Origin of the sequence: Pseudomonas sp. Root569, assembly GCF_001427465.1 — a bacterium.
GTDB classification, from domain to species: Bacteria; Pseudomonadota; Gammaproteobacteria; order Pseudomonadales; family Pseudomonadaceae; genus Aquipseudomonas; species Aquipseudomonas synxantha.
In genome coordinates this window covers 582,048-639,718 of sequence record NZ_LMGQ01000024.1, presented here as the reverse complement: position 1 = coordinate 639,718, position 57,671 = coordinate 582,048, and the positions used below count along the sequence as shown (strand labels likewise).

Below are 57,671 nucleotides of genomic sequence, written 5' to 3'. Positions count from 1 at the left end.
CCTGCACGCACAGCTGTCCAAGGACGCCGCCGTGCCGCAAACCCAGCGTCAGGTCGCCATTGGCCTGCCCTCGGAGCTGGCCGAACGCCGTCCCGACATCCGCCAGGCAGAAGCGCGCTTGCACGCCGCCACTGCCAGCATCGGCGTGGCCAAGGGCGACTTTTACCCGCGCATCACCCTGTCCGGCAGCCTCGGCTCCCAAGCCATGCAACTGTCGGACTTCGGCTCCTGGGGCTCCCGCGCATTTGCCCTCGGCCCGCAATTAAGCCTGCCACTGTTCAACGGTGGGCGCCTGCAAGGCATGGTGGATTTGCGCGAAGCCCAGCAACAGGAAGCGGCCCTTGCCTACCAGCAAACCGTGCTGCGCGCCTGGCATGAAATCGACGACCAACTGACCCGCTACAACGCCAGCCAACTACGCCGCGACAGCCTCGCCGAAGCCGTGCGCCAGAACCAGATCGCCCTTGCTACTGCGCAACATCAGTACGTCGAAGGTGTGGTGGATTTCGTCAACGTCCTCACGGTGCAAAGTGCGCTGCTGGCGACCCAGGAGCAGTGGGTTGAAAGCTCTACCAGCGTGTCCTTGGCCATGGTCGGCTTGTACAAGGCGTTGGGAGGAGGTTGGGAGTCGGTGTATCCGTTGCAGACAGCCGGGAGCTGAGCAACAAAGAGTTTTGTCAGTTGCGAAATAAGATGTAATGATAATTGCTCTCAATAACGTGACTGAGCTTTTCATGAGCATCGCGACGGACGGCCAGCAACAGCTTCACATCCTGTACCGCGACCACCACGGCTGGCTGCAAGGCTGGTTGCCCAAACGCCTGGGCGACCGCGAGCATGCTGCCGACGTGGCACACGACACTTTCCTGCGCCTGTTAGTGTCCGGGCGTTTCCCAGGCGACAAGGAAAGTCGCAGCTACCTGGCACAAATCGCGCGCAACCTGGTGATCGATCAATGGCGGCGCTTGCGTATCGAGCGCGCCTACCTGGAAAGCATCGCGCACCTGCCCGAGCCCGAGTCGCCGTCCCTGGAAACCCGTGCACTGATCCTCGAAACCCTGATGCAGATCGATGCCATGCTCGACCGCATGCCCGATAAGGTGCGCCGTGCATTTTTGCTCTCGCAGTTTGAAGGCTTGAGCTACGCGCAGATCGCCGAGCGCCTGGGCGTCACCGTCAGCTCGGTGCAGAAGTACATGACCCGCGCCATCGTCGCCTGTTACCAGGCGGTCTACGAAGAATGAATCACGATGCGCCCATCGCGCCGGCGATTGTCGAGCAAGCCAGCGAGTGGCTGATGCTGCAATGGGGCGGCGAACTGCAAGGGGAACAACGCCAGGCATTTGCCCAATGGCAGGCGGCCGATCCGGAACACCGCCGCGCCTGGCAGCGCTTGCAGCAGTTGCAACACACCCTTGGCGGCGTGCCCGCCGACAGCGCTCGCGCCGTATTGCGCGACACCCCGGATACCCAGCGCCGCGCCGCGCTGAAGTTGCTCGGTTTGCTGTTGGTGGCCGGGGGCAGCAGTTATCTGGTCCAGCGCAGCGAACCCTGGCAGGCCGCCTTCGCCGAGCACCGCACGGCCACGGGCGAAATTCGCCACGTCACGTTGAGCGACGGCACGTTACTGGACCTCAACAGCGACAGCGCCGTGGACCTGCGTTTCAGCGCCACCGAACGGCGTATCCGCTTGATCCGTGGCGAAGTCCTGCTGACCAGCGGCCACGATCCCTCCCGCCCGTTGATCGTTGAAACGCCTGCCGGTGATGTGCAGGCCTTGGGCACACGCTTTGCCGTGCGCGAACTGCCCGACGCCAGCCGCGTCGACCTCTACGAAGGCCGCCTGCGGGTTACGCCGCTGCATGGCATGGCGGTGCATATGAATGCCGGTGAAAGCCTGTGGTTCAACGCACACCAAAGCGCTGCGCTGCCGGCGGTGAACGCCAATGCCAGCAGTTGGACCAAGCACCGCCTGGTCGCCGAGCGCCAGCCGCTGGGTGAGTTCGTGGCCCAGTTGAGTCGCTATCGCCAGGGTCTGTTGCGCTGTGATCAAGCCGTGTCGGGCCTGTTATTGACGGGTGTGTTCCCCCTCAACGATACCGACGCGATCCTGGCGGCCCTGGAGCGTTCATTGCCGGTGCAGGTCCAGGCTGTGACGCGTTACTGGGTGACGATAAAGGCGCGGGCCTGAAAAAAATATCGCCGGCGCTTGTCGGTTTCTGCACGCCGTGCGGGATACCTCTTGAAAGCCAATCAAGAAGCGTTCTCACGGGGAGTCCTGCAATGTCGCACCACCCAATCCAACCCTTGGCCCGCGCTCTGCGTCGTGGCTTGTTTGCTGGCCTGCTGGCAACCGCGCCGGTGCTGCCGAACATGGCTCAAGCCGAAGAAAGCACCGAGGCGCTGCGCACCTTTGACATTCCTGCGGGCAGCCTCGACCAGGCGTTGAACCGTTTCGCCAGTGCCTCGGGCATTCTGTTGTCGGTTGACGCGACACTCACCGAAGGCAAGCGCAGCGCGGGCCTGAAAGGACGTTACGGCATAGGCGCGGGGTTGGAGCGCTTGCTGGCGGGCAGCGGTCTGGTGGCAGTGCAGTCCCAGGGCAGTTGGGCATTGCAGGCCATTTCCGGTGGCGGGGCCTTGCAATTGGACGCGACCCAGATCAGTGGCCGGCAGGAGCAGGAAAGCGCCTGGGGCCCGGTGGACGGCATTGTCGCCAAGCGCAGCGCCTCCGGCAGCAAGACCGACTCGGCGCTGGTGGAAATCCCCCAGACGATCAACGTGATCACCGCCGCCGAGATCAAGGCACGTGGCGCCCAGAGTGTCACCCAGGCGTTGCTTTACACACCCGGCATGAGTGCCGGCGGCTTTGCAGACCGGGTCAAGTTGTTCGACGAACCGACCTCCCGGGGTTTCTCGCCCACACCGCTATATCTGGACGGCTTGCACTTGCCTTACGGCGGAGGCAGCACCGGGGGCGCGTTGCAGATCGAGCCGTATTCCCTGGAGCGCATCGAAGTGCTCAAGGGGCCGGCGTCCGTGCTTTACGGCCAGAACCAGCCGGGCGGTATCGTCAATATGGTCAGCAAGCGCCCCAGCGAAACCCCGATACATCAAGTGGTGTTGGAAGCTGGCACCTACGAACACAAAAGCGCGGCCATCGACCTGAGCGGCCCGCTGGACGAGGAGGGGCAGTTGCTCTACCGCCTGACCGGGCTGGCCAACGACGCGCAAGACGAAATCAACTACGTCGAAAACAAGCGCCAGTTCATCGCCCCCAGCCTCACCTGGCGGCCCAACGACGACACCAGCCTGACCCTGTTCGCCCAGTACCAGAAAGACAAAGGCGTGCCCGAAGCCCAAGGCTTGCCGGCGTCTGGCACGCTGTGGGACAACCCCAACGGCAAGATCAAGCGCGATGTGTTTATCGGCGAGCCGGGCGTCAACCAATACAACCGCGAGCAATACGTGTTGGGCTACGAGCTTTCCCATCGCCTCAACGACGTCTGGACCCTCAAGCAAAACGCGCGCTACGCCGAGGTCGACGACCGCTACACCGCGCCGTTGCACGGCTACCGCTTTGTCGCCAACCCAAATACTGGGGTGCAGGACCAACGCTATCTGCAGCGCTTCGGGGTGGACTGGTCGCAGACCAATAAAGTGTTCGGCGTGGACAGCATCGCCCAGGCTGAATTCGACACGGGCGCGTTGTCCCATACCTTCATCGCTGGCCTGGACTACTACCATTCCAACTCGCAGTTTCATGGCTTGTATGACCGTAACCCACCGGTTATCGACCTGTTCAAGCCGGTGTACGGCCAGCGCCTGAATTTCGGCCAACCGTACCGCTGGGACCGCACGATCACCCAGACCGGCCTGTACCTGCAGGACCAGATCAAGCTGGATAAATGGGTGCTGGTACTCGGTGGCCGCTATGACTGGGCCAATGTGGTGAACAAAGAACCGATCCAGGACACGCGCTTCGCCAGTAAAGACCAGGCCTTCACTGGCCGTGCTGGCCTGGTGTATCTGTTCGATAACGGCGTATCGCCCTTCGTCAGCTATTCAGAGTCCTTCTTGCCGCTGGCCGGCACCGATGCGAACCGGAAACCGTTTGAGCCGTCCACCGGCAAACAATACGAAGTCGGCGTGAAGTACCAGCCACCTGGCCAAAAGAGTTTTATCCAAGCCTCTGTTTACCAACTGGACCAGGACAATGTGCTGACCACCAACCCGGTAGACACCACCTTCAGTACCCAAAGCGGTGCGATGCGCTCGCGGGGTGTTGAACTGGAAGCCAAGGCCGTCTTGAGTGACGCCTGGGAAGTGGTTGCCTCGGCGTCGCGCAATGACATCAAGTACACCAAGGACAACGACGGCCGCCAAGGTCGCCACCCGGCCGGCATTTCCCCGCTCACCGCCTCGATGTGGGTCAACTACACCGTGTTGGGTGACACACCGCTGGCCGGCCTGGGTGCGGGCCTCGGCGTGCGCTATGCCCGTCAAAGCCTGGGCGACTACTACGAAGGCGCCTTCAACGTGCCGTCCTACAGCGTCTACGATGCGAGCCTGCGCTACGACCTGGGCGCCTCGCCGCTCAAGCTCAAAGGCGTGAAACTGGCGATGAACGTGCAGAACCTCACCAACAAGACCTACGTCTCGCAGTGCACCAGTAATCTGGATTGCTACTACGGGGAAGGGCGCACGGTGGTATCGAGCCTGACGTACGATTGGTAACTAAGCGTTTACGTGATATTTGCCGCGGTGCGCACCCGTCAAGGGTGCGCTCTGTTGCCGCCCGAGATCTTTGACCCTACACCAGGTCCGCTGCAAATCGTGTACACACATTGGAAAGCATGCGCACATCGGCACCGCTACAGCCTGCCGCTTCGAAAAAGCCGGAGGCTTCTCGCACGACGGCATACATATCCGTGACGATGGATCTTGCTTCATCCGCCCCCAACCCAAAGCGTTCAGGCGTACTCAGCAAATTGCTGACAGACGATACCCTGCCCTCATTCCCGATGATCAACGCCTGCAAGCCTAGTTGCGTGGGGTGGGGCAACACGTCAAATACTGGCGCAAGGGAATAGCCCGAGGCGCTGGTCAGCAGAACCCCGGTTTGTTTCAGGTGGTCGTCGCTATTGCCGATCAGCACATTGAAGGCCATACGCTTGTAAAGCTCACGCATGTCAAAGGTGGCATCGTCGCAGACCTTCTTCAACACGTCGGCGATCCTGGAATAGGAAACGGCACTCTCAACCGCGTCAACGCGCATTCGCGGCTTCTCAGTGCTGATCAACGAATTGCAGCTGACATAGTGCTCGCGCCCAGCCCCCTCATGCCGGTCAAAACGCTCGACCATCAAAACCGGTTTACCGGCGACCTCTACCAACTTGTGCCCGGCTGCGGGTAGACCTGCCGCATCCGCCATTTGAAGGCTGGCGAATTCAGCACGTGGTTGATCGAAAACATCGTCGCTACGGCCGAATTTAGCAATCCATTCCTTACCTTCGTGAGTCACGGTGACCTTCGGCCTGGCGCCGCCCATGGAACTGCCGAATTCGAATAGTCGTGCGATTTCCGCAGGCAGGTCGACATTACCTTTTTCGACCTGATCAAGGCCCACCATGATTTTCTCAAGGTCTTCAAATCGCGGCGGTTGGTGCAGAGTCGGCAACAGGTTTCTTGACGCACTGAACAGCAGGCAGCCCACTCCCGCACCCCGCGAAGCAAGGAGCCATTCAACTTCGTTTTGTGGATGCTGTTTGTGGGTCGCCAGTAGAGCACGCCGACCCCAATTGTCGGGCGTTGCGTCGTCGAGCACACCAAACATGCGTGTCGAGGAATACTGGTTAGGGGTCAGTGGCAGGCTAAGCGGGTCAATCGCAAATGCTTTGGGGCGCGCAAGCCAGCTGTTGGCGTAGCGAAAAACGAATCCGCTTGCGTGCATGGCCACCTCACCAACAGGGACCGGATCACCGACTGAGTGAGCTGAAAAAACGAATGCGTTACCAATCGGCTTCCGAGACATCAGGTTCCCCTTCTGTGCGAATTCGGTCGGGCTCACGGGCGAGGCTCATGGTAATCCCAACCTGGTCAAGTTCTGGTGACGCAATGCTCGCCATACCTTCTTCCAGGTCCATCGCGCTAAGCACATTCATCAGCACGCCGAGGGATACGCCGGCCTCGCCCTGTCTCAGCCGCTGATACGTCTGTCGTGTAATGCCCGCCCGGCTGCATATGGTCGAGATTTTCAAACGGCGACGAATGCGGGCTATTTCGATACCGTTCCCGATACCTCTCATCAGTTCAGCGCTTCTCTCTGAGATATACCCTTTGTGGGGGTATGGCTTGGCTGTTTCTTGCATGATATATCACCCTTTAAAGCAGTAGAGGTAACTTATATCATCCAAGTCTCTAAGGCCACCTGCAAAAAATCGGCTCGATGCTAAGGCTTTTTGTAGGAGCTAGCTTGCTCGCGAACAACTCACAGGCGCCGCGTTCAATCAGGAAACACGCGTTATCGTTGACGTTTTTCGCGAGCAAGCTAGCTCCTACAGAGGGCATTAGGCTCTATGCCCGGTTTTTTGCAGGGTTGGAAGCCTCAAGGGTTCTGCAAAAACACCACATACCCGCGAAACCACTCATTACCCCGCAGATACCCCGGCTCTTGCCACTCCCCACCCTGAATCAAACCGATCTTGAACGGAACTCCCATTCGGTTCATCCGCGGCAAATACGCGGCGTAATCCGGGATGCTGTGACGGCCCTGATACGTCTGCACCACCACTTCATCCACTACGCCTTTGAGCTGGGCGATGGCGGCCGGGTCGGCGTTGCTGCTCCAGTCCATCAGGCCGGTGATGCTCAACCGCAGGTCGGCAGGCAGGCGCTGGCGCAGGTCGCGCAGAAAATCGGCATATTCGTGCAGGTATTGGGTGCGGGCGTCGAAGTCGATCTGGATGCCAACCACAGGGTTGCCAGCGTCACGCCAGCGTTGCACCTGACCGAGCAGTTGGGTGTAGACCTGTTCCGGCCAGTGCAAGGTGTGGGCGCGGTAGACCACCCAGATTTCGCCTTGGGTAATGCGCGGTACGCTGATGCCCTGGGCGATCAGTTGCACGCCGCGTTGCGGCGCGCGGCGAGTAGAGTTGATCTGGCCCTGGAGGATGTACAGTGTCCGGGCCTGCTTGATCACCGGCTGGGGCGTGACACCACTCCACAGCCAGAAAGCGTCATAGTCGCGGGCGTCGACCGCACCGAAAGCCGGGCCTGCCAGCAACAGCAAACCCAGCCACAGCGACTTCACCAGTAGTACTGCAGCGATTTGCCCCACTGGGTGTCGGCGAAACCGGTCTTGAGCTGGCGGAACCAGGCTTTGCGTACCGCGGGCGCGACGTCTTCGCCACCGCAGCTGTTGTAGCCGGCCGGCGCGTAGCAATTGATGGCGCGGAACAGTGCATAGGCCTTGTCGGTTTTCGGCGCCTTGGCATTGGCGATCACCTGTTTGTAGCCGTCCAGGCGCGAGAAGGTTTCACCCTTGAACTGCGATTCGGTGCTGCCCAGGCTGCCGGCGGCGCGGGGGTGTTCCAGGGGCATGCCGTCCAGGCCGTTGCGCAGGATGAACTCACCGAAGCAGTTCAAGGCGTGGGGGTTTTTGGCCTCATCCTGCAAGGTCGCGGCGGTTTGCGCGATGCTTGGGCAGGCGTAGCCGGATTCGGCTTTGTCACCGTTCCACTGGAACAGCTTCAAGGACTGGCCGCTGGTGTAGGTGTAGCCCAGGCTGGTGCCCAGCTTGTCGTCAGCGAGCGAGGCTTGCTTGAGGTCATCGGCAAAGGTGGCGTACTGGCCGTGCAGCAGGTCTTTATAGAGCAGCACGAATTGCGCACTCTGGCGCTCGGTCGAGTCGCTGGCCTTGGCGATCTGCTGGCGCAGCAGGTCGGGCCCGGCGACGTTGCGCAGCAGGATGTAGCGCACTTGCTTGGCGCTGATCGGCGAATCGGTTGCGAACACCTTGGCCAGTTGGCCGCTGCGCTCATAGTTCATCGCCAGGGCCAGCTCCAGCTGGTCGCGTTGCAACGGCTGCTTTGCCAGGGGCAGCAATTGCAGCCACAGCGCTTCGGCGCCTTGCCAGTCTTGCTTGGCTTCCAGGGCCAGGGCGCGCAGGGTCTGCTGGCTGAAGGCGAAATAGTCGAGGCTCGACGGCACGCTGTCGGGCAGATGCTTCAAGGCGTTGTCAGGCTGATGCTCGACGTACAGGGCATACGCCGCTTGCAAGTAGTCGAACAAGGCCGGCTCGTTGGCGAAGGTGCTCTTTTGCTTATCGAGGTCTTCTCGGCTCAGGAGCGGCGGCGTATGAGCACGCATCGCCATCAGGTCGCTGACCACCTGCAGCATCGGGCTGTTTGCCGACTTGTTGCCGACCATGAGCAACTTGAGGTCGGCTTCTTCGACCAACTCGTCGACGCTCACGTTACGCTGGGCGTCAGTGGCCTCGGTGAATTGCCAGGTGAAGTCTTCGGCGAGCTTGGCGTCGTCGTTCGCCAGCCAATGCACGCGGCGCAGCAGGCCACGGGCGGACGCAACGTAATCGCCTTGTGGATAATGTTTCAGGTAACCGAGAAAGCCTTCTTCGGCGTCGCTCAAGGCAGACTTATCCACATGCTCGCGTTGCGGCATACCGTACTCATCGAAGGCTTCGGCCTGGGCCCGGTTCAACGAGGTGCGTGCGGTCATGTACAGCGCGGTCTCTTTCAGCCAAGGCAGATCGCTGGTCGCGGCGGCGGCGAAACCGCGTTCGGCGTAAACGAAGCGACCGCCGTAGAAATCGGCGGCGGCCTGCAGGTAGGTGCGAAACAGCTGGGCATTGGCCGAGGGCGTCAACTGCGCGTCCACCACCTGGCCTGTGAAGTCACAGGTGGTCAGCAACTGCAACCGCGCTTTCACCAGCACGTCGCGCTCGGCTGGCGGCATATCGGCTTTGATCACCTGACTGATAAACGCTGTGGCGCTGTCATCGCTGTTGCTGCGGCAGCGGCTGCCTTCGCCATTCAGGAACGCTTCACCGGCAGTCTTGTATTCCTCGCGCTTGATGCCCAGCGGTTGGAGCAGGGTGTCGAGTTCGGCCGTGCGTGAATCGTCCGCTTTGTTATCGGGCTCATCATTCGCGGCCGGCACCGGCACCAGGCGATACACCGGAAACGGCACCGGTCCGAAACCCTGGGCCAAATCGTCTTCGCCCAAGGCATTGGGCGTCAGCGGCGCGGCTTTTTTGTCGGCCAGCAACAGGCGCAGGTTGACCCGGCTGTCGTTGCCCGGGCTGAGAAAGGGCTGGTTGCTGCAAGGTTCGAGGCTGTCACGCGAGACACGCCAGTCGGGGTAGCATGAATCGTCGGAGCTGGCCTGAGCCTGTAGGGAAATACCGGCCAGCAGAGCCAGTGCCAGAGGTGACAAAAAACCGATGCGCATGACGTGTCCTTGATCCTGAGTCCTTGGAGGGCCCCAATAATAGCCTGTTCTGAGCTGTGCTTCGGTGAGGTCCTACGCAAAATACCGATTTGTCCGATTCCAGCGGCGAAGCCTGGGCTTTTGTCCTAGAGTGGCGGTGTTTGCGCTCAGGCAAGCGAGCTAATGCCAGGGGTATTGAAGTGCGTCGGTCTGTGGTTGAGCAAAACGAAAAAGCCGGAGCGCTGCCAGCCTTGCAGCGCCTGACCTGGCAAAGTGCTGGTCGACTCAGCCGTCTCTGGTGGGTACCGATCCTGGCGCTGGCCATGGCCCTGCGGTTTTATCACCTCACCTCGGCGGCGATCTGGGGCGATGAAGGGTCGAGCCTGTTGCTCAGTGAATACGCCGTGGCCGACCTGTGGTTTCACGCGGCCCATGATGTGCATCCGCCGCTGTATTTCTTCCTGCTGCGCGGCTGGATCGAAGTGTTCGGCGACAGCATCGGGTCCATTCGCAGCATGAGCGCGCTGCCGGGCGTAGCCGTGGTTGGCTTGGGCATCTGGCTGACGCGGCAACTGTCCACCCGGCGCACGGCGGTGCTGGCGGGCATCCTGCTGGCGCTGTTGCCGACGGCGGTGCGCTACAGCCAGGAAGTGCGCATGTATTCGCTGCTGGGCGTGTGGCTACTGGGCGCCACGCTGGCGCTGGTGTACTGGGCGAGACAGCCTGAACGCGCGCGTTATTTGGCTGTGTATGTGCTGTTGATGAGTGCCGGTTTCTACACGCATTACTTCACCGCGCTGTGCGTGCTGGTGCATTGGGCTTATCTGGGGATGCAGGCGCCAGGCCAACGTTTGATAACGCGGCCTGCATGGTGGGCGGCCAACGTGGTGATCGTGTTGTTGTACCTGCCTTGGCTACCGAACCTGTTGGACCTGGTGCAGCATGTCGACCAGCTCAAGGTGGGCGGCGACATCGGCTGGGAAGAGCCGGTCAACCTGCTGTCTGTGCCCTCGATGATCTGGCAGTTCGTGTTGCAGGATGAAGGCGATGATTTGTGGACGCCGCTGTTCTGGATATTTCCGCTGCTGCTGATTGCGGTGGTGTGGATGACGGCTTGGCGCCACCCGGGAGCTCGTTTGCTGGCGTTGTTTTTCTTGTTGCCGTTGCTGTTGGTGTATGGCGTGTCGTTTATCTCGCCGGTCTTTATCGAGCGCTACCTCACGGTGTATGCCCTGGGTTTGCCGATGGTCCTGGCGCTTGCCATCGACCGCTTGCCGTCACGCTTGTCATGGCTGGGCGCAGCGCTGTGGGTGCTGTTTGTGGGCATGGAACTGCTGGGCCTGAAGAACAACTTCGAGGTGGATGAGCACGACCAATTCAACGTGCCGGTGGAGTTCGTCAATCGCAATTACCAGGAAGACGACCGCATCGTCCTCAGCGACATGATGTGGTATCTGAGCTACGTGTACTACGACGAAACTGACGCCCAGTTGCAGCTCTACACCCCGCCCAAGCCCGACGGCACGTCGACCCGGCCAAATGCCTACGGCTTCGGCACCCTGGTAGATCAGGATGGCGGGCGCATCTATCTGGATTCTTTATCGGCATTACCGGCCAATACCCGGCGCGTATGGCTGATCAGCAGCAATGAAGCACCGGACGACTTCGCCCCGCTCCCCGAAGGTTGGCGCGAGCTCAGTCGCCAGGACGGCGGTGGCGCACGGGCGCGTCTGTTCGTGTTGTGCAACGTGCCGGCGCCGCAACCTGAGGGTTGCCGCTAGACTCGATTAACCCTTCTCTATCAGGAGCTCATCATGGAATCGCCAGTGCATAGCTTGCCGTCGTTGTTCAAACAGCTTGGGTTGCCGAATGACCCGGTCAGCATTGAGCAATTTGTCGCCTCTCATTCGCCGCTCAAGCCAGATTTGAAACTCGCCGATGCTTTTTTTTGGAGCGACGCCCAAAAGGCATTTTTGCGCGAGGAGATTCTGGAAGATGCGGATTGGGCGGAGGTGGTGGATGAGTTGAATCTGATGTTGCGGGGTGGACGACGGGTGTAAAAAAATATCCCAATAAAGGCCAGCATGTAAAAAAAAATGGTGAGCGGTAAAAAAAACTGGGCTTTAATCGCTTAAGTGAATTTTTTCTGGAAAAGCTCGCCATGCCAACAGTCGGATACGCTCATCTGTGTGAGGCGCTGGATCTAAAGGTTATCGCACCGTTGCGCGCTGCGATGATCAAGCCGGTGACCAGGATTACCCTGATCGGTGACTGCCTGGCGGTGCCCCATTCTGTGGCGCCTGCCCAACATGCGCTGTTTGAACATGTGCTGTTTGCGCTTAAGCATGAAGGCGTGAACCTGGCGATACTTGCCCAGGTGTTTGAACAGCTTGGCCCAGAACCATTTTTGGCGGCACTGGCTGGCGCGCCCAACGGTGCGTTTATCCGAAAAGCCTGTTTTCTTTGGGAAGGCTTTACCGGGAAAATGCTGGATCACACCCTTCCTGTTCGTGGTCGCGTTGTTCCCTTGTTCGATCCCCAGCGCTATGTAACCGGTCCGAGCATTCGCAACAGTCGTTGGCGAGTGGATTTCAATGGTTTGGGCTCTTTGCATTATTGCGCCACCGTAGAGCGAACGCCTGAGCTGGAAGCGTTGTTGGCGCTTGATGTATTGGCTCGTGCCAAATCCTTCATGGCCACCCTCCCTCCCGAAATGATGGACCGCGCCATCCAGTGGGCATACCTGCACGAAACCCGCGATTCATTTGCCATCGAAAAAGAACAACCCAGCGAAGAAAAATCCCGCCGCTTCGTCCAACTCCTGCGCCAGGCCCACGAAGGCCGGTTGCTCACCGAGGAGTACTTGGTCGAGCTGCAAAACAGCACCGTCTCCAATCCCTTTGACAAAGCCGTCGCGTTTCGCCACGAACAGAACCATCTGCACAACGGGCTGCGCGGCGCTGCCGGTGTGAGCTACGTGCCGCCAGTTCCCGCGCTTTGCCAGGAACTGATGGAAGAGCTTATGGCCTTCGCCAACCAGCCCGTGCGGGACGTCGATCCTTTGGTGGCGGCGGCAGTCACCGCTTTCGGCTTTGTCTTCCTGCACCCGTTCATGGACGGTAATGGGCGCCTGTCTCGCTTCCTGATTCACCAGACGCTTTGCCACTACGGCGCACTGGAAAATGGCTTGTTGCTGCCAGTCTCCGTCGCCATGAAGCATGAAGAGCAAGCCTACCTGGAGGCACTCAAGACCTTCTCCCAACCCATGCGGGAATTCTGGAACGTCACCTGGCTGGACGCCGACCACATGGCGTTCGACTTCATCGGCCACACCTCGATCTACCGCTACTGGGACGCCACCCGCTGCGTCGAATTCACCCTGCAAATGGCCCGCCGAGCCCTGGAAGTGGAACTGCGCGAAGAAACCGAATTCCTCGACCGCTACGACCGTGTGATCAAGGCCGTGAACCAACGCTACGACGTGCGCGGCAGTGAGTTGTCGAAGCTGGTGATGATGTGCCTGGATAACGGTGGGAAGCTTTCGAAGCATCGGCGTAAGCAGTTTCAGTACCGCGTGTCGGAGGAGGTGTTTGGGTTTATTGAGGAGGAGGCGGGGCGTGCTCTGCGCGAAATCGGGAAATTTCCTTTCGACTAAACAGAAACGGGCGATAGTTGCCAGCGTGAGGAGATCGTTATTAACAGGTGCTGGCTACCTGTTCTGGACACAACATGAAACTGACGCGCATGCATGTTTTTTGGTTTTGGGGAGCCATGGATGCCCTTTATCTAATTCGGTATACAGTAGCAAGCGCAATAGAGGGAAGGATTCCCTATTTAAGTGATATTGAAAATGCTTTATGGGTGCTGCGTGATCACAGTCGTGGGCAGTTATACATGCTCGGCATTGCCATGCTGCTGCAAGTTTCGATCCTGATCTCCTGCGTACTGCTCTTCCTCGGACATGAACAGGTGAGGTGGGTTACTTACCTTCAAACACCCTTGCGATTGGCTTTTATCGTGCCTTCTGTTTCGCTGTTGCTGGTAGGCGCTCAGCTTGTTCCTAACTACAACCTGGTGTTGATGGCTGTGCTAGTGGTTATCTCTGAAGTCGTTAAGGTCTGGAGCGTATGGCGTTGGTGCAAAAAATCCTGACCGGCCAATAGGCTTGGCAACCAAAACTCCATCATCTAATCACGTGCGCATGGGTCTCGCTGCGCAATGGCCAGGACATGATGGGCGAAACCCAGCGTCGCCTGGAGGGTCAGGCTGAAAAATAGCCCCCACATCCGACGCTGATCCAAATGTGGGAGGGGGCTTGCCCCCGATGAGGGCGTGTCAGTAAACGCATCTGTGACTGACCCATCCACATCGGGAGCAAGCCCCCTCCCACATTCGTCCTGCGGTGATGCCGCTGAATCGCTCCATCCATCGAGAAATTGTTTCAAAACTTGACGACGCCTCATCCCTCCACCATATTAATAGTTAGCAAACTAACTGTATGCGAACTATCCAGTGCCTCAATCCCTCGAACAACTCCAGATGAACCTCAGCAGCAGCATGGTGGTGGGCGCCCGTAACTGGCGCAAAATCTGCCAGACCACGCTGGTGAGCTATGGCATCTCCGAAGCCTGCGCCGTGCCGTTGTTGATGATCGGCCGCCTGGGAGACGGTGTGCACCAGGTCAAAGTAGCCCAGGCCTCCGGCATGGAGAGCCCGTCGCTGGTGCGCCTGCTCGACCGGCTGTGCAGCGACGGCTATGTGTGCCGCGCCGAAGACATCCACGACCGCCGCGCCAAGGCCCTGAGTCTCACCGAGCGTGGCCGTGAGCTGGTGCAGGCGGTGGAGGCGCAACTGGTGCGCCTGCGTAACGAAGTCCTGGCGGATATCGCCACCCCGGATCTGGAAGCCGCATTGCGCGTGCTGCGGGCCTTCGAGGCGGCCGAGGCTGTGTCATCTTGAGCGGATTTTTTACCGGTTTCCCGCCTGCCCGCGACTGGTTCTATGGGGTCCGTACATTCGCTGCGTCGATGATCGCGCTGTACATCGCCATGCTGATGCAAATGCCGCGTCCGTACTGGGCGATGGCCACGGTGTATATCGTCTCCAGCCCGTTTGTTGGCCCCACCAGTTCCAAGGCGCTGTACCGCGCCATCGGCACTTTCATGGGCGCGGCGGCGGCGGTGCTGTTCGTGCCGATGTTCGTGCAGTCGCCTTACCTGCTGGTGGTGGTGATCGCGTTATGGACGGGTACCTTGCTGTTCCTCTCCATGCACCTGCGCACGGCCAATAATTACGCCCTGATGCTGGCCGGCTATACCTTGCCGCTGATCGCCCTGCCAGTGGTGGATAACCCCTTGGCAGTCTGGGATGTGGCGGAGGCGCGTACCGAAGAAATCTTCCTTGGCATCGCGGTCGCGGCGGTGGTGGGCGCAATGTTCTGGCCACGGCGCCTGATGCCGGTGTTCGATGGCTCGGTGGCCAAGTGGTTCAGCGACGCCCAGGTCTACAGCCAGCGCTTTCTCAGCCGCAAGGTCGACCCGGAAGAAGTCAGCAACCTGCGCGGCGGCATGGTCGCCACCTTCAACACCCTTGAGTTGATGATCGGCCAGTTGCCCCACGAAGGCGCGCGGCCGCAAACGGTGCGCAACACCAAAGAACTGCGCGGGCGCATGATTCACCTGCTGCCGGTGATCGACGCGCTGGATGACGCGGTGTATGCCATCGAACACCGTGCGCCTGAGTTTCTTGATCAGCTCACGCCGCTGCTGGAAGAGGCCAATGCCTGGCTCCAAAGCACCACCGAACAAGCGCCCTTGGATCGCTGGCGCGTGCTGCGCGACAAGATCGACGCCGCGCAACCCCAAGGCGAAGCGCTGGATGACCGTCACACGTTGCTGTTCTCCAACGCCCTGTACCGCCTGGGCGAATGGATCGATCTGTGGCAAGACTGTCGCAGCCTGCAAGCCGCCATCCAGTGCGAAAGCCAGGACACCTGGCGCGCCGTCTACCGCCACTGGCGCCTGGGCCGGCTCACGCCGTTTCTTGACCGTGGCCTGATGTTCTACTCGGCGTTTTCCACCGTTACCGCGATCATCGTCGCCTCGGTGCTGTGGATTCTGCTGGGCTGGACCGATGGCGGCAGCGCCGTGATCCTGGCCGCCGTGGCCTGCAGCTTCTTCGCCTCGATGGACGACCCGGCGCCGCAGATCTACCGGTTCTTTTTCTGGACCGCCATGTCGGTGCTGTTCGCCAGCCTGTATCTGTTCCTGGTGCTGCCCAACCTGCACGATTTCCCCATGCTGGTGCTGGCTTTTGCCGTACCGTTTATCTGCATCGGCACGCTTACCGTGCAGCCAAGGTTCTACCTGGGCATGCTGCTGACGCTGGTGAACACCTCGTCGTTTATCAGCATCCAGGGCGCCTATGACGCCGACTTCCTCAACTTCGCTAACGTCAACCTGGCCGGGCCGGTGGGCCTGCTGTTCGCGTTTGTATGGACCTTGATCGCCCGGCCCTTCGGCGCAGAACTGGCGGCCAAGCGCCTGACCCGTTTCAGCTGGCGTGACATCGTTGGCCTGACCGAGCCCGCAACCCTGAACGAACACCGGCACATGGCCGCGCAAATGCTCGACCGCCTGATGCAGCACCTGCCGCGCCTGGCTCTCACCGGCCAGGATACCGGCAGCGCCCTGCGCGACCTGCGCGTAGCGCTGAACCTGCTCGACCTGCTGGCCTACTCGCCGCGCATCCTCGGCGTGCCACGGGTGCTGCTCAACCAGGTGGTGGAAGGCGTGGGTGGTTACTTCAAGGCTTGCCTCAAGGCGGGTGAACGCTTACCCGCGCCCAGCGGTCTGCTCATGACCCTGGACCGCACGCGCCGCGCCCTCAACGGCCAGGGCCTGCAAGACGAAGACGATACCCGCCTGCACCTGCTGCATGCCTTGGCCGGCCTGCGCCTGGCGCTGTTGCCCGGCGTGGAATTCATTGGCGGCACGGAAATGGAAGCGCCGCTACCCGATGGAGCGCCTTTATGATCGGTGATCTGGATATCAGCGGGGTGTTCCTGCCCACGCTGCTGGTGCTGATGGGCATTACCTATGTGTTGTTTCTGGTGGTGCACGGGCTGTTGACGCGCATGCACTTCTATCGCCTGGTCTGGCACCGGGCATTGTTCAATGTGGGGCTGTACGCGCTGTTGCTGGGCGCGGTGGACTCACTCAGTCGATATTTGATGACATGAAAAAACCTTTTTTGACTATCGGCCGTGTCGTCCTGACGTTGTTGATCGTGAGTTTCGCGGTCGTCGTTGTGTGGCGCATGGTCATGTACTACATGTTTGCGCCCTGGACCCGTGACGGCCACATCCGCGCCGACATCGTGCAGATCGCCCCGGACGTGTCCGGGCTGATCCAACGCGTCGACGTGCGCGACAACCAATTGGTGACCAAGGGCCAGGTGCTCTTTGCCGTCGACCAGGACCGCTTCAAGCTGGCCCTGCGCCAAGCCCAGGCCGCCGTGGCTGACCGCCAGGAAACCCTGGCCCAGGCCCAGCGCGAGTACAAGCGTAACCGTGGCCTCGGCAACCTGGTGCCCAGCGAGCAATTGGAAGAAAGCCAGTCCCGCGTGGCCCGCGCCCAATCGGCCCTGGCCGAAGCCCAGGTGACGGTGGACTCTGCCCAACTCAACCTCGACCGCTCGGTGATCCGCAGCCCCGTGGACGGCTACGTCAACGACCGCGCACCGCGCACCCAGGAGTTCGTCACCGCCGGGCGCCCGGTGCTGTCGGTGGTGGACAGCAATTCCTTCCACATCGACGGCTACTTCGAAGAGACCAAACTCGACGGCATCCATGTCGGTATGGGCGTGGACATCCGCGTGATCGGCGACAACGCTCGCCTGCATGGGCATGTACAAAGCATCGTCGCCGGTATCGAAGACCGCGACCGCAGCAGCGGCTCCAACCTGTTGCCCAACGTCAACCCGGCGTTCAGCTGGGTGCGCCTGGCCCAGCGGATCCCGGTGCGCATCGCCTTTGATGATGTGCCGGCGGACTTTCGCATGATCGCCGGGCGTACGGCGACGGTGTCGATCATCGACGACAAAGTTAAAGACGGGGACAAACCATGAAGCGGCTTCTGGCAACCGCTTCCCTGGGGTTGTTGCTGTCGGCCTGCCAAGTGGTAGGCCCGGATTACAAACTGCCGGAACAGGCCGCAGTCAACCGTGGCGACCTGCAAGGGCCGATCATGGGTGAGGGCAGCAACGTGGTCTCGGCGCCGGTGCCGGCTGACTGGTGGAAGCTGTACAACGACCCGCGCCTGGACCAGCTGGTGCAGCAGGCGATGGCCTCCAACACCGACCTGCGCGTGGCCGCCGCCAACCTGCAGCGTTCGCGTTACCAGGTGCAGCAAGCCGAATCCGCTGGCGGCTGGAGTGCCGGCGCCAAGGCTGAGGCCCAGCGCTTGCAAGAATCCGGCGAAGCGTTTTTGCTGCCGGACAAAGTCCCGGTCGGCAATATCGGCAGCGTCGGTATCACCACTTCCTATCAATTCGACCTGTTCGGCACCTTGCAGCGCGGCATCGAAAGCGCCAAGGCCAGCGCCGATGCAACCCAGGCGGCAGCCGATATCGCTCGCATCACCCTGGTGGCCGATGTGGTGCGTTCCTACACCCAGGTGTGCGCGGCCAACGAAGAGCTGGCGATTGCCAACCAGTCTCTCGACCTGCAAGCCCAGAGCACCAAGCTGACCCAGCGCCTGCGCGATGCCGGGCGCGGCGATGAAACCCAGGTGACCCGTTCGCAAACCCAATACAAATCCCTGCGTGCCGAGATGCCGCGCTACGAGGCCTCGCGCCAGGCCGGGCTGTTCCGATTGTCGATGCTGCTGGCCAAACCGGTGGACCAGCTGCCGGCCGGCACCAATAGCTGCGCCGAGCTACCGCACATCGCCCAACTGTTGCCGGTAGGCGATGGCGCCACGTTGCTCAAGCGCCGCCCCGACGTGCGGCAGGCCGAACGCCAACTGGCCGCCGCCACCGCGCGCATCGGCGTGGCGACCGGCGCGCTGTACCCGGATATCAGCATCGGCGCCACGGTAGGCACCGTGGGCCTGCTGGAAAACCTCGGCACACCGGCCACCAACCGCTGGGGCTTTGGCCCGATGATCAGTTGGACGGTGCCGACCAACGGCGCCCGCGCGCGTATCCATGAAGCCGAAGCCGCGACCCAGGGCGCCCTGGCCCACTTCGACGGCGTGGTACTCAACGCCATCCGCGAAACCCAGACCGGCCTGGCTCAATACACCGCCGTGTTGCAGCGCCGCGACGCCCTGGCCGAAGCCGAACAATCCGCGCGGCAGGCAGCGGACCAGACCCACCGCTTCTTCCAGGCCGGCCGCGAATCGTTCCTGGCCGACCTGCAAGCCACGCGCACCTACACCGAAATGCGCGCGCAACTGGCGGCGGCCAACACCCAGGTTGCCATGAGCCAGATCGATCTGTTCCTGGCCTTGGGCGGCGGTTGGGAAAGCGGACGAACGCAAGGTACAAAACCCGGCAAACCGTGAGGTGATTGCTATGCTTTGTCAGGGGAGGTGCCGTGACGCTTCACCCGACAAAGTTTGCGTTTGCTCATGGGGATTCCAATAATGAAAAACCCTTATGCTCCCGCTTTCTGGTGCGTGCTCTTCGCACTGGTCCTGTTATCGGCCGCGTATTTCTATGGCGTCATGCTCGCCCATCAACTCGACAAGGCCATGGTGTTCCTCGACAGCGCCTGCCTGGTGATCGGCACCTTGTCCATCGGCGTCGTTGCCTGGGCCTCCTACCAAAATCAACGGGTGAAGAAAAAGCTCCTCGAGCAAGGCAAGACCCGCGTCGCGATCTGGGACACCAAGGTCGCCCTGCGCCGGGTCGAAACCGTGTTCGACCGCTATTTCTGGGGCAGCTACTGGCAGCCCGGGCGCACCTTCCAGGAAGTCATGGGCGATCTCACCGGCACCCCGCTGGAAAAAAGCCTCGAAGTCCTGAAAAAACAATGCGTGCTGCTGGATCGACAGGTAGCCGACGGTAGGCACTGGCTGAATAACGCGCGGGAATTGTCCGATGTGGCCACGCAAATGGCCCGTGAGCGCTATCAGCTGGATTTCTGCGACCCCAAGGCCGACACTCCCGGCAATGCCGTGATACACCGCGAGTTTGAGGTGTTGGTGTACACCTGGACCGCTCGCTTGAAGAGTTTTGATCACCAGTTGGATGAAATTGAGCTGGAGTACTCCTGAACCATGCCTGAACTGATGCCTCTGAAAGGTTGGGCCGTTTGCGCCCGCCAGTGCTAATCTTCCCCAGCCTTCGGCCCTACGGGCCACTACTGTAGGAGCGAGCTTGCTCGCGAAAGACGTCAACGATAACGCGTGCATCCTGGATAAACGCGTTGCCTATGCGTTCTTCGCGAGCAAGCTCGCTCCTACAGGAACCCCGTCGGGGTTCAAGGAAGACAGCCCACTTCTCACAGGATTTGATCAGGTCACTTCATGAATAAGCCAGCCGTTGTTTTCTTGGGTTTTGTTGTCGCCATCGGCGCCGTCAGTGCGGGCGGTGCCTGGTACACCGGCAAGCAACTGGAGCCGGTCCTGCAGACCGCGATCCAGAACGCCAACAAAGAACTGCAGACCTCCATGGCCGGCGTCGACGGCACCCTGGCCCTGGAGCTGGTGTCCCTGGACCGTGGCGTGTTCAGCAGCACTGCGCACTACCGCCTCAAAGGCCAGGGCAGTGTGTTCGGTGAAGACAACCCGAACCCCGAGTTGCTGTTCGTCGACCACATCGAGCACGGCCCGCTGCCCTTCTCGCGCCTGGTGACCCTCAAATGGCTGCCGGTCATGGCCACCAGTCACTACGAACTGGAAAAGAACCCCACCACGGAAAAATGGTTCGCTGCCGCCAAAGACGTGTCGCCGCTCAAAGGCGTGGCGAACATCGGCTATAGCCGCTCGGTCAGTGGCAACGTCGAATTGCTGCCCCTGGAATTCAAGGACGACACCTCCTCGGTGAGCTTCTCCGGCGCCAACCTGGATTTCGACAGCAGCGCCGAAGGCCAGAAGGTCAAGGCTGACGGTTTCATGAACAGCCTCAAGGTCGCCGCGGTGGATGCCAACGGCGCGCCGTTCGAAGCCGAACTGGCCGGCCTGACCGTGGCCAGCAACCTGGAGAAATCCACCTTCGGTTTCTACACCGGCCAGAACACCGTGGAGCTGACCGACACCAAGGTCACCTTCGGCCCGCAGAAAGCCGTGTTGACCCTCAAGGGCTTCGAGCAGAAAGATTCCACCCAAGCCAAGGACAACAACCTGGCCGGCCGCGTCGACTACAAGATCGACGAGATCGGTTACCAGGGCAAACCTGTCGGTTCGGCCGCCATGGCCGTGAGCATGAAGAACGTCGATATCCCGGCGATGCTGGTGCTGACCAAGCTCTACCAGGACAAGATGCAACCGGTGCAAGCCGCGGCCGCTGCGGGCCAACCGGTGCCGGAACTGCAATTGACCGAAGCCGAGCAGACCCTGGCCGAAGCCAACGTCAACCAGGTGCTGGCCGCCAAGCCGCAACTGGCGGTGGAAAACCTGTCGTTGAAAACCACCCACGGCGAAAGCAAATTCAACCTGGTGGTCGACCTGGCCAAGCCAACGTCCATGGAACTGCCGCCGGTTGAACTGGGCAAGCAAATGGTCGCGCTGCTGGATGCCAACCTGACCCTGTCCAAGCCGATGATCAGCGACGTGGCGGCCCTGCAAGCCCAGGTCGGTGGCGTGACTGACCCGAAGGCCATCGAGCAGCAATCGCAGATGGCGGCCGAGATGGTCAGCAGCATGGCGGTCGGCACCCAATTGGCGACCCTGGTGGGCACCGATGTGGTTTCCAAGCTGCACTACGCCAACAACGAAGTGACCTTCAACGGCCAGAAGATGACTGTTGAGCAGTTCATCAGCTTTGTGATGTCCAAGGTCGGTGCAGTAAGCGGCGCCCAATAAGCCTGGAATGCGCTAAAAAATGTGGGAGGGGGCTTGCTCCCAATGGCGGTGGGTCAGTAAAAAATATACTGCTGACACTCCGCCATCGGGAGCAAGCCCCCTCCCACATTTGTATGTGTGCCTGGCAAGAAATCTCTGTCAGCCAATTCTGAACAATTGTTCTGAATTGCCCTTCCCCTGACATCGCTAAGGGATAGTTCGCCCAGGAAAGCTAGGTCGGGTCCCGAGACGCCGACACCCTGATGCACAACGCTCAGGATCACCCATCGTTGCAGCTTTCCTTGTAAGGAAGCCGACGACATGTTGCGAATCCATCCACTCAGTGCATCAGGCCAGTTGCGACTGCTCATTGGAGCAGCCTTGTGCGGCCCATTGCTGATGCCGGCCTATGCCGTGGCTGACCCTGCCTACGACGCCCTGATCATCCAGGCCCGCAACGGTCACTTCACGCCCGCCTTGACCCAGTTGCGCCAACTGTCCGCCGAACGCCAGAGCCCAGGCCAGGTCAGCGACCACCTGGTGATCGCCGGCTGGGCCGGGCAAGACGCCGAAGTGCTGAAGGTGTACGAGGCACAAGGCAAGTATCGCAACCTCACCACCCAGGCGCTCGCCACAGTGGCGCGCACCTATCGTAATCAAAAGCAGTGGGCCCAGGCCGAGGCGGTCTATCGCCAGGCGTTGCTGCGTGAACCGAATAACGTCGACCTGCAACTGGGCCAAGCCCTGACCCAGGCCGATGGCGGCAAAGCCAATGAGGCGGTGCAACGCCTGCGCACGATGGTGGCGGCGCAACCCAACGACCCCAACCGCCGCATGGCCCTGGGTTATGCGCTGACGCGTGCCGGCTTGAACTACGACGCGCTGTTCGAGTTCGACCAAGCCTTTATCCGCGCCGGCGACAAGCCGGAAGTGGCCCGTGAATACATCGTCGCCCTGCAAAAGGCGCGTATGCCGGAGCCCGCCCTGCGCCTGTCGGCCAAGCGCCCCGGCCTGGTGGATGCGGTGACCCAGCGCCGCCTGGAAGGCGACCTCGCCGCCGAGCGCGTGCGCATGGCCGAGTTCGCCACGCGTACTGAGAAGGAGCGCTATGTCATCGCTGATCGCGCCCTGCAGGATTACGACAAATTGATCAGCCGCTGGGGCCCGGACGCCTCTGCCCACGACGACGTGGTGGGCTGGCGTATTGACCGCCTGGGCGCGCTCAAGGCGCGGGCGCGCACGGCTGAGGTGATCCGCGAGTACGAAACCCTCACGGCCGAGGGCGTGCAATTGCCGACCTATGCCGTGCGCTGGGTGGCCGCGTCCTACCTCGATCAGCGCCTGCCGGAAAAAGCCGCGCCGCTGTACCGCCAGGCGCTGACCGCAGCAGACGCCGACGTTGGTGATCACGTCAAAGACAGCACGGCCCTGTTCTACGCCCTGTTGGAAAACGACCAGGTCGATGAGGCGCGTGCGGTCGCCACGCAGTTGGCCAGCACCGAGAAGCCTCGGGTCGAACTCAAGGGCCTGCCCATTGGCAACCCCAACGACGAGTGGATGGACGCCCAGCAATTGGCGGCCCAGGCCGGCACCTATGGGGCAGACCTGAATGCCAGCGAACAGAGCCTGGAAGACCTGGGCAGCAAAGCCCCCGGCAGCATCGGTGTGCGCCTGGCACAGGCGGAAATGTACCGGGCCCGTGAATGGCCAAGGCGCGCTGAAGACTCCCTCAAGGAGACTGAAAACCAGAGCCCCCGTGACATCGGTGTAGAAATGTCCCAAGGCTTCACCGCGCTGGACCTGCAGGAATGGCGGCAACTCGATCTGCTCACCGATGACGTCGTCGCCCGTGCCCCGGACAACCGCCAGGTACAGCGCCTCAAGCGCCTGCGCGATGTGCACGACATGGCCGAAGTGCGGGTGGAAGCCTACACCGGTAAAAGCTTCGGTGGCGGCAATAACCAAGAAGCCGGCGCGGTGTCGGGTAGCCGTGACTGGGGCATAGAAAGTGTGATCTACACCCCGCCCATCGACGAAGACTGGCGCGTGTTCGCCGGTGTCGGCTATGGCACTGCCGATTTTGCCGAAGGCACCGGCCATCACCGCTGGCAGCGTGTGGGTGTGGAGCGGCGCACCCGTGACATGACTATCGAAGCCGAGGTATCCAACCATTCCTATGGCGATGGCTCAAAGCAAGGCGCGAGCGTGTCGATCGCCCGCGACATCAACGACCACTGGCAGTACGGCGGCAGCCTTGGCTATCTGCTCAACACCACGCCATTACGGGCGTTGAATGATGGGGTCACGGCCAACGGCGGCAGCGGTTTTATCCGCTGGCGTGCGAATGAAAGCCGCGAGTGGAAACTGACTGTCAGCCCGTCCCATTTCAGTGATGGCAACGACCGCGTCGAGGCCTTGCTCACGGGCCGCGAAGGCATCTATAGCTCGCCGAAAGTACAAGTGGAGCTGGGCCTGGACGTCGGTGCCAGCCGCAACAGCAAGGAAGACACGATCTACTTCAACCCCAAGTCCGACTTCAGCGTGTTGCCCACCGTCAACGTCAACCATGTGCTTTATCACCGCTACGAAACCCAGTGGAGTCAGCAGTTCCAGATCGGCGCAGGCACCTATAGCCAGAAGGATTACTCCACCGGTGGCGTTGGCTTGATCGGCTACGGCCAACGCTTTCGCTGGAATGACGTGCTGGAAGCCGGCGCCAACCTGAGCCTGGTCAGCCGACCTTATGACGGCGAGCGCGAACGTGATCTGCGCCTGCTCCTCGACCTCACTTACCGTTTCTAGAAGAGCCTGACCATGACCCTCCTCAGCCGTTGCTTTCTGGTCCTGGGTGTAATGCTGGCCGCCGCCTGCGCCCAGCAACCCGCGCCATTCGTTCCACCTGCCGAGCGGCCGATACTGGCCAGCGAAGCGCCGTGGCCGAAGAACCATTTCCTGGGCATTGCCTACCACGACGTCTCGGACAACGACCCCGACCAGGCCGTGGTGGCGGTGCGTACCGAACGTTTGATCGAGCAACTGGCCTGGCTGCGAGAGAACGGCTACCAGGCGGTCAGCGTCGACCAAGTGCTCGCTGCGCGCCGGGGCGGGCCGACGCTGCCGCCCAAGGCCGTGATGCTCAGCTTCGATGACGGCTATTCCAGCTTCTACACCCGCGTGATGCCGATCCTACGGGCCTACAACTGGCCTGCCGTGCTGGCGCCGGTGGGCAGTTGGATCGATACGCCGCTGAACCAGCCGGTGGACTTCGCCGGCACACCACGGGCGCGGGGCGACTTCCTGACCTGGCAGCAGATCCGCGAAGTGTCCCAGTCGGGCCTGGTGGAAATCGCCGCCCATACCGACGCCAATCACAAAGGCATTCTCGCCAACCCCCAGGGCAACCTGGAGCCGGCCGCCACCACGCGTCGCTATGACCCGGCGACCCGTCGCTACGAAACCGAAGCACAGTTCCAGGCACGGATGCGCACGGACGTCGCGGCCATCTCCAACAAGATCCGTACCGTCACCGGCAAGTCGCCGCGGGTGTGGGTGTGGCCTTACGGCGCGGCCGACGGCACCACCCTGGCCGTGGTGGGTGAACACGGCTATGAGATGGCGCTGACCCTCGACGACGGCCTGGATGATTCGAACAAGCTGATGAACAGCCCGCGCTTCCTGGTGGCCTCCGACCCGGATGGCGAACACTTCGCCAGCAGCATGGTCGCGGTGCAGGCCAAGGCGCCGCTGCGCGTGCTGCACGTGGACCTGGATCATGTCTATGACCCCGACCCGGTCCAGCAGGCGCACAATCTCGACGTGCTGGTGCAGCGCGTGGTGGATATGGGCGCAGTCACCGTGTTCCTGCAAGCCTACGCCGACCCCAAGGGCGATGGCCTGGTGCATTCGCTGTACTTCCCGAACCGCCACCTGCCGATGCGTGCCGACCTGTTCAACCGTGTCTCCTGGCAGCTGCATACCCGTGCCCACGCCAGCGTGTTTGCATGGATGCCGGTGCTCAGTTTCGCCCTCGATTCCAAGCTGCCACGCGTCACCCGTTGGGACCCGCAAACCGGCAAGGTCGGCACCGATTCGGATCAATACCAGCGCCTGTCACCCTTCGACCCAAAAGTGCGACAGATGATTGGCGAGATCTATGAAGACCTGGCGCGCACCAGCAACAGTGCCATCGACGGCGTGCTCTACCACGACGATGCGCTGCTCAGCGACTTTGAAGACGCCAGCCCCGCCGCACTCAAGGCCTACGCCGCACAGGGCCTGCCGGACAACATCGCCGCGCTGCGTGCCGACCCTGCGCTGATGCAACGTTGGACGCGCTTCAAGAGCCGCTACCTGATCGACTTCACCAACGAGTTGACCGTCAAGGTCCGTGCTATTCGCGGCCCGCAGATACTCACTGCGCGCAATATCTTCGCCGAGCCGATGCTCAACCCTGGCAGCGAAGCCTGGTTCGCGCAGAACCTTGATGACTTCCTCCAGACCTATGACTGGACGGCGCCCATGGCCATGCCGTTGATGGAAGGCCAGTCGCTCAAAGACTCCAATGCCTGGCTGGAAAAACTGGTAGCCACGGTCAAGGCGCGCCCCGGCGCCCTGGATAAAACCATCTTCGAGCTGCAAGCCAAAGACTGGCGCACCAAGGCCGCGCCGGATATCAGCGCTACGCAATTGGCGCAATGGATGGGTGTACTCAAACGCCAGGGCGTCACCAGTTTCGGCTACTACCCGGACAACTTCCTGGAGAACTCCCCGGACTTGAAGACCATACGTCCGGCTCTTTCCAACCAGTGGAATCCTTAGATCATGATCGACAGAATCCTGGCTATATTCGTCTTGGCACTGGTGTTGGGCTTGCCCCTGGGCCTGATCTTCCTGGTGACCGGGCAGTTCCTGATGGACTTCGTGTTCTTCTACCCGCTGTTCATGTCGGCGCTGTGGATCGCCGGTGGCCTGTATTTCTGGCTGCACTGGGAGCGCCATTGGCCGTGGGAAGCAGACACGCCTGCGCCGACCCTGGCCGGCGAGCCGCTGATCTCGATCATCATTCCTTGCTACAACGAGGGCGATAACGTCGCTGACACCATGGCGGCCGCATTGGCCCAGGTGTACTCGAATATCGAAGTGATCGCCGTCAACGACGGCTCCAGCGACAACACCGCCGCAGTGCTCGACGCCCTGGCGCTGCAACACCCACGCCTGCGCGTGCTGCACCTGGCGCAGAACCAGGGCAAGGCCGTGGCCTTGCGCATGGGCGCAGTGGCTGCGCGCAGCGAATACCTGGTGTGCATCGATGGCGATGCCTTGCTCGACAAAAACGCGGCGGCCTACATGGTCGCGCCGATGCTCGACAACCCGCGCCTGGGCGCCGTCACCGGCAACCCACGTATCCGTACCCGCTCGACCTTGATCGGCCGGGTGCAGGTGGGCGAGTTCTCCTCGATCATCGGCTTGATCAAGCGTACCCAGCGGGTGTTCGGGCGAATCTTCACGGTCTCGGGAGTGGTGGTGGCGTTTCGCAAGAAGGCGCTGGACCGCATCGACTACTGGAGCACCGACATGATCACCGAAGACATCGATGTCAGTTGGAAGCTACAACTGGATCACTGGTCGATCTTCTACGAGCCGCGTGCGCTGTGCTGGATCCTCATGCCCGAGACCGTCGGCGGCCTGTGGAAGCAGCGGCTGCGCTGGGCCCAGGGCGGCGCCGAAGTATTGTTCAAGAACATCCGTGGCATCTGGCAATGGCGCCATCGCTACCTGTGGCCGCTGCTGTTCGAGTACTGCCTGTCCACCGGTTGGGCCTTTACCTTCCTGCTTTCGGTGGTCTTCTGGGCCATGGGGAAATTCGTCACCCTGCCGGCGGCCATTACCGTGGACTCCCTGGTGCCGCCCGCGTTTACCGGCCTGGTGCTGGCGATGGTGTGCCTGCTGCAGTTTGCGGTGAGTATCCTGATCGACCGGCGCTACGAAAAAGACCTGTGGAAAACCCTGTTCTGGACCGTGTGGTACCCGATGGTGTTCTGGCTGGTGAGCCTGTTCACCACGCTGGTGAGTTTTCCCAAGGTGTTGTTCAACCAGCATCAGAAGCGCGCACGCTGGGTCAGCCCGGATCGCGGAATTAAACCTGCCGCAGAGGAGGCGTGAGCATGAAACTGGTCAGAACTCGCCAAAGCCCTGTGATGTGGATCATCGATGTGTTGCTGACCCTGCTGGCCTGGGGCGGGCTGGTCTGGTTGCTGGCACGTGGTATCGGCGCCATGCTCGAAACCCATGGCGGCCCGCGCATCGAAGCGCCGATCTTTGCCGCGCTCAACACCTTGCAGATCTACCTGTGGATCGCCTTGTTCAATGCGTTGATCCTGATCGGCTGGGCACGCTATCAACAACGCCGCGGCCGCCAGTTTGCCCAGCGCCGCGCCGAGGCCAATGCCCTGAGCGATAAGCACTTGAGTGAAAGCTTCAACCTGGGCGATGGCCACCTGGAGCAGTTTCGCAAACCCGGCGTGCTGGTGATCCACAATAACGAGGAGGGCGGTGTGGAAGACGTGAAGTCCCATGTCTCTCGCGACGTCGAACGCCCCGGCCTGGCCCTGGTGCCCGGCACTGACAAAGACAAGGGCATTGGCTGACCTAGGAGTACCCAATGTGGGAGGGGGCTTGCTCCCGATAGCAGAGTGTCAGTCACCCTATATATGACTGACACACCGCGATCGGGAGCAAGCCCCCTCCCACATGTAAGATTTCCAGCCCATTAATTGCAGTGGTTCAGCCCCCTCCCTGGAATTCCGATAAATGGGATCCAATTCACAAAAACCCCGCGAACTTTTCTCCCTTCCTCGGTACTAACCTATCTCGACGAAACTTGATGGCTAAATAATGGCAATCAAAAATTCATTCGTCAAATCGCCATCAAAATAGTCGCCACTTGTCGGAATAATCACTCCGTGTGCCCGGCCAAGACTCTTTTGATGAAAATTTATTATTAATAATCAATAGGTTAAAAGACTAACCCATCGAAAGACCCAACTTCGCCAGTTTCTAGGCTAGCGGGAAGTTCGATGTTAGTTTGCCGGCCCTTGATTTTCGATGGATCGAACATGTCCTCACTATTGCCACGGACTCGGTTTCTTTTATGCGCCTTGCTCACTTGCCTGAGCCTGAACAGCGCATTCGCCGCCCCCACGCCTGGTGACCAGGACCTGATCCGCGACCGGCAAAACCGCCTGCTCGAAGAGCAACAGCGGCGCCTCCAGGAACTCCAGGACCTGCCCGGTAAAGCGGACAAGCCCCAAGCCCCGGCAACGCCCGCCGACACCCGCTGCTTCCCGATCAAAGACATCGAGCTCAAAGGCGCCGACAGCCTGCCGGCCTCCGACCGCGAGCGCCTGCTCAAGCCTTATATCGGCCAGTGCCTGGGGGTGTCCCAGCTCAACGAACTGCTCAAGGCCATCACCGACTACTACCTCGGCAAAGGCCGCGTCACCAGCCGCGCCTACCTGCCGCAACAAGACCTCTCCAGCGGCCACCTGCAAGTGCTGGTGGTCGAAGGCAAGCTCGAAGCCCTGCGCAGCGCCGAAGGTAGCACAGTGACCGAGCGCGAACTGGCCATGGCCTTTCCCGGCAAGGTCGGCGAGGCGTTGAACCTGCGCGAGATCGAGCAACTGGTGGACCAGCTCAACCGCCTGCCGTCCAAACAAGCGCAGATGGAACTCACCCCTGGCAAGCAGATCGGCGGTAGCGACGTGGTGGTCAAGAACACTGCGCAAAAGCCCTGGCGCGCCAGCCTGTCGCGCAATAACGACGGCCAGAAAAGCACCGGCGAACAGCAATGGGGCGCCGGCCTTGAGTGGGACAGCCCGCTGGGCCTGGGTGACCAACTGATGTTGCGCGGCGGCCACGATGCCATGAGCGACCACCAGAAAACTTCGAAGAACACCATGCTCTACTACAACGTGCCGTGGGGCTGGTGGAACTTCAGCTACACCTACAGCGAAAGCGACTACCGCACCTACGGCAGGACCGACGACTACAAATACAAGCAGGACGGCGACAACCAGAACCACCAACTGCGCGCCGAGCGGGTGATCCACCGTGATGACGTGAGCAAGACCTCGGTCAACGTCGGCCTGGCGCACTTGCGCACCAACAACTACGTCCTCGATGTGCGCACCGCGCCCAGCAGCAACCGCCTCAGCGAACTGCAACTGGGCATCAACCACGGGCGGCGTATCGGCAATGCCTTCGTCAACCTCGACCTCGGCATGCAGAACGGCATCGGCTTGTTCGACGCTCAGTCTCAGGAAGAGCGTGACTCCATCGGTCGGCGCCAGCCGAATTCGCGCTACCGCAAATACACCGCCACCGTCAGCTACCTGCAACCCTTCAGCCTGTGGGGCGAGTCGTTCAGCTTCAGCAGCCTGGCCACCGGGCAACGCAGCGAAGACCCGCTGTTCTCGCCCCAACGCATGAGCCTCGGCGGCTCGGCGTCGGTGCGCGGCTTCAAGGACCAACTGTTGACCGGCGACAGCGGCGGCTACTGGCGCAACGAAGTGCGATGGGCGCGCCCGGTGACCCTCGACTGGATGCGCCCGGCCTTCTTCGAATACGGCGCCAGCGTCGGTTATGACCAGGGCGTGATCCGCAACGACCGTTACAACGACAACGTCCATGGCCGGGTGTCCAGCAACTCCCTGGAGCTGTTCGCCCGCGGCAAAAACGTCAGCACCAGCGTGACCTTTGCCCACTCGCTGGAAAGACCCGGTGTAGTCACCGAGCGCGAAGCGCCGATCTACTTCCGCATGGATTTCTTCCTGTAATTCAACGCCCCGCTGCAACGAGAAACTGACAATGGATGTTCGCCAATTTGCCTTCCTGGCCCGCCAACCTTCTGCTGCCCTGAAGCCGCGCAACTCGTTCTTCGGCCTGCCCAAGCGCGGGCTGGTGCTGATCCTGGCCAATGCGCTGTTCTGGCAGCCGCTGCTGGCCCAGGCCGAGGGCATCGTGGTCAGTGCGCCGGGCACCACCGTGGGTGCGGCGGGCAATGGCGTGCCCGTGGTGAACATTGCCACGCCCAATGGCGCGGGCTTGTCCCATAACCAGTTCAAGGACTACAACGTCGGCCCCAATGGCGTAATCCTCAACAACGCCAACGGCGCCATGGTCAACACCCAGCTGGGCGGCTACATCGTCGGCAACCCCAACCTCAAGGGCGGCGCGGCCAGCGTCATCCTCAACGAAGTCAACGGCGGTAGCCGCAGCCAGTTGCGCGGCTATACCGAAGTGGCGGGGCAGTCGGCCAAGGTCATCGTCGCCAACCCCTATGGCATCACCTGCAGCGGTTGCGGCTTTATCAACACCCCGAATGTCACCCTGACCACCGGCAAACCGGTGATCGACCAGAACGGCCAACTGCAGCGCTACCAGGTCGATGGCGGCGCCGTGGCCATCGACGGTGAGGGTTTGAACGCCAGCAACGTCGAACGCTTCGACATCATCACCCGCTCGGCCAAGATCAACGCACAGATCAACGCCCGCGAACTCAACGTGATCGCCGGCCGTAACGACGTCGATGCGCAAAGTCTGAAGGCCACCCCCCGCGCCGACGACGGCAGCGCCAAGCCTGAGCTGGCGATTGACTCCTCGGCCCTTGGCGGCATGTATGCCGGCGCGATCAAACTGGTGGGCACCGAAGCCGGTGTGGGCGTGAAGCTCGACGGCACCCTGGCGGCCAGTGGCGGCGACATTCAGCTCGATGCCAATGGGCGCCTGAGCATGGCGCAAACGGTAGCCACCGGTAACGTCAAGGTCACTGCGCAAAACGTCGACCTCACCGACAAGGTCTACGCCAACGGCAACGTGCAGGTCACCAGCGCCCAAGCCTTGGTCAACCAGAAAAGCGTGGCCGCCGGCCAACGCATCGAACTCAACGCGGCCACGCTGACTAACGCCGGCATCATCGAAGCCGGCGTTGCCCCCGACAACAGCCGCAACACCACCGGCGATCTGGTGGTGAATGCGCAGACCGTCAACACCAGCGGCAACCTGCTGGCCAGCCGCGCACTGGCGATCACCGCCGCACAGGCGCTGACCAACCAGGGCGCGATCATCCAGGCCAAGACCGTCGAGGTCAGCAGCGCCAAACTGACCAACCAGGGCGCCAGCGCACGCTTGTTCGGCGAACAAAGCCTGGCGATCAGCTCGCCGGCCATCGTCAACCTTGGCGGCCTGATTCGCTTCGGCGAAGGCCAGGCCGCCACGCTCAACAGCGCCTCCCTGGACAACCGCCAGGGCCGTATCGAAATGGCCGGTGGCAGCCTGGTGCTGACCAGTGCCGACCTGAACAACAGCGGCGGCCAAGTCATCGCCAACGACCTGACGGTCAACGCCGGCCAGCTCTATAACCAGAACGGCGTGCTGGTGGCCAAGACCGCCACCGTCAATGCCAGCGACCTCGACAACAGCCTCAAGGGCCTGATCCAGGCCGACGGCGGCGCGCTCAACCTCGCCGTCACCAATGGCTTCAACAATGCCCAGGGCTTCGCCCAGGCCAGCACTGACCTCAACGTCAACGCCGGCACCCTCGGTAGCAACGCAGGCGGCGTACTGAGCGCCGACACCGGCAAGCTGACCCTCACCGCCGCGCAACAGCTCAACAACGCCCAGGGCCGCTTACAAGCCGGGCAGGGCAATATCGAACTGCACGCCGCGAACCTGGATAACCAGAGTGGCGTGATCGTCGGCAAGCAACTGCTGCTCGACGTTGCTGGCGGCGATATCGACAACCGCGTCGGGCGCGTATTGGGTGACCAACTCGACGTGCGCGCCTCCGGCCTCGACAACCGCAACGCCGGCCTGCTGGCCGGTGGCGCCCAGGGCGTAAGCCTGCTGCTCAAAGGCCCGGGCCAGTTGCTCAACGCCCAGGGCCGTATCCAGAGCGAGGGCCTGCTGCAACTGCAAGGCGAGCGCTTCGACAACAGCGCCGGCATCCTGTTGGGCCAGACCATCGACGTCACCGCGCAGACCTTCAACAACAGCAACAAAGGCGCGCTGGTCAGCGATGGCGGCGACTTAGTGCTCAAGGTCAGCGACCTGCTGACCAACGTCGGCGGCCAGATCGACGCGGGCGAAAGCAGTGTGTTGGTCAAGCAACTCACCACCCTCAACAACAACGGCGGCACCCTGCGCGGCAAGCGCCTGGACATCACCGCCCAGCACCTGAATAACAACGACGACGGCCAACTGCTGGCCGGCGCCGGGGGCTTGAACTACAGCGGCCAGGATGTGAGCAACCGCAAGGGCCTGATCCTCAGCGGCGGCGCCCTCACCGAGTTGCACACCACCAGCCTGGATAACCAGGGCGGCACGGTGCAAGGCGACAGCCTGACCGTCACCGCTGACAGCGTGAACAACGGCAGCGGCGGCCTGATGGCCAGCCTGGTCGGCAACCTGCAACTGACCGTCGAAGCCCTCGCCAACCGTGGCGGCAAACTGTTCGGCAAAGAACAAGTGACCGTCAGCGGCGCCAGCCTCGACAACAGTGCGGGCGGCCAGATCAGCGGCAACCAGCTCAACCTGACTTCACGCGCCACTCTCACCAACCAGGGCGGCCTGATCGAAGCCAACCAGGGCCTGAGCCTCAACGGCGGCAGCCTGGATAACAGCGCAAGTGGCCAACTGCGCGCCCTCGGTGGCGCCACCAGCAGCGTCAACCTCAGCGGTGCGCTGAACAACCAGAACGGCACCCTCGAATTCGGCAGCCAGGCCTTCAGCCTCGACGCCGTCAGCCTCAACAACCAGGCCGGCCAGATCCAGCACGCCGGCACCGGCCTGTTCCGCCTCAACACCGCCAGCCTCACGGGAAGCCAGGGCAGCATCAATGGCATGGGCACCGCCGACTGGGCGTTCGGCAAGGTCGACGGCCTGGGCCGCGTGCAGCTCAACGAAGTCCTCACCTACAAGAGCGACCAAAGGCTGACCCTCAGGGCCGGCGACCGCATGGCCAGCGCCAAGGGCTTGGTCCTCAACGTGGCCAGCCTGGACAACGGCGGCGAACTGCTCAGCGACGGTGACATCAGCATCACCACCGGCGACCTGACCAACAGCGGCCGCGTCTCGGCCCTGCAAACCCTCACCGTCGGCGCCAACAACCTTAGCCAGAACGGCGGCCGCCTGGCCGCCACCAATGCTCGCCTGACCCTGGGCGGCACCCTGGACAACCTCGGCTTCCTCACCGCCCGCCAGCAACTGGACATCGCCGCCGCGCAAATCAACAACCGTGGCACCCTCGGTGCCCAGGGCGCGGTGAACCTCACGGCGGTCAACGGCATTACCAATGCTGCCGATACGCTGCTGTTCAGCGGCGGCGACATGACCTTGCGCAGCAATGGCTTCAGCAACAGCTATGGCGACGTCTACAGCAAAGGCAACTTGAGCTTCGCCGCCCGCGATGGCGGGCGCGCCGTGCTGTTCAGCAACCGTTCCGGCACCGTGGAAAGCGAAGGCTCCATCGGCATCAATGCGGGCTTCATCGAAAACGCCAAAGACGAATTCGAACTCGGCCAGACGCTGACCACCGGCAGCCTGTATTGGGTCTGTGGCCAGCACTGCGACGAGAGCGACAACTGGGAGCGTGGCGAGATCACCATCTACGAGACGTACCTTGAGGCGGCAACCAAGGATTCGGTCGCGGCGCGCCTGGTGGCTGGCAAAAACATGCTGCTGCAAGGCGACAACGTGCAGAACCGCTACAGCCTGATGGCCGCCAATGGCGACCTGAGCATCACCGCCGGTGACCTGCTCAACCAGGGCGCGGCCACGCGCACGGGCCAGCGCAAGCTTGTCATCAGCACGCCAGGGCACGTTCCCGACGATCTGTTCGAACGCATGCGATATGTCGACGTGCCCGCGTTCAATGCGGCCACGGCGGCTGGCAATTTCGACAAGGCGCGCTTCGAAGAACTGAAAAGCCGCTCACCCAATAGCCGGCCTTTCGCCTACGCAAGTGACGTCACCACCTGGACCAATAACGGCGGCCCCGGCTACGACGCCACCCTGCAAGCGGGCGGCACGGTCAACCTCAACGTCGCCCGCACCCTGCAAAACGGCACGCTGCACAACAACACCCTGGCCCAGTTGACCGGCACCCTCGGCGACGACCAGACCGGTATCCCCGTCGGCGGCATCAACATCAACCTGAGCAAACACGCCAACGACCCGAGCGCCCAGGCGCCAGGCAGCGTGTTACCCGTCGTGGGCGTGGCCCCCGGCGGCGGCTTCGTGCCCGTGGACTACACCGGCACCGCCTTCGCCCCGGTCGACCCCACCACCTCGCCCACCTTCCAATTGCCCAAGGGCGAGTACGGCCTGTTCGTCAAGAGCGCCGACCCCACCAGCCACTACCTGATCGAGACCAACCCCGAGTTCGCCTCCGTATCCGGCTTCCTCAGCTCCGACTACATGCTCGGCAAGCTCGGCTACACCTCCGACGACGCCTGGCGCCGCCTCGGTGACGGCCAGTACGAAACCCGCCTGATCCGCGACGCCGTACTCGCGCAAACCGGCCAACGCTTCCTCGCCGGCGGCCTCTACAGCGACGCCGACCAATTCCGCTACCTGATGGACAACGGTCTTGCCAGCAAAGACGCCCTGCGCCTGAGCCTCGGCGTGGCCCTCACCGACCAGCAAGTCGGCGCCCTGACCCACGACATCGTGTGGATGGAAAACCGCGTCATCGACGGCCAGACCGTCCTTGTGCCGGTGCTGTACCTGGCCCAGGCCGACTCGCGCAACGTGCGCGGCAACAGCCTGATCCAGGGCCGCGACCTCAACCTGGTCACCGGCGGCGACCTGATCAACGTCGGCACCCTGCGCGCCAGCAACAACCTTACCGCCATCAGCAGCGGCAGCATTTACACCGGCGGCCTGGTCGAGGCCGGCAACAATCTGAGCCTGCTGGCCCAGGACAGCATCCGCAACGCCATGGCGGGAGAAATTCGCGGCAAGCAAGTCAGCCTCACAGCGCTTAAAGGCGACATCACCAACGACACCACCGCCATCCAGGTGCGTGACGGCGTCGGCATGCGCACCCTCACTGACACCAGCACCGGCACCATCGTCGCCCGCGAAAACCTCGCCATCGACGCCGGCCGCGACCTCACCAATCGAGGCGCCCTGACCGCTGGCAACGACGCCAACTTAACCGCCGGCCGCGACCTCAACCTCATCGCCGCCAGCGACACCAGCGTCAAACACGAGACCCGCGACGGCGGCGAGAAATCCAGCATCACCACCAACGTCAAAAACCTCGCCGCCAGCGTCATGGCGGGCGGCAACCTCAACATGCAGGCCGGGCAAGACGTCAACATCATCGGCAGCACCGCCACCGCCGGCAAAGACCTCAAAATCGCCGCCGGCCGCGACCTCAACGTCGCCTCGGTCAGCGACATGCACAACGTTGAGGGCAAGGAAAAGGACGGCAAAAAACGCATCAAGACCTCGGACGACCAGACCACTCAAGTGGCGAGCGTACTGACGGCAGGTGGGGATTTTGTCAGCCAGGCTGGGCGTGATACCACGATCGTGGCGAGCAGGATCAGCGCGGGGAATGAGGCTTATCTGTATAGCGGGGATAAGTTGAGTTTGTTGGCGGCGCAGAACAGCACCTACAGCCTTTACGACATGAAGGAGAAGGGTGGCTGGGGCGCGAAGAAGACCAAACGTGATGAGGTGACCCACGTCACGAATGTGGGGACTGAGATCAAGACTGGTGGTGATCTGTCACTGGTCAGTGGCGGTGATCAGTTGTATCAGCGGGCCAAGCTTGAGGGTGGTAAGGACCTGGCCATCACCAGTGGCGGCGCAGTGACCTTCGAGGCGGTCAAGGACCTGCACCAGGAGAGCCACGAGAAGAGCAAGGGTGACCTGGCTTGGACCAGCGCCAAGGGCAAGGGGAATACCGACGAGACGTTGCGTCAAAGTGAGTTGAAGGCACAGGGTGAGTTGGCGATCAAGGCGGTTAACGGGCTGAAGATCGACATTAAACAGATTGATCAGAACACGGTTAGCCAGACGATTGATGTGATGGTCAAAGCAGACCCACAGTTGGCTTGGTTGAAAGAAGCCGAGAAGCGTGGGGATGTGGATTGGCGGCAAGTGCAGGAACTGCATGATTCGTTCAAGTACAGCCATTCCAGCTTAGGCCAAGGAGCCATGCTGGCGATCATCATCGTAGTGACAGTTTTGACGGCTGGGGCCGCAAGTAGCGTCGCGGGCGCTGCTGCGGGTGCCAGTGCCGGGTCTGGTACGGCAATGGCTGCGGCAGGCAGTTCGGCTATGGTCTCAGCTGGTACGGCGGTTGGGACCGCAGCAGCCGGTTGGGGCAACGTTATGGCAACTGCTGCGTTAACTTCAGTTGCCAGTGGAAGCACCGTCAGCTTCATCAATAACGGCGGAAACATCGGTGCAACTTTTCAAGACATTACGTCAAGCAAAGCCTTGAAGGGGTATGCAACTGGGGCGTTAGCTGCAGGTTTTACCGCTGGCGTGCTTGATCCTGCGTTTGGTGTAACTGGCGACAACGTCAATCACATTACAAAAGGGTTTGACCTCAGTTCCGCGTCTGACATCGGTAGGTTTGCCGTCTATTCGGGGGCGCAAGGAGTTGCCCAAGCAAGTTTAAGCACTGCTATTCAAGGCGGTAGTTTTGGAGACAATCTCGGTAGTTCCCTACGGTCGCAGTTGCAGAGCACGTTGCAAGCGGTCGCCTTTAACGCTGTAGGCGATTACTCGAAAGGCCAAAAATGGTCAGAATCAGGGCCTCAAAAAATCGCTCTGCATGCTTTGGTTGGCGGGCTTTTGAGTGAAGCTGGCGGCGGCAGTTTTGCTACGGGCGCTCTCGCTGCTGGAGCTAACGAAGCACTGGTAACCTCACTGGCGAAAGTGGTAGATGGCGATCCAGCGTTGTTGCTAGCCGCTTCGCAATTGGTCGGAATTGCGGCCGCTGGTGCGACTGACGGTGACGTGCAGAAAGGTGCTGAAATCGCGAAAAATGCCACGGCCTATAACTACCTAAATCACCATGAGGTTGATGATTTGGTTAAGGATTTGAAAGGGTGCCGTGGGGCAGCCAGCCCTTCATCCTGCCGTAGCGATGTAGCTACTAAGTACGCAGGAATCAGTGATAAGAAAACTGGCATTACGCTGCTGAAGTGTGATGATCCTACGAGTTGTAATGCGCAGCGCCTGGACGTGGAGGCGGGTAATGCAGCGCTGGATAAATATGACCAGAGCGGCGGGCTCAACAAAGCAGAACAGTCTATCGTTCGGGGCTTCCAAGATAAGAATCAGGACGACACGCGCCTCGCGGTCCAGCAAACCATGAAGGGTGATCATTCCGAAATGGTTGGCATGATGTTTGGCGGTGGGTTGGGAGGTGCGGGTAAGGTTGCTGGGAAAGTTATTGGCGCTGAGGTTGGAGTAGCCAAGGAAACGACGGCAATCTCAAGCGAGGCCGCTAGCGTTAACGCCCAAGCTGCTTTGAGAGGCAAGCTTTCAGGGCTGCAGAAAGCTCAGGAAAATGCGGCTATCACGAAGACTTTGCCGGATGGCCGAATTCGGTACTACACGCAGGAAGTACCCGCTCGAACAGAGGGTGCTACACGAGGTGCTTCTTTCGCAACTGAGTATAACCCTGCAACTGGCGCCACTAGGCAGTGGATGGAAAGCTATGATCATGCAGGGAACGTAATTCGGGTGCATCCTAAGAGCATTAATGGGCAACCTGTGAGTGCACAGCATTATCCGCCTACAGGTGCAGAATTGAAGAGTTGGAAATAATGTACACACAAAATGATCTTGCTAATGATCTTGAAAAAAAATTATCCGCAGGGTTCGACGTGTTTAAGATTTCTAAATTTGCGTTTGAAATTTATCAACGTCATGGATTAGAGATCACTCCTCCGATGGATCGAATACTTCTCTCATTGATGGCAATGGAAGAAGGGGAAGAGTTTGAGCTGACAGAAACTGAATTTTTAGATTTGATCTCAGAGCTTAGGATTATGGATTGACAGAGCTCAAAATGGAGAAAAGCGGAGAAGGACGAAAAGGGGACAGATTTATTTTAATTTGCGCTGGGAGCTATTAAATAAATCTGTCCCCTTTTTGTTCGTTAGAGTAATAGATATCCTTATTGAGCAAAATATGAAGAATAGGGGTCAGACCACGTTTTTGCGCTTTTGAAGAATAGGGGTCAGACCACGTTTTTGCGCTTTTGAGGAAGAATAGGAAGGGAATAGGGGTCAGACCACGTTTTTGCGTTTTTTAGAGTTCAGCAGAGTTGCTCTTTAAAAATATGATTTATTTTTTGTAATTATTCTATTTGGTTGGCCTGTTGATGGGCGGCTAAGCTATAAACTCTTATCCAGTTAGGAGGTTATATGGCTCGCCGTCCTAGGGTTTTACTGCCGGGTATCCCGTTGCATATAATGCAGCGGGGAAACAATCGGTCTGCGTGTTTTTATTCAGATGAAGACTACATTTTTTACATGGATACATTAGCCGTGCTTGCTCAATTGTATGGCTGTAAAATTCACGCATTGTGCTTGATGACAAATCACGTTCATTTGTTGTTGNCTGATAAAGAACTCATGCTCTCCGGCGCAGGGGCTGGCCTACTTATGCAGGGGCTGGGGCAGCGCTATGTTCAATATGTCAATCGAACATATCAACGAACGGGCACATTGTGGGAAGGCCGTTTCCGCTCCTGTTTGGTTCAAGAAGAAAACTATGTTTTAGCTTGCCATCGATATATCGAAATGAATCCGGTCAGAGCGGTATGGTTGCTCATCCGGGCGACTATCGCTGGACCAGCTATAGGGCAAACGCACAGGGTGAGCTATCAGGCTTTATAAGTCCGCATGCGGTTTATAGTGAGTTAGGTAGCGGCACCGCACAACGAGCCGAAGCTTACCGATATATGTTCAAGGGTCGGCTTTCATCTGGATTGATAGAAAAAATTCGATCTTCTACAAACGGTAATTACGTTTTAGGCGATCAGAAGTTTGCGTCCGAGATCGCGGAGATATTAGGTAAAGGAGTTTCACCGGGTGCGTCAGGACGCCCGAAAAGTGTGAGTTAAAAGAATAGAAGAATAGTGGTTTGACCCCTATTTTTACTTCTCCAAGCGGATTGAAGACAGAAGGTTATTACGGTAAACCAGACGGTAGGGGCACGACAGCTTGGCCGGTCTATCAAGGGAAAAATTGATAAATATGGCTATGGGTAAAATTCATTTTGTGAAATCTTCTAAACTTAACCGTTTAGACGTTTGGGCCACAGACCCAAACGCGGACCCACGGCTCTCTTCACCAGAAAGTGTTGGCGTTAGAGAAATAGCCGCTTGGCTGTCTGATGACGTGAACAGCCGTTTGTCAGCAGTTGGATGGATTGAGCGATTGGAAGCTTTAGAAAGCGCAGGAGCAAAAGCGTATTTGGGAACAGGTAATGCTCATCACGTGGGGGTCATTAACGAGTACATATTTTTAGAGTGTGAGTTTGTAGACGATTTCAAAGTTTTGATGCATACGAAAAATGTTATTTCAGTATTAAGGTTTTATGTCGGTGCTCATGAAGGGTATGCAGCAAATGTTTGTTTTGATGTGGAGTACGAAATGGAAGGCGAGCAAGCTCTGAATCGCTATCTCGAATTGGGTGGGCGGTTAGGTCTTACCGATACGGAAATAGCCGAAAATACGCGGAAAGTTAAATTGTCACGTAAAAAGAAAGCAGATAAGCATCAACAGCGGTAGGTGGGATGTATATTTTTTCTTCGTCGTCTTAAATATTTTCCGTGAGTGAGTTATTTAACGATTAATAATCAAGGATGGCTATGAAGAATTTGACTGCGATTCTGTGCGCCGTATTTGCATTATGCGGTTGTGTCACAAAAGACCTGAATGTTGAAAACCGACAAAAAATTAAGACGCTCACAATCTTACCTGCCTCGTTCTCGAAGCAGCAGTTCAAATACACAAGCATGGATCAAGCATGGGGTGCCGGCTTGGGCGCGGGTGCCGGGGCAGCTGTAGGAATGGGATCGGATGCATCAAAAGTAGCAACTAGCGCTATGGCAGGAGCTGGATTGGTAGTAGGTGCGAAAATAGCTGCTGGCGGAGCTTTGAGTCCTCGACAGGCAGTTTTGCTGAACTTGAAGCGCAATCAAATAGATCCGGGGCAGTTGTTTAAGCAGGAAGAATAGGGGTCAGACCACATTTTTGGAAGGGAATAGGGGTCAGACCACATTTTTGCGTTTTTTAGAGTTCAGCAGAGTTGCTCTTTAAAAATATGATTTATTTTTTGTAATTATTCTATTTGGTTGGCCAGGAATAGTGGTCTGACCCCTATTTTTTTACCCCTATTTTTCTTCGATTTTGTCACATTGCCGGATGGGACTATCAAGGTCAGCCGCCCAAATGTGAATGAGCAATTTTCAACCCATCTGGGGCTTAGCGGGGGGGGGGAAGTTAAATATGCCGGGTCTATACGCTTTGGTAATAATGACGGTCCAGAGCGAGGAAAAATAACAAGATGGGATAATAGCTCCGGTCATTATCAGCCACCTGCTACCCTAAAGGCTAACTCTGGGTTACCGGAAAACTCATTTAATCCAAGGAAATAGTTTGGTATGGATTCAAGATTGATATCACTCTGTAAAGAGTTGGCGAAAATGACTTCTGATCAGGCGGCAGCTTGGATATTGAGCCGGTACCCGCTTGCTTCAGATAATTGGGGTGATGCTTTATTACTCCTTCCTCATAGATCTTGGAAAAAACCAGAGCAGAAACGTTTAGCGGATTATTATTTTAAGAAAATTCCGTTCTCTAGCGCTAGAGGATATGAAGCGTTCGCGTCAATTATGTCAGTTAAGTTAATGGTTGCATGCATTAACGATGCTTTGCCCAAAGATCCTAGCAGGCTCGAGTTATTGTTTTATCATCTTGTCCCAGTGCTTAAGCGTTTTGCAAAGAATGATGCAGATCGAAAAATTATTGAGGCTTTCCTTTCGGCTTTTTCGATAAGTTTGCCAAAACATAATTGAGAACAAAAAAATGCGGTTTGTTTGATCTGGCTAGAGAAGTGAAAAAAGGGAGCGGGAAAAAAGAGAGCAGATTTATTTGAGTTAGGGGAATAGGGGAATAGGGGGCAGACCACGTTTTTGCGTTTTTTAGAGTTCAGCAGAGTTGCTCTTTAAAAATATGATTTATTTTTTGTAATTATTCTATTTGGTTGGCCTGTTGATGGNAGAATAGGGGTCAGACCACGTTTTTGCGCTTTTGAGGAAGAATAGGAAGGGAATAGGGGGCAGACCACGTTTTTGCGTTTTTTAGAGTTCAGCAGAGTTGCTCTTTAAAAATATGATTTATTTTTTGTAATTATTCTATTTGGTTGGCCTGTTGATGGGCAGCTAAGCTGTAAACTCTTATCCAGTTAGGAGGTTATATGGCTCGCCGTCCTAGGGTTTTACTGCCGGGTATCCCGTTGCATATAATACAGCGTGGAAACAATCGGTCTGCGTGTTTTTATTCAGATGAAGACTACATTTTTTACATTGATACATTAGCCGTGCTTGCTCAATTGTACGGCTGTAAAATTCACGCATTGTGCTTGATGACAAATCACGTTCATTTGTTGTTGACTCCCACCTGCTGCGCAGGGGCTGGCCTACTTATGCAGGGGCTGGGGCAGCGCTATGTTCAATATGTCAATCGAACATATCAACGAACGGGCACATTGTGGGAAGGCCGTTTCCGCTCCTGTTTGGTTCAACAAGAAAACTATGTTTTAGCTTGCCGCTACCTGGTGACCCAGGATGAAGAAGACCGGCATGTGNATGCAGGGGCTGGGGCAGCGCTATGTTCAATATGTCAATCGAACATATCAACGAACGGGCACATTGTGGGAAGGCCGTTTCCGCTCCTGTTTGGTTCAACAAGAAAACTATGTTTTAGCTTGCTATCGATATATCGAAATGAATCCGGTAAGAGCGGGTATGGTTACTCATCCGGGCGACTATCGCTGGACCAGCTATAGGGCAAACGCACAGGGCGAGCTATCAGGCTTTATAAGTCCGCATGCGGTTTATAGCGAGTTAGGTAGCGGCACCGCGCAGCGAGCCGAAGCTTACCGATCTATATTCAAGGATCGGCTTTCATCTGGATTGATAGAACAAATTCGATCTTCTACCAACGGCAATTACGTTTTGGGCGATCAGAAGTTTGCGTCCGAGATCGCGGAGATATTAGGTAAAAGAGTTTCACCGGGTGCGTCAGGACGCCCGAAAAGTGTGAGTTAAAAGAATAGAAGAATAGTGGTCTGACCCCTATTTTTCCAGAGCGAGGAAAAATAACAAGATGGGATAATAGTACCGGTCATTATCAGCCACCTGCTACCCTAAAGGCTAACTCTGGGTTACCGGAAAACTCATTTAATCCAAGGAAATAGTTTGGTATGGATTCAAGATTGATATCACTCTGTAAAGAGTTGGCGAAAATGACTTCTGATCAGGCGGCAGCTTGGATATTGAGCCGGTACCCGCTTACTTCAGATAATTGGGGTGAAGCTTTATTACTCCTTCCTCATAGATCTTGGAAAAAACCAGAGCAGAAATGTTTAGCGGATTATTATTTTAAGAAAATTCCGTTCTCTAGCGCTAGAGGATATGAAACCTTCGCGTCAATTATGCCAGTTAAGTTAATGGTTGCATGCATTAACGATGCATTGCCCAAAGATCCTAGCAGGCTCGAGTTATTGTTTTATTATCTTGTCCCAGTGCTTAAGCGTTTTGCGAAGAATGATGCAGATCGAAAAATTATTGAGACTTTACTTTCGGTTTTTTCGATAAATTTTCCAAAAGATAATTGAGAACAAAAGGAGGCGGTTTGTTTGATCTTGCTAGAGAAGTGAAAAAAGGGAGCGGAAAAAAAGGGAGCAGATTTATTTGAATTAGGGTTGAAAAATCTATTAAAAAAATCTGTCCCCTTTTTCTGATTTCCGGATCAGCATCAGGGTGGAATACATCGTGCTGGAGGTGTGCCCAGAGAGATTTTTTCAGATAAAAAGTAGGGGGTGAAGGTGGATATTAAAACTTTTTTGAAGAGTAAGAAAGAAGAGCATTTGCTTGATGGCTTGGCTGCTGTAGATGATGTCAGTCTTAATGCAATAAAGGTAGGGCAGAAAAATGCTCCTGATGATTACTTGGAGTTTTTGCAGGAGTTCGGAAGTGGGGAAATTGAAACAGCCGGATTTATGCTTTATAACGGCCTCCTAGAGGCAAGTGATATTTTTGATGATGAGACTGCGGCGCAATTCGAAAGTGTTATGATTTTTGGTGATGATATGCAGGGGCGATGCGTCGGTTTTGATAAAAATGATAAATGGGCTGTAGTGAAAATAGACTCTGCAGATATGAGTGTTAAGAAGTTATGTGAAACATTTTCTTTGTTTGTTTATAGTTTGTTGAGGTGACTCTGGGAGAAAAGGGAAGGAAATGGGAAGGGAAAGTGATTAAGCCTAGATCAAGGTGGCAGGCGTTTTTGTTATTGTTGATTTATCTGTTTTTATTGTTTTTGTTGGTGGGGGTTATCGCAAAGCTCATGGGGGCGCTGGTTAATTATTCAAAGATTGGTGTATGGGACTTTAGTTGGGCTGAAATCGTAGATATGTTACCCGGTGTTTTTGCCTATGCAATACCTACTGGGATAGGCGTTTGGATACAGTCCTGGTTGAAAAATCGTAAAGAGAGTGGCCAAGGGAATTGAGCGCAAAGCGGGCGACACAAAGGCCGCCCGATTTTCACTCAGGACGGATCGGCATTCAGCCTGCGACTGATGACATCCAGCAAATCACACCCATCGCGCAGCGGAATGGCCAGCAAGTGGGCGAAGTCTGAAAGCACTACGGCATCGCTGCTGAGTTGTTCGCGGAAGGCCAGGTTTTCCAGCAGTTGGGTGACGGCCCGAATGCGGTGCACGGCGGCGTCGTGAAGGACGTCGAGAGGTGCCTGGGTGTCGATGATCAGGGCTGGGACGGTGCAGTCGTGGCCGGTTAGGGGCATGTATCTATTCATGGGTACAACCTCGGTCAGTAAGTGAGGCTGTCACTTGTCGTCGCCAAACGAATGGGTGACAGCTGTACGCAGGTTGGCGAACCGGGACCGAGTTCCGGCAGACCCGAAGGTCTCCCGCGCACAGCTGCCATAAAGCAGCAATGCGGGTACGGAAGCCCCTGCAAGCAAGCAGAAAGCTTTCGCATACGGTCAACGGATCGCCAAATCCGATCGCCCTGTTGGGCGACCGCCGGGCTATAAGCCCCTCACCCAAAACCGCGCAAGGCATCACCGCAATGGCACCACCCGTCACGCAATGGCATCCATCGTGAAGCGTCTTCCCCTTGGGCTTTGAACATTTCGTTTATCCGAGTGTCTTTACCCCGCCCACCCGCAATCGGTCGGGCTGCATGGACTGCATCGTTTTCAAATGACATTAAGGATTAATGTGAACCTCTCCCCTTTATGGCCCCCTTTCTGCCACCGCTCGCGGTGCATTGGCTCGCGCCCGGAATTTGCAGGGGCGCCCGGGGGGCCTCATTCGGATCAATTGATCCTTTCGCTCAGCACACCTACTACCGCCGGGCGTATTGGCGGCTTTGACTGTAGTTCATGGAGTTTGAAATGAAGCGTAAGCAGTTCCAGAAAAGCCTGTTGGCAATCATGGTCGGCGCCATCAGCACCCAGGTGCTGGCGGTCGAGTTCGACCTGGGTCAGGGTAAGAATATTTGGGCCAGTGAGTCGTTCAGTGAGCCGGTGACCATCACCGGTCAGTTTTCCCGCGTGGTCGACACCAACACCACCGACCCCGCCGGCCTGGGATTTGCCAACACCCAAATTCAAGGCTCGCTGATCAATCGCGCCGACATCACGCTGGACTCGCAAGGCCGCACCATCCGTGCGATCGCCATCGACCCGATGTTCTGGACTGGCCCTACCGGTTTGGCCCCGAGCACTGTCACCGGGGATGTGGTTCAGGCCGGCAACCTGCTGATGCGCAACGGCGCCTATGAAGGGCTTGAGATCGGCCCCACCACCATTGGTGGCAGCCTTATCAACTCAGGCACCATTCGCTCCACGCCTCCGCTGGGTACCGTGACGACGCCCGGCTACCTGGGCGGCGGTGAAGGCATTTACCTGCACGGCACCACCATTGCGGGTGACGTATCCAACACCGGTGTGATCGACATGGCCGGCCCGGGCGCGATTGGGTTGATCCTTGACGTCAACGGCGACACGCCGACCACCATCGGCGGCAAGATCCTCAACTCGGGCTCGATTACCGCAACAGGCGAAGGCGCTTGGGGTGTGGAAGTGGAAACCGATACCAGCCCCCTGCGTATTGAAAACAGTGGCCTGATTTCTGCCAATGGCGATGAGGCCAAAGGGCTGTTTCTCTACGGCGGCACCTTTGATTACATCCTCAACACCGGCACCATTGAAGCCAAGGGCGCGTCTGCCAATGCCTTCGATCTTTCCGGCGCCAGCTTTGCGCAGAACAGCGCCACGGGCGCACGCGGCATCGTCAACCGCGGCCTCATCGCGGCGGACGGTACTGCGATCCATGTGGATACGACCGAGCAGGTTGCGAGCTTTGAAATCAACCAGCAAGCCGGCGAAATCCGCAGCAACAGCGGCATCGCCGTCGACGCCAACAACCTTGCCAGCCTGAACTGGACCGGCGGCAAAATCACCGGCGACCTGCTCAACCTCAGCGCCGTCAACATCGGCGGTCAGGCAGGTTTCAGCGGTAGCCGTATCATCGCGCCGGTGTCGGTCAACTCGGGTTCTCTGAACCTCTCCGCGCCTGGCACCGCCATCACCGGCGATCTCAATGTGGCCAGCGGCGCTGGCATTGATATGCACCTGGCCGACAGTGTGGTGCCGACCACGCCGTACCTCACCGTCAACGGCACCGCCAACCTGGCCCAGACTTCCAAGCTGACAGTCAGCGCCAACCCGGGCGACTTCGCGGCGCCTAAAGCCGGCACGCAATACACTTTGCTGCAAGCCACCAGCGTGCAGAACAACGGTGTGGCCGTCGCCAGCGCGTCGTCGTTGCTGAACGTGCTCAGCTACTCGGCCGATGCGCAGACGGTCAAGGCCGTGGTGGCGGTGAAAAGCGATCAGCAGGTGCAACAGGAGTTGGCGGGTGTGAGTGCGGGTGCGTCGGCTGCAACCGCGGTCAACGTGTTGAAAAACGATGTGCTCGGTCAACTCAACCAGAACGACCCGGTGTTCCAGAGCCTGGCCAACGCCGGGACTGCACAGCAACTGGCGCAGCTCGCCGACCAGCTCACGCCCGACGTCAACCGTGGCGCCCTCGACGTGGCCCTGTCTGGGCAAACCGTGGTCAACGGTGCGATCTTCAACCGCCTCACCGACCAGCGGGAAAGCCATCAGGTCGGCGGTGTGTGGGGGCAGGGCCTGAGCAGCAACATGGACCAGGACGGCCGTGGCGGCAACAACGGTTACTCGGCCAACAGCAGCGGCATGGCGGTGGGTGTGGACGGTCGCTTGAACGACACCACCACCCTGGGCGTGGCCTACAGCTACCTGAATTCGAACATTCATTCGGACCTGGGCAACAAGACCGACGTCGAAGGCCACGCGTTGTCGCTGTACGGCAACTGGGCGCTGCAGAACTGGTTCGTCGATGGCAGCCTCAGCTACGGCCATAACGAGAACGACAGCAAGCGCCACGTCGCGGGCACCACGGCCAAGGGCAGCTACGACAGCAATGTGTTGTCGGCCAGCGTGATCGGTGGCTACAGCTTCAAGCCGACCCAGGCGGTGGTAATCGAGCCGCGGGTGGCTGCACGTTATGCCAACGTGCGCATGGATGGGTTTACCGAGAAAGGTTCGTCGGCGGCTTTGAGCACGTCTTCGCAGCGTTATGAAGTGGGTGAGTTGGGCGCTGGTGTGCGTTTGGCGGCCAACCTGCCGCTGAGCGCCGGTACGTTGCAACCGGAAGCGACCTTGATGGCCTATCACGATTTGATGGGTGACCGCGTGGCGCAAACCTCCAACTTCGTGGCCGGTGGTTCGGCGTTTACCGTCACAGGTGCGTCGGTGGCGCGTGACAGCTACGAGGCCAGTGTGGGTGTGAATTACAAGGTGTCGGACTTCACCGTCGGCGCCAGCTACACCCGCCAGGCACGTAGCGGTTTCGATGCGGACGGCGTGATGCTCAAGGCGCGCTACGCCTTCTAAGCAACACCGCAAAACAAAGTGTGGGAGGGGGCTTGCTCCCGATAGCTGTGAATCAGTCAATGATGTGTTGGCTGACTCACCGCCATCGGGGGCAAGCCCCCTCCCACATTAGATGTGTGTGGATCCGCAGCGTTCGGCACGGGGCAACTTGCGCTGGCTCAGCCTGCTTACGTAGGGCGTGACGCTCTGATACCAGTGTGGGAGGGGGCTTGCTCCCGATAGCGGTAGTCCAGTCAGTGATGGGTTGACTGACTCACCGCCATCGGGAGCGCGCCCCCTCTCACATTGGGTTTGTGTTGGATTTCACTACTCGGGGCGAAACATCTTGAGAACCGCTCTCAACCCCGTAAAATGCCGCAGCCGTTGCATCACAGTCTTTCAGGGAAGAATTCAGGCCAGCGTATTGTCAGGCTGCCTAACTCCTTGGAAAACCCGGCAACGCTGATTTCCTCACCCAAGGAGCACCCTGTGAAGACACTGTCCAAAATCCTGCTGTCGGGCCTCACCGCCGCGGCGCTGTTGACCGTGGCCGGTTGCGCCACCGAGAGCAACCGTGCGATGCCGGTGGAGCAAGTCGCCAGCGCCCACGTGGCCTATTCCGGCGTGCGTGTGCCGATTGCCGTGGGCAAGTTCGACAACCGCTCCAGCTACATGCGCGGCATCTTCTCCGATGGTGTCGACCGTCTCGGCGGCCAGGCCAAGACCATCCTCATCACCCATTTGCAGCAGACCAACCGCTTCAGCGTGCTGGACCGCGACAACATGGGCGAGATCTCCCAGGAAGCCAAAATCAAAGGCACCGTGCAGAAGCTCAAGGGCGCTGACTACGTGGTGACCGGCGATGTAACCGAGTTCGGCCGCAAAGAAACCGGCGACCGCCAGCTGTTCGGCATCCTCGGCCGTGGCAAGACCCAAGTGGCCTACGCCAAAGTCGCGTTGAATATCGTCAACATCAACACCTCCGAAGTGGTGTATTCCACCCAGGGCGCCGGTGAGTACGCGCTGTCCAACCGTGAAGTGGTCGGCTTCGGCGGCACCGCCAGCTACGACTCCACCCTCAACGGCAAGGTCCTCGACCTGGCCATGCGCGAAGCGATCAACCGCCTGGTCGACGGCATCAACGCCGGCGCCTGGAACCCGCGTAACTGATCAGCAACACCTCAAGGAGCAGTACACGGATGAGCAAGGCAGTTAAGTTGGCGCTGATGCTGACAGCAATCGCGACGGTAGCCGGGTGCCAGACGGCGCCCCAGCCCCTGTATCAATGGGAGAGCTACCAGCCGCAGGTTTACGAGTACTTCAAGGGCGAGCCCAAGGAAGCGCAGGTGGAAGCACTGGAGCGCGACCTGCAGAAGATCAACGCCAGTGGCCGCAAGGCCCCACCGGGTTACCACGCGCACCTGGGCATGCTGTACATGAACATGGGCAAGGATGACCAGATGGTGCAGGAGTTTCGCACCGAAAAGGCCCTGTTCCCTGAGTCCGCTGCGTATATGGACTTTCTGCTGAAAAACGCCAAAGCCGGAGTGGCCACCAAATGAGCCTGTTAAAACTTACCGGCGCCTTGCTGGCCCTGGCGTTGCTCGGCGGTTGCGCGGCGCCCAAGACGGTTGACTACTCGGCGTACAAACAGGCACGGCCCAAGTCGATCCTGGTACTGCCGCCGATCAACGAATCGCCGGAAGTGCAGGCGTCCTACAGCCTGGTGTCGCAGGTGACGTACCCGTTGGCCGAAGCCGGCTACTACGTGTTGCCGATTGCTTTGGTGGACGAAACCTTCCGCCAGAACGGCCTGACCACCGCCAATGATATCCAGGCGGTACTGCCGGCCAAGCTGCATGACATCTTCGGTGCCGACGCGGCGCTGTACATCACCGTCAGCGAGTACGGCACCAAGTACATGCTGATCTCCAGCGACACCTCGGTGACGGCCTCGGCCAAACTGGTGGACCTGCGCACCGGCACCACCTTGTGGACCGGTACTGCACGGGCCTCCAGCGAGGAGGGCAACAACAACGGCGGCGGCCTGGTAGGTATGTTGATCACGGCGGCGGTCAAGCAGGTGATCAACAGCTCCACCGATGCGGCGCATCCGATTGCCGGCATCACCAGTGCACGCCTGCTGTCGGCAGGTCAACGCACCGGACTTCTGTACGGCCCCCGTAATCCGAAGTACGGCACGGACTGATCAGCGGCAACAAGTAAACCGCGTCACCTCTGACGACGGTGCTGTTGGATCAAGTCGATGCGGGTGGCCGTGCCCATAGAGTCGCGCTGCCCGTTCACGCTGGCGCCGATGGAGCCGTTGTGCAAGGCCACGATCTCGCCCGTATCGACGCTGATCAGCGGTGACCCGGAGGTGCCGGGTTTCTTGAAGGCGTCGTGGTAGACCGTGCCCTGAAAACGGCTGTCCTGGTCGTATCCGTTGAGCGTGGCGGGTTGGCCCTTGGCATTTAGAAATGAAATGCCGAGGGCCTCTTGTCCATGGTTGGGCATAAAGACTTTCTGCCCAGGCGATGCTTGGGGGCCGGAGGCCAACTTGAGCGGCCGGAACTGCTCGGCCAAGGCTTTTTTCTCGCCGGCGGGCAAATCGACACGCAGCTCGGCGTAGTCCAGCCGCGCGTCGCCACTGAGCGGGTTGGGGTCCAGCGGCACTTTGCGCTCTACCTTCATCCGCCCGCTACTGTCTTGTTCATAACCCAGCCAAAGCTCGAGCTTGCTGCCCTTGGCCAGCGCGTCGCGCACATGTTGGTTGGTCAGCACGCTGTTGCCATCGTTGATCAGCGAGCCGGTACCCAACGAGCGGGTATGCACGCGTTCGTAGCCCCATGAGTCCCGTGTGACTGTCACCTCGCGAATATTGCCCACGGCCCTGGCCGCTGCATGCATCGGTGTGCCCTTAAGGGATGCGTTGGCGTGGTTCTGCAAGGAGAACGGCGCCTGTTGCGGCGCGGCTGTTGGCGTGGGATGGGGCTTGTACGGTGCGACATCCGCTGGCGACGGCGGTCGCGGGGTTGGCGGTTGAGGCGTAACCCGGGCGGGTGGGGTCGGCATAGGGTTCGGCTGGGAGGCTCGGCTGATCACGTCGTCTGGCTTGATTGGCCCTTGGCTCTTGATAAACAGGCCGGCTTGGCCCGAGCCGTTCAGGTCAATGGCCAGGCTGTGCTGGCGCGTGTTCGGGTCATAACCGAGCAACGCCTCGCCCGGCCGACCGCTGAAACGACGTACAAACTGCAGGTCCTTGATCCCGGCGGTATGCAGCGCAGCGGACACATCGATCTTGTCCTGCCCACTGGTGAAATCAGTGATCAGGTCGGGGCGCTGTTGGGTCGACTCGCTGGCGCTGTTATACACAAAGGTATCCTTGCCCAGCCCACCGGTAAGGGTGTCCTGGCCCAGGCCACCGGTCAGGCGGTTATCGGCCTGGTTGCCGATAAGTCGATCAGCGCCCGTGCCGCCAATGGCATTTTCCAGAGTCACGCCTTTGGCAATGGAGACGTTGCCTTTCATGCCGCCGACATCGGAGAAGTGTTCAGCCTTCAGGTTGATGGTCTGGTCCTGATGAAACCGCGAGAAATCCAGGGTGTCGTTGCCGCCCCCATCCCACACGCTGAACACGGGTGCGTCGTCCGCTGAGTTGAGGCTGAGGAAGTCACGCCCGGTATTGGAGTTGAAGCCGTACACCGTGTCGGTGTCGCGGGTTTTGTAATTAGCGCCGTAGAGCTTTTGGATGGCGGTGATGTCGTCCATCAGCGGCGCGCTGGCATAGTGGGTTTGGCCGTTCTTGTTGTGGTCATGGCCCAGGTGACCAGCCCACCAGTAACTCATCAGGCTGTAGGCGCGATTGTCCTCGGCATAGCCGGCGCTTTCAGCGTAGCTGCCGCCATTGTTGTATTTGCCGGGGTGCATCAGCCCCAGGGTATGGCCGATCTCATGGGCCAGCAGATAACGGCTGAAACTGCCCTGGGTGAAGGGGCGATTCATGCCATCGGACGCGAACCAGGCCTGTGTGCCATCGCTGTAGATGCCTGGATAAGACGCACGGCCCGAATGGCCGGTCTGGTTCGGGTCATTGCCCAGTAACAGTTGCCCTTTGGCCTCGGGTGCATTCTCAGTGAAGGTGATATTGGCGACATCCGCCCAAGACTGCATGGCGCGCCTGGCCTGCTCTTTTTGCGACGGGGAGAATTCGTTAGCGCCGGCGGGTGTGCTGTACGTGGCCTGCGAAGGTGTGAAAAAACGATAGCCGATGGGTGTGGTGCCATCTTGGTTACGCTCTGTCCAACGATAGCCTGTTCGGGTGATCTGCTCTGCCGCTTGCTCGGTGGTGTAGGACGGCTTGCCTGAAGCGGCCCCGGCATAGCTGGGCCGTTCGGCGAATGAGGGCGGCTGATAGCGGTTTGCGAGGGTGTTTACGGAGTTCATCGCGGTTTCTCTGATTTAAAGCCTCCAAAGCACTCAAGAAACAGACGGTTCTGACAGGGAGGCTGACCCTCGATATGTGGTGGGTGGTGATGGCAGGTTCAGTTGGTTATGTCTCGAAAGGTGACGCAGCGAGCCGACGGCGCAATATCCGCGTTTAACCCGTAGGGAGGTTGGGCTACGTCTGATCGGTTGAACGGATCATTCATTCACGAGGTTCAGCCCATGTCCCGCTCTCTGCTTTTGCTGCGTCCTGCTGCCCAAGGCTTTGTCGTTACCCTGCTGGTGACGCTGGCCGGGTGTGGGTTGTCGTCGCCCCCGGATGTCGCCAAGCCTGTTGAACCGGCGCCCGTCGCCGAGCTGCAAAGCGCGCCGGCCCAGGGCGCTATGGTCAAACGCATGGCGATGCCGGCGCCGATGAGAGTGCGGGAAATGGCGACGATGGACTACCGCAGCGAACCTCGCGAGCAATACGCCAACCTGCCGGACAACCCGGTGCATCGCGTCGCCGAGACCCCGGTTTCCACTTTCAGCATCGACGTCGACACTGGCAGCTACGCCAACGTCAGGCGTTTCCTCAATCAAGGTCGCCTGCCGCCCGAAGGCGCCGTGCGATTGGAGGAAATGGTCAATTACTTCCCGTACAACTACGCGCTGCCCACCGATGGATCACCCTTTGGCGTCAACACCGAGCTCGCCGCCACGCCCTGGAACCCGCACACCCAACTGTTGCGCATCGGCATCAAGGCCTCCGACCGCGCCGTGGCGGACCTGGCGCCGGCCAACCTGGTGTTCCTGGTGGACGTGTCCGGCTCCATGGACCGTCGCGAAGGATTGCCGTTGGTGAAAAGCACGTTGAAATTGCTGGTGGACCAACTGCGCGATCAGGACCGCGTGTCATTGGTGGTCTATGCCGGTGAATCCCGCGTGGTGCTCAAGCCCACCTCCGGGCGTGACAAAAACACCATCCGCAACGCCATCGACCAACTTACCGCCGGTGGCTCCACCGCAGGCGCCTCCGGCATCGAGCTGGCCTACCAGATGGCCCGCGAGGGTTTTATCGACAAGGGTATCAACCGCATCCTGCTGGCCACCGACGGCGACTTCAACGTGGGCATCAGCGACTTCGACAGCCTCAAACAAATGGCGGTCGAGCAGCGTAAAAGCGGCGTGTCCCTGACCACCCTGGGCTTTGGTGTGGATAACTACAACGAACACCTGATGGAACAACTGGCCGATGCGGGCGATGGCAATTACGCCTATATCGACAACCTGCGTGAAGCGCGCAAGGTGCTGGTGGAGCAACTCAGCTCGACCCTGGCCGTGGTCGCCCGGGATGTGAAGCTGCAGGTGGAATTCAACCCCGCCCAGCTCAGCGAATACCGCCTGCTGGGCTATGAAAACCGTGCCTTGAAGCGTGAAGATTTCAACAACGACAAGGTCGATGCCGGTGAAATCGGCGCAGGGCATACGCTGACTGCGCTTTACGAAATCGTCCCCAAGGGCGAGAAGGGCTGGTTGGAGCCTTTGCGCTATGCTGCCGCGCCTGCGGTTGAAGGTAAATCCGACGAGCTGGCGATGCTACGGGTGCGCTACAAACCTGCAGCAGGTGGCAACAGCCAATTGATCGAACGCCCCATTGCCAACCAGCCCACCCCAGCCAGCGAAGACCTGCGCTTCTCAGCCGCCGTTGCCGCGTTCGCCCAACAGCTCAAGGGCGATGGCCGCTACACTGGCAACATGAGTTTGCAGGACACCGCCAAACTTGCCCGCTCGGCCCGCGGCGATGACCCGTTCGGCCTGCGCAATGAGTTCGTGCAACTGGTCGAACTGGCCCTGAGCCTCAAACACTGATATCGGCCATGACAACAATCAAATGTGGGAGGGGGCTTGCTCCCGATGGCGGAGTGTCAGACAGCACATTTGATACTGATCCACCGCTATCGGGAGCAAGTCGAACCGTCGCGCCGCCCCTCCCACAGTTAGTTCCGCTTCGACTGATAGAAGGAGTTCACCTTTTACATGGCCGTTCCAGACGACTCACCCAGCGACGAATCGCTGCTGGCCCGCTACCGAACCGGTGATGCTGGCGCATTCGAAGCCCTGTACACGCGCCACCGCCAGGGCCTGTACCGCTTTCTCATGTCCCTGTGCAACAAGGCCGAACTGGCCGAAGAAATCTACCAGGACACCTGGCTCAGCCTGATCCGCAGCAACACCCAGCCACAGGGCCGGGCGAGTTTTCGTACGTGGTTGTTCCAGATCGCCCGCAACCGCCTGATCGACCACTGGCGCAAACACGGCATCCACAACCCCTTGCACGACAGCTACGATGAGCAACTGCACGCCCAACCCGACAGCAGCGCCGGCCCAGAGCAACAACTGAGCCTGAGCCGCGACCAGGCGCGCCTCGACGCTGCCCTGCAAGACCTGCCCGAAGACCAGCGCGAAGTCTTCCTGCTGCGCCTGCACGGCGAGCTCGAAGTACCGCAGATCGCCACCCTCACCGGCGCCCCGCTGGAAACCGTAAAAAGCCGCCTGCGCTACGCCCAGCAGAAACTGCGCCGCCTGCTGGCCGAGGAGATACCCGCATGAACGACTCCCGACACGACCCAGACACCGACGACGGGCTGATCCAGCACTTTCGTCAACACAGCAGCGGCGAGCCGCCGGCGTCACTGGACGCGTTCATATTGGCCACCGCCCACCGCGAGGCACCAAAACCATCGCCCAACCTTTGGCAGCGCTGGCTGCGCGTGTGCCAGCAACCGCGTTGGCAAATGGCATTCGCCAGCGTTGCCGGTGTGGCGTTGCTGGTGGGTGTGGTCACGCGCACCAGCGAGTTTGAGCACGTGCCGAACACGCGCCTGGCTGCCCCGGCTGCGTTCTCTGCGCCTGCACCTGCGCCTATGAGCGCGCCGCCACGCTTCGAATCGTTCAGCGCCGAAATGAGCAGCGATGCCTTGCCCCAAGCCAACATGGCCAAGCGCGCTGTGCCGGAACCGCTTGAGCAGGGTTTGCAGGACGTGTTACGCCTGCGCCAGGCAGGTGATGATGCGGCGGCGACGGCAAAGCTCGCCGAGCTGCAAAAACGCTTTCCTGCACAGAACCTCGAGGAACGACTCAAGGCATTGCAGCCTCACTGACCCCATGGCGATGGTACCCAGCGGTACCATCGCCGAACGTCTGAAATGCGTCATAAGCATATGAATTTATATTCAGTTGCTCAGGGAGTAATTGCTGCTAGTTTAATAGGCGAAAGACGTCATTGTTCCTGCTGGCCAACAGAGCGGGTCATGTTTCATTGGATGAAAAGTTGCATGCGGACTTCAAGGATTAAAGTCTTCTCAGCATTCGCTACATGGCCACTGGGAAATAGCTCTACCTGTTGGAAGTCCATTCAATTGGATTGATGAACGGTACCTGTATATGACGGCGACGCTGAATTACTCATTGGCACAGGCAGTGCCTGAACTACAACAACCCCTGGATATATTCGAGCTTAAAGAGTCCAACGTACGCTCTTATTGCCGAGACTTTACCGACACGTTCCATACCGCTGAGGGTTCAACGCTGACCAGTGAGCAAGGTCAGCTGTTTATCGACTTTTTCAGTGGTGCCGGTGCCTTGAACTACGGGCATAACAACCCGGTTCTAAAGGCCGCGCTGCTCGACTACATTGCGCAAAATGGCATCACCCACGGCCTGGATTTCAAGACGACCGCCAAGAAAGCGTTCCTCACCGCATTTGAAGAACAGGTCCTGGCGCCGCGCAACCTGCGTTACAAAGTGCAGTTCCCCGGCCCCACCGGCACCAATGCGGTAGAGGCGGCGATCAAGCTGGCGCGCAAGTACACCGGGCGCCAGAACATCGTAGCGTTTACCAATGCCTTCCATGGCATGTCCCTGGGCAGCCTGGCCCTGACCAGCAACCCGCGCAAGCGAGCCGGCGCCGGCGTGACCCTGAGCAATGTCACGTTCATGCCCTATGACGGCTACTTCGGCGACAGTGTGGACACTTCGCTGTACCTGGACAGGATGTTGCGCAGCGGTAGTGGCATCGACAAACCGGCGGCCATCGTGCTGGAAACCGTGCAGGGCGAGGGCGGTGTGAACAGTGCCTCGGCCGCCTGGGTACACACTGTGCAACGCATCGCCCAGGCCCATGACATCCTGCTGATCATCGATGATATCCAGGCCGGCTGCGGGCGTACGGGTGACTTTTTCAGTTTCGAAGCCCTGGGCGTTACCCCAGACATCGTGACGTTGTCCAAGTCGATCAGCGGTTATGGCTTGCCCATGTCGCTGGTCTTGCTGGCGCCCCATCTGGATGTGTGGGAGCCGGGCGAGCACAACGGCACGTTTCGCGGCAACAACCTGGCGTTCGTCACCGGCAAGGCAGTGATCGACCACTATTGGAGCGACGCGGGTTTCACTCAGGCGCTCAAGGCCAAGACGGGCGTGCTACATGATGCGTTGCAGAAGCTGTCCGCAGGTTTCGCCGCCAAGGCGCCCAACCGCCTGAAAGGGCGCGGGTTCTTCAAGGGCATCGAGTTCGAGGACGCGAGCCTGGCGCAGAAAGTTGCTGCGCGCGCCTATGCACATGGCCTGATCATTGAAACCTCCGGCATCGATAACCAGGTCCTGAAGTTTCTTCCGGCCCTGACCATCACTGAGGCGCAGATCAACCAAGGCGTGCAGATTCTCGAGCAAGCGTTTGCCGAGGTAATCACTTCATGACCGATGCCATTATCACCCGGCACGCGTCCCTCGATGACGCCGCTGCCATCGCACCCTTGCTGGATAAATACCGCGAGTTCTATGGTGAAGCTTCCGACCTGGCTCGCTCCCTGGCATTTATTCAACAACGCTTCTTTTTAGGCGAGTCAATTATTATCGTCGCGCAAGTAAACAATGAAGTCATTGGGTTCACGCAACTCTTTCCGAGCTTTTCAAGCGTCACACTAGAGCGCCTGTGGATACTCAATGACTTATATGTTGAAGCCTCAAAACGAAGGGCGGGAGTTGGCCTGGCGTTATTGAATGCCGCCAAGGCATTCGCACAAACAACCGGCGCCAAGCAGTTATTCATCGAGGGCGCAGACGACAACCCAAAGGCACGAAACTTATACACGCGCTTTGGGTTTATCGAAAACACGGCGTATCACTATTACCATCTTCCATTGAAGCCAATCCAGGGATAGGAGCTTTTCCATGTCAGACACTGTTTTCGATATCGTGGGTATTGGTTTTGGCCCCTCCAACCTGGCGTTGGCTATTGGCCTTGAAGAATCCGCTTCTGCGCTGACCTATCGCTTCCTGGACGCCAAGCAAACGCCGGACTGGCAGGATGAAATGTTGCTCAGCGGTTCGGATATCCAGAACAACCCTTTGCGCGACCTGGTCACCCCGCGAAACCCGCGCAGCCACTATGGCTTCGTCAACTACCTGAAAGAAAC

Annotated in this window: 46 protein-coding genes and 2 pseudogenes (2 of these 48 cut by a window edge); 42 read left to right on the top strand and 6 right to left on the bottom strand. The window is 59.2% G+C overall.

Annotation, left to right across the window (positions count from 1 at the left end):
* The 4 genes from ASD70_RS20295 to ASD70_RS20280 all read left to right on the top strand — a co-directional run.
* Window positions 1-661: the 3' portion of an efflux transporter outer membrane subunit gene (locus ASD70_RS20295; protein ID WP_046070318.1), read on the top strand. It extends 785 nt beyond the left edge of the window; only the last 661 of its 1,446 coding nucleotides appear in the window; its start codon lies beyond the left edge, outside the window; its stop codon occupies window positions 659-661.
* A gap of 73 nt (window positions 662-734) precedes the next feature.
* Window positions 735-1,244, top strand: a complete 510-nt coding sequence (locus ASD70_RS20290; protein ID WP_056847285.1) for a sigma-70 family RNA polymerase sigma factor — start codon at window positions 735-737, stop codon at window positions 1,242-1,244.
* Window positions 1,241-2,191 (top strand): FecR domain-containing protein, encoded by a 951-nt coding sequence (locus ASD70_RS20285; RefSeq protein ID WP_046070320.1) that lies wholly within the window; start codon window positions 1,241-1,243, stop codon window positions 2,189-2,191. The genes ASD70_RS20290 and ASD70_RS20285 overlap by 4 nt, the downstream gene beginning before the upstream one ends.
* A 92-nt stretch (window positions 2,192-2,283) precedes the next feature.
* Entirely contained in the window at window positions 2,284-4,737 is a 2,454-nt protein-coding gene (locus tag ASD70_RS20280) for a TonB-dependent siderophore receptor (protein ID WP_056847284.1), read from the top strand.
* 76 nt (window positions 4,738-4,813) lie between these two features.
* On the opposite strand, the gene ASD70_RS20275 is transcribed toward ASD70_RS20280, so the two are convergent.
* The 4 genes from ASD70_RS20275 to ASD70_RS20260 all read right to left on the bottom strand — a co-directional run bounded on the left by ASD70_RS20275 (window position 4,814) and on the right by ASD70_RS20260 (window position 9,471).
* A complete protein-coding gene (locus ASD70_RS20275; protein WP_236708729.1) occupies window positions 4,814-6,070 on the bottom strand; it encodes a type II toxin-antitoxin system HipA family toxin in 1,257 nt (418 codons plus the stop codon).
* Entirely contained in the window at window positions 6,012-6,371 is a 360-nt protein-coding gene (locus ASD70_RS20270; protein WP_056847282.1) for a helix-turn-helix domain-containing protein, read from the bottom strand. Before ASD70_RS20270 ends, ASD70_RS20275 begins: the two co-directional genes overlap by 59 nt.
* 236 nt (window positions 6,372-6,607) lie before the next feature.
* Window positions 6,608-7,312, bottom strand: a complete 705-nt coding sequence (locus ASD70_RS20265) for a DUF3142 domain-containing protein (RefSeq protein WP_056847281.1) — start codon at window positions 7,310-7,312, stop codon at window positions 6,608-6,610.
* On the bottom strand, window positions 7,309-9,471 hold the full coding sequence (locus ASD70_RS20260) for a hypothetical protein (RefSeq protein WP_056847280.1): 2,163 nt from the start codon (window positions 9,469-9,471) through the stop codon (window positions 7,309-7,311). The genes ASD70_RS20265 and ASD70_RS20260 overlap by 4 nt, the downstream gene beginning before the upstream one ends.
* 179 nt (window positions 9,472-9,650) lie before the next feature.
* Between ASD70_RS20260 and ASD70_RS20255 the strand changes: the two genes are divergently transcribed.
* The 28 genes and pseudogenes from ASD70_RS20255 (at window position 9,651) to ASD70_RS20145 (ending at window position 44,290) form a co-directional block, all read left to right on the top strand.
* The gene (locus tag ASD70_RS20255; protein WP_056847279.1) at window positions 9,651-11,231 is read left to right on the top strand and encodes a glycosyltransferase family 39 protein; all 1,581 of its coding nucleotides are present in this window, start codon (window positions 9,651-9,653) and stop codon (window positions 11,229-11,231) included.
* Window positions 11,232-11,264: 33 nt separating this feature from the next.
* Window positions 11,265-11,510, top strand: a complete 246-nt coding sequence (locus ASD70_RS20250; RefSeq protein WP_032878502.1) for a DUF2789 domain-containing protein — start codon at window positions 11,265-11,267, stop codon at window positions 11,508-11,510.
* A 101-nt stretch (window positions 11,511-11,611) separates the two neighbouring features.
* Window positions 11,612-13,105, top strand: a complete 1,494-nt coding sequence (locus tag ASD70_RS20245) for a Fic family protein (RefSeq protein ID WP_056847278.1) — start codon at window positions 11,612-11,614, stop codon at window positions 13,103-13,105.
* Window positions 13,106-13,179: 74 nt separating this feature from the next.
* Window positions 13,180-13,602 (top strand): hypothetical protein, encoded by a 423-nt coding sequence (locus tag ASD70_RS20240; RefSeq protein WP_177342325.1) that lies wholly within the window; start codon window positions 13,180-13,182, stop codon window positions 13,600-13,602.
* A 387-nt stretch (window positions 13,603-13,989) separates the two neighbouring features.
* Window positions 13,990-14,409, top strand: coding sequence for a MarR family winged helix-turn-helix transcriptional regulator (locus ASD70_RS20235; protein WP_046070329.1), 420 nt, complete (start codon window positions 13,990-13,992; stop codon window positions 14,407-14,409).
* Window positions 14,406-16,484: an FUSC family protein gene (locus tag ASD70_RS20230; RefSeq protein WP_056847277.1), complete on the top strand. Its 2,079-nt coding sequence runs from the start codon at window positions 14,406-14,408 to the stop codon at window positions 16,482-16,484. The genes ASD70_RS20235 and ASD70_RS20230 overlap by 4 nt, the downstream gene beginning before the upstream one ends.
* A complete protein-coding gene (locus tag ASD70_RS20225; protein ID WP_003187469.1) occupies window positions 16,481-16,690 on the top strand; it encodes a DUF1656 domain-containing protein in 210 nt (69 codons plus the stop codon). The genes ASD70_RS20230 and ASD70_RS20225 overlap by 4 nt, the downstream gene beginning before the upstream one ends.
* The gene (locus ASD70_RS20220; RefSeq protein WP_032878498.1) at window positions 16,687-17,577 is read left to right on the top strand and encodes an efflux RND transporter periplasmic adaptor subunit; all 891 of its coding nucleotides are present in this window, start codon (window positions 16,687-16,689) and stop codon (window positions 17,575-17,577) included. The genes ASD70_RS20225 and ASD70_RS20220 overlap by 4 nt, the downstream gene beginning before the upstream one ends.
* Window positions 17,574-19,016 carry an efflux transporter outer membrane subunit gene (locus ASD70_RS20215; RefSeq protein ID WP_056847276.1) on the top strand — a complete coding sequence of 481 codons (1,443 nt, stop codon included), beginning with the start codon at window positions 17,574-17,576 and terminating at the stop codon, window positions 19,014-19,016. Before ASD70_RS20220 ends, ASD70_RS20215 begins: the two co-directional genes overlap by 4 nt.
* A gap of 81 nt (window positions 19,017-19,097) precedes the next feature.
* The gene (locus ASD70_RS20210; protein ID WP_043049169.1) at window positions 19,098-19,730 is read left to right on the top strand and encodes a hypothetical protein; all 633 of its coding nucleotides are present in this window, start codon (window positions 19,098-19,100) and stop codon (window positions 19,728-19,730) included.
* A gap of 252 nt (window positions 19,731-19,982) precedes the next feature.
* Window positions 19,983-21,479 carry a YdgA family protein gene (locus ASD70_RS20205; protein ID WP_056847275.1) on the top strand — a complete coding sequence of 499 codons (1,497 nt, stop codon included), beginning with the start codon at window positions 19,983-19,985 and terminating at the stop codon, window positions 21,477-21,479.
* A 300-nt stretch (window positions 21,480-21,779) separates the two neighbouring features.
* Window positions 21,780-24,260: a poly-beta-1,6 N-acetyl-D-glucosamine export porin PgaA gene (gene pgaA / locus ASD70_RS20195; protein ID WP_056847273.1), complete on the top strand. Its 2,481-nt coding sequence runs from the start codon at window positions 21,780-21,782 to the stop codon at window positions 24,258-24,260.
* Between the two features lie 12 nt (window positions 24,261-24,272).
* Window positions 24,273-26,276, top strand: a complete 2,004-nt coding sequence (gene pgaB, locus ASD70_RS20190) for a poly-beta-1,6-N-acetyl-D-glucosamine N-deacetylase PgaB (RefSeq protein ID WP_056847272.1) — start codon at window positions 24,273-24,275, stop codon at window positions 26,274-26,276.
* A 3-nt stretch (window positions 26,277-26,279) separates the two neighbouring features.
* Window positions 26,280-27,620 (top strand): poly-beta-1,6-N-acetyl-D-glucosamine synthase, encoded by a 1,341-nt coding sequence (gene pgaC, locus ASD70_RS20185; protein WP_056847271.1) that lies wholly within the window; start codon window positions 26,280-26,282, stop codon window positions 27,618-27,620.
* A gap of 2 nt (window positions 27,621-27,622) precedes the next feature.
* Complete coding sequence (gene pgaD / locus ASD70_RS20180) at window positions 27,623-28,105, top strand: poly-beta-1,6-N-acetyl-D-glucosamine biosynthesis protein PgaD (RefSeq protein ID WP_043049161.1); 483 nt, start codon at window positions 27,623-27,625, stop codon at window positions 28,103-28,105.
* 468 nt (window positions 28,106-28,573) lie between these two features.
* Window positions 28,574-30,292 (top strand): ShlB/FhaC/HecB family hemolysin secretion/activation protein, encoded by a 1,719-nt coding sequence (locus ASD70_RS20175; protein ID WP_056847270.1) that lies wholly within the window; start codon window positions 28,574-28,576, stop codon window positions 30,290-30,292.
* Window positions 30,293-30,323: 31 nt separating this feature from the next.
* Complete coding sequence (locus ASD70_RS20170) at window positions 30,324-38,309, top strand: two-partner secretion domain-containing protein (protein WP_236708728.1); 7,986 nt, start codon at window positions 30,324-30,326, stop codon at window positions 38,307-38,309.
* Window positions 38,309-38,542 (top strand): hypothetical protein, encoded by a 234-nt coding sequence (locus ASD70_RS20165; RefSeq protein WP_046070338.1) that lies wholly within the window; start codon window positions 38,309-38,311, stop codon window positions 38,540-38,542. Before ASD70_RS20170 ends, ASD70_RS20165 begins: the two co-directional genes overlap by 1 nt.
* Before the next feature lie 369 nt (window positions 38,543-38,911).
* Window positions 38,912-39,106 (top strand): annotated as a pseudogene (locus ASD70_RS29590) (transposase); the annotation flags it as partial.
* Window position 39,107: 1 nt separating this feature from the next.
* On the top strand, window positions 39,108-39,385 hold a 278-nt coding region (locus tag ASD70_RS29585; RefSeq protein ID WP_442965906.1), incomplete at its 5' end, for a transposase.
* A gap of 360 nt (window positions 39,386-39,745) precedes the next feature.
* Window positions 39,746-40,282: a hypothetical protein gene (locus tag ASD70_RS28945; protein ID WP_145916447.1), complete on the top strand. Its 537-nt coding sequence runs from the start codon at window positions 39,746-39,748 to the stop codon at window positions 40,280-40,282.
* Window positions 40,283-40,362: 80 nt separating this feature from the next.
* A complete protein-coding gene (locus ASD70_RS20155; RefSeq protein WP_233518660.1) occupies window positions 40,363-40,731 on the top strand; it encodes a hypothetical protein in 369 nt (122 codons plus the stop codon).
* A 468-nt stretch (window positions 40,732-41,199) separates the two neighbouring features.
* Window positions 41,200-41,571, top strand: a complete 372-nt coding sequence (locus ASD70_RS28555; protein WP_236708727.1) for a hypothetical protein — start codon at window positions 41,200-41,202, stop codon at window positions 41,569-41,571.
* A 401-nt stretch (window positions 41,572-41,972) separates the two neighbouring features.
* Window positions 41,973-42,362: pseudogene (locus ASD70_RS28550) on the top strand (transposase); the annotation flags it as partial.
* Window position 42,363: 1 nt separating this feature from the next.
* Window positions 42,364-42,825 (top strand): transposase (locus tag ASD70_RS28545; protein WP_082561454.1); only part of this gene is annotated, 462 nt, incomplete at its 5' end.
* A gap of 197 nt (window positions 42,826-43,022) precedes the next feature.
* The gene (locus ASD70_RS28540) at window positions 43,023-43,394 is read left to right on the top strand and encodes a hypothetical protein (protein ID WP_236708726.1); all 372 of its coding nucleotides are present in this window, start codon (window positions 43,023-43,025) and stop codon (window positions 43,392-43,394) included.
* 210 nt (window positions 43,395-43,604) lie between these two features.
* Window positions 43,605-43,997 (top strand): SMI1/KNR4 family protein, encoded by a 393-nt coding sequence (locus ASD70_RS20150; protein WP_106117644.1) that lies wholly within the window; start codon window positions 43,605-43,607, stop codon window positions 43,995-43,997.
* Window positions 43,998-44,065: 68 nt separating this feature from the next.
* Window positions 44,066-44,290, top strand: a complete 225-nt coding sequence (locus ASD70_RS20145) for a hypothetical protein (RefSeq protein WP_156382932.1) — start codon at window positions 44,066-44,068, stop codon at window positions 44,288-44,290.
* 38 nt (window positions 44,291-44,328) lie between these two features.
* Here ASD70_RS20145 and ASD70_RS20140 read toward each other — a convergent pair whose 3' ends face one another.
* The gene (locus tag ASD70_RS20140) at window positions 44,329-44,586 is read right to left on the bottom strand and encodes a hypothetical protein (protein ID WP_005783616.1); all 258 of its coding nucleotides are present in this window, start codon (window positions 44,584-44,586) and stop codon (window positions 44,329-44,331) included.
* Between the two features lie 615 nt (window positions 44,587-45,201).
* Between ASD70_RS20140 and ASD70_RS20135 the strand changes: the two genes are divergently transcribed.
* The 4 genes from ASD70_RS20135 to ASD70_RS20120 all read left to right on the top strand — a co-directional run bounded on the left by ASD70_RS20135 (window position 45,202) and on the right by ASD70_RS20120 (window position 49,978).
* Complete coding sequence (locus ASD70_RS20135) at window positions 45,202-47,790, top strand: autotransporter family protein (protein WP_056847267.1); 2,589 nt, start codon at window positions 45,202-45,204, stop codon at window positions 47,788-47,790.
* A 468-nt stretch (window positions 47,791-48,258) separates the two neighbouring features.
* On the top strand, window positions 48,259-48,939 hold the full coding sequence (locus tag ASD70_RS20130; protein ID WP_046070344.1) for a CsgG/HfaB family protein: 681 nt from the start codon (window positions 48,259-48,261) through the stop codon (window positions 48,937-48,939).
* A 29-nt stretch (window positions 48,940-48,968) separates the two neighbouring features.
* A complete protein-coding gene (locus tag ASD70_RS20125; protein ID WP_046070345.1) occupies window positions 48,969-49,331 on the top strand; it encodes a DUF4810 domain-containing protein in 363 nt (120 codons plus the stop codon).
* Window positions 49,328-49,978, top strand: coding sequence for a DUF799 domain-containing protein (locus ASD70_RS20120; protein WP_046070346.1), 651 nt, complete (start codon window positions 49,328-49,330; stop codon window positions 49,976-49,978). The genes ASD70_RS20125 and ASD70_RS20120 overlap by 4 nt, the downstream gene beginning before the upstream one ends.
* 23 nt (window positions 49,979-50,001) lie before the next feature.
* On the opposite strand, the gene ASD70_RS29745 is transcribed toward ASD70_RS20120, so the two are convergent.
* Window positions 50,002-52,215, bottom strand: a complete 2,214-nt coding sequence (locus ASD70_RS29745) for a M10 family metallopeptidase C-terminal domain-containing protein (RefSeq protein WP_056847266.1) — start codon at window positions 52,213-52,215, stop codon at window positions 50,002-50,004.
* A 222-nt stretch (window positions 52,216-52,437) separates the two neighbouring features.
* Between ASD70_RS29745 and ASD70_RS20110 the strand changes: the two genes are divergently transcribed.
* The 6 genes from ASD70_RS20110 to ASD70_RS20085 form a co-directional block, all read left to right on the top strand.
* Window positions 52,438-54,066, top strand: coding sequence for a vWA domain-containing protein (locus ASD70_RS20110; protein WP_056847265.1), 1,629 nt, complete (start codon window positions 52,438-52,440; stop codon window positions 54,064-54,066).
* Between the two features lie 168 nt (window positions 54,067-54,234).
* A complete protein-coding gene (locus ASD70_RS20105) occupies window positions 54,235-54,807 on the top strand; it encodes an RNA polymerase sigma factor (RefSeq protein WP_046070348.1) in 573 nt (190 codons plus the stop codon).
* Entirely contained in the window at window positions 54,804-55,358 is a 555-nt protein-coding gene (locus ASD70_RS20100) for a hypothetical protein (protein ID WP_056847264.1), read from the top strand. Before ASD70_RS20105 ends, ASD70_RS20100 begins: the two co-directional genes overlap by 4 nt.
* 340 nt (window positions 55,359-55,698) lie before the next feature.
* Window positions 55,699-56,952, top strand: a complete 1,254-nt coding sequence (gene ectB / locus ASD70_RS20095; RefSeq protein ID WP_201783020.1) for a diaminobutyrate--2-oxoglutarate transaminase — start codon at window positions 55,699-55,701, stop codon at window positions 56,950-56,952.
* Window positions 56,949-57,416: a GNAT family N-acetyltransferase gene (locus tag ASD70_RS20090; protein ID WP_046070351.1), complete on the top strand. Its 468-nt coding sequence runs from the start codon at window positions 56,949-56,951 to the stop codon at window positions 57,414-57,416. The genes ectB and ASD70_RS20090 overlap by 4 nt, the downstream gene beginning before the upstream one ends.
* 10 nt (window positions 57,417-57,426) lie before the next feature.
* Window positions 57,427-57,671, top strand: partial view of a SidA/IucD/PvdA family monooxygenase gene (locus ASD70_RS20085; protein WP_056847262.1) — the 5' portion only. The gene runs 1,060 nt beyond the window's last position; the window shows 245 of its 1,305 coding nt (coding positions 1-245); the start codon lies at window positions 57,427-57,429; the stop codon falls past the right edge of the window.

Excerpts from the sequence above, each read along its gene's own strand:
- ASD70_RS20290 (WP_056847285.1), top strand. The coding sequence starts at position 735 with ATGAGCATCGCGACGGACGGCCAGCAACAGCTTCACATCCTGTACCGC.
- ASD70_RS20285 (WP_046070320.1), top strand. The coding sequence starts at position 1,241 with ATGAATCACGATGCGCCCATCGCGCCGGCGATTGTCGAGCAAGCCAGC.
- ASD70_RS20280 (WP_056847284.1), top strand. The coding sequence starts at position 2,284 with ATGTCGCACCACCCAATCCAACCCTTGGCCCGCGCTCTGCGTCGTGGC.
- ASD70_RS20270 (WP_056847282.1), bottom strand. The coding sequence starts at position 6,371 with ATGCAAGAAACAGCCAAGCCATACCCCCACAAAGGGTATATCTCAGAG.
- ASD70_RS20260 (WP_056847280.1), bottom strand. The coding sequence starts at position 9,471 with ATGCGCATCGGTTTTTTGTCACCTCTGGCACTGGCTCTGCTGGCCGGT.
- ASD70_RS20250 (WP_032878502.1), top strand. The coding sequence starts at position 11,265 with ATGGAATCGCCAGTGCATAGCTTGCCGTCGTTGTTCAAACAGCTTGGG.
- ASD70_RS20245 (WP_056847278.1), top strand. The coding sequence starts at position 11,612 with ATGCCAACAGTCGGATACGCTCATCTGTGTGAGGCGCTGGATCTAAAG.
- ASD70_RS20240 (WP_177342325.1), top strand. The coding sequence starts at position 13,180 with ATGAAACTGACGCGCATGCATGTTTTTTGGTTTTGGGGAGCCATGGAT.
- ASD70_RS20235 (WP_046070329.1), top strand. The coding sequence starts at position 13,990 with ATGAACCTCAGCAGCAGCATGGTGGTGGGCGCCCGTAACTGGCGCAAA.
- ASD70_RS20225 (WP_003187469.1), top strand. The coding sequence starts at position 16,481 with ATGATCGGTGATCTGGATATCAGCGGGGTGTTCCTGCCCACGCTGCTG.
- ASD70_RS20220 (WP_032878498.1), top strand. The coding sequence starts at position 16,687 with ATGAAAAAACCTTTTTTGACTATCGGCCGTGTCGTCCTGACGTTGTTG.
- ASD70_RS20215 (WP_056847276.1), top strand. The coding sequence starts at position 17,574 with ATGAAGCGGCTTCTGGCAACCGCTTCCCTGGGGTTGTTGCTGTCGGCC.
- ASD70_RS20210 (WP_043049169.1), top strand. The coding sequence starts at position 19,098 with ATGAAAAACCCTTATGCTCCCGCTTTCTGGTGCGTGCTCTTCGCACTG.
- ASD70_RS20205 (WP_056847275.1), top strand. The coding sequence starts at position 19,983 with ATGAATAAGCCAGCCGTTGTTTTCTTGGGTTTTGTTGTCGCCATCGGC.
- pgaA (WP_056847273.1), top strand. The coding sequence starts at position 21,780 with ATGTTGCGAATCCATCCACTCAGTGCATCAGGCCAGTTGCGACTGCTC.
- pgaB (WP_056847272.1), top strand. The coding sequence starts at position 24,273 with ATGACCCTCCTCAGCCGTTGCTTTCTGGTCCTGGGTGTAATGCTGGCC.
- pgaC (WP_056847271.1), top strand. The coding sequence starts at position 26,280 with ATGATCGACAGAATCCTGGCTATATTCGTCTTGGCACTGGTGTTGGGC.
- pgaD (WP_043049161.1), top strand. The coding sequence starts at position 27,623 with ATGAAACTGGTCAGAACTCGCCAAAGCCCTGTGATGTGGATCATCGAT.
- ASD70_RS20175 (WP_056847270.1), top strand. The coding sequence starts at position 28,574 with ATGTCCTCACTATTGCCACGGACTCGGTTTCTTTTATGCGCCTTGCTC.
- ASD70_RS20170 (WP_236708728.1), top strand. The coding sequence starts at position 30,324 with ATGGATGTTCGCCAATTTGCCTTCCTGGCCCGCCAACCTTCTGCTGCC.
- ASD70_RS20165 (WP_046070338.1), top strand. The coding sequence starts at position 38,309 with ATGTACACACAAAATGATCTTGCTAATGATCTTGAAAAAAAATTATCC.
- ASD70_RS28945 (WP_145916447.1), top strand. The coding sequence starts at position 39,746 with ATGGCTATGGGTAAAATTCATTTTGTGAAATCTTCTAAACTTAACCGT.
- ASD70_RS20155 (WP_233518660.1), top strand. The coding sequence starts at position 40,363 with ATGAAGAATTTGACTGCGATTCTGTGCGCCGTATTTGCATTATGCGGT.
- ASD70_RS28555 (WP_236708727.1), top strand. The coding sequence starts at position 41,200 with ATGACTTCTGATCAGGCGGCAGCTTGGATATTGAGCCGGTACCCGCTT.
- ASD70_RS28540 (WP_236708726.1), top strand. The coding sequence starts at position 43,023 with ATGACTTCTGATCAGGCGGCAGCTTGGATATTGAGCCGGTACCCGCTT.
- ASD70_RS20140 (WP_005783616.1), bottom strand. The coding sequence starts at position 44,586 with ATGCCCCTAACCGGCCACGACTGCACCGTCCCAGCCCTGATCATCGAC.
- ASD70_RS20135 (WP_056847267.1), top strand. The coding sequence starts at position 45,202 with ATGAAGCGTAAGCAGTTCCAGAAAAGCCTGTTGGCAATCATGGTCGGC.
- ASD70_RS20125 (WP_046070345.1), top strand. The coding sequence starts at position 48,969 with ATGAGCAAGGCAGTTAAGTTGGCGCTGATGCTGACAGCAATCGCGACG.
- ASD70_RS20120 (WP_046070346.1), top strand. The coding sequence starts at position 49,328 with ATGAGCCTGTTAAAACTTACCGGCGCCTTGCTGGCCCTGGCGTTGCTC.
- ASD70_RS29745 (WP_056847266.1), bottom strand. The coding sequence starts at position 52,215 with ATGAACTCCGTAAACACCCTCGCAAACCGCTATCAGCCGCCCTCATTC.
- ASD70_RS20110 (WP_056847265.1), top strand. The coding sequence starts at position 52,438 with ATGTCCCGCTCTCTGCTTTTGCTGCGTCCTGCTGCCCAAGGCTTTGTC.
- ASD70_RS20105 (WP_046070348.1), top strand. The coding sequence starts at position 54,235 with ATGGCCGTTCCAGACGACTCACCCAGCGACGAATCGCTGCTGGCCCGC.
- ASD70_RS20100 (WP_056847264.1), top strand. The coding sequence starts at position 54,804 with ATGAACGACTCCCGACACGACCCAGACACCGACGACGGGCTGATCCAG.
- ASD70_RS20090 (WP_046070351.1), top strand. The coding sequence starts at position 56,949 with ATGACCGATGCCATTATCACCCGGCACGCGTCCCTCGATGACGCCGCT.